Consider the following 56,687-nt stretch of genomic DNA (forward strand, 5'->3'; position numbering starts at 1 on the left):
GAGTGCGAGGTCGTCGCGCTCACCGAGGACGCCCTCGACGGCATCGACGTGGCGCTGTTCCTGGTGCCGGGCGAGGTGTCCGCGCGGTGGGCGCCCGTCGCCGTCGCCCGGGGCGCGGTGGTCGTGGACGGCTCCCCGGCCTTCCGGGCCGACCCCGAGGTACCCCTCGTCGTCCCGGAGGTCAACCCGCACTGCGTGCGGGTCCGGCCCCGGGGCATCGTCGCGAGCCCGCACGACACGACCCTCACCCTGCTCCCCGCCCTGGGCGCGCTGCACGCCGCGTTCGGCCTGCGCGAACTGGTCGTCTCCTCGTACCAGGCCGCCAGTGGCGCCGGACGGGAGGCGGCCGCGGAACTGCGGGCGCAGCTCTCCCTCGTCGCCGGGACGGAGCTGGGCTCGGCGCCCGGCGATGTGCGGCGGGCGGTGGGGGACGCCCCCGGGCTGTTCCCGGCGCCCCTCGCGCTGAACGTGGTGCCGTGGACGGGCGCGCCGGGTGAGGAGCCCGCGGACGGCGGCTGGTCGTCCGAGGAGCTGGGGCTGCGCGCGGAGACCCGCAAGGTCCTCGGCCTGCCCGGCCTGAAGGTCGCGGCGACCTTCGTCCGGGTGCCGGTCCTCACCGGGCACTCCCTCGCCGTGCACGCGGTCTTCGAGGGCGAGGTCACGGTGGAACGGGCGCACGAGATCCTGGCCACCTCACCGGGGGTCGTGCTCTACGACGACCCCGGGGCCGGTGACTTCCCGACCCCGGCCGATGTGGTGGGCACCGACCCGACCTGGGTCGGGCGGGTGCGGCGGGCTCCGGACGACCCCACGGCGCTGGACCTCTTCGTCTGCGGCGACAACCTCCGCAAGGGGGCCGCCCTGAACGCGGCCCAGCTCGCGGAGATGATCGCCGGGGATCCGCGCTGATGCGCGGGGCCGGGGGCAGGGGGCGGGCGGACGGGACCGCGGGCCGGGGCGGGGGCCGGGGGTGCCGCACCGAAATCCGGCGCGGAGTGTCCGATCTCCTTTGTAGGATCTGTGAACGCCCTGTGATCGATTCGAAGGTCTGAACCACTTGAACTGGGGCGCCCGGGTGTTCGATCATCGCTTTCCTCCTTGTCGCAACCGGCGGGTGGGCGGAGAGCGTCTTCTCGGACGCCTCGAAGTGGTGCGATGGGATACGGGGCTGTGGGGAAGATCGAGTGTGCATGACGACATGGGGTGCTTCGCCGAAAGCAGTGGCGTACGCGTACAACCCTGACGGGGGGAAGCGTGTCCAACAGGCGTGGCAGAAGTACTCGACATCGCAGGGGTGGTCCCGGTCCGCGGCGCGGTGGTGCGCCCGATCCGCAGAGCCCGCCCGTCCGGCGGCATGCCGGTGATCGCGCCTACGCCGGCGTCCGGCACCACGCGCGTGCCCGCGCAGCGGCAGGGCGCTGACGACGCCATGGCCACCGGCACCACTGTCGATCACCTCACCGAGACCTACCGCGCCCACTACCGGTCGCTGCTGGGTCTCGCCGCGCTGCTCCTGGACGACACCGCCTCCTGCGAGGACGTGGTGCAGGAGGCGTTCATCCGGGTCCATTCGGCGCGCAACCGCGTCCGGGACCCGGAGAAGACCCTCGCCTATCTCCGCCAGACCGTGGTCAACCTCTCCAGGTCGGCGCTCCGGCGTCGCATCCTGGGCCTCAAGCTGCTCTCCAAGCCGATGCCCGACATGGCGAGCGCCGAGGAGGGCGCCTACGACCAGCTGGAGCGGGACGCGCTGATCAAGGCGATGCGCGGGCTCCAGCGGCGCCAGCGCGAGGTGCTGGTCCTGCGGTACTTCGCCGATATGACCGAGGCGCAGGTCGCCGAGACCCTCGGCATCTCCCTCGGCTCCGTCAAGGCGTACGGTTCCCGGGGCATCGCGGCGCTGCGCGTCGCCATGGAGGCCACGGCATGAGCGGGCACGGCATGAGCGGGCACCGGGGCGATGACGGTGACGAGCGGTGTGAGCCGGACGGGCTGTCGGACGACCGGACTGGGAACGGAAAAGTGAGCAACGGGCCGGAACCGGAACACGAGCGGAACGGCTTCGACGTCGACGAGGACGCGCTGCGCAGACTGCTTCAGGGCGCCGTCGACGAGCTGAAGCCCGCCGAGGGAGCCCTCGACCACCTGCGCCGCGCGGTCCCCGCCCGCCGGGCGCGCAAGCGCCAGGCGCTGGTCGGCGCCGCCGCCGCGGTCCTGCTGGCCGGCACCGCGGTCCCCGCCCTCCTGCACGTGACCAACTCGGGCGGCGCCGCCGACACCAACGCGGTCAACGCCGGCCACGGCGAGCAGGCCCAGGGCGGCACGGGCAACGAACCGGGTGCGACCGGCGGCGAGAAGGACCCGCTCAAGCCCCCGGGCGACAGCGCCCAGGACCAGGAGCGGGGCGAGAAGTCCGGCAGCACCCGGCCGGGCGAGGAGCCCGACCAGAGCGCGTCCGACGGCGCGTCGGGCGCACCCCGGTCCCGGGACGTCACCGGCAGCGGCGCCGTACCGCGCTGCCAGATCTCCCAGCTCGGCGCGTCCGCCACGACCAACGGCCCCGACGCCGAGGGCAAGGTCTACGGCACCTTCCGCGTCACCAACGTCTCCCAGTCCGAGTGCAGCGTCACCGGCGGCGGCTCGGTCGGCTTCCAGGCCGCGGGCGCGGCCGACCCGGCCCGGATCAGCGTCGTCGGCCACACCAGCGGCGGACCGGCCGGCGGGCTGCCGGACCCCTCGGCGGAGGTCTCCTCGGTCCTGCTGAAGCCCTCCGCGGCCTACGAGGTCAAGTTCGCCTGGATCCCCTCCGACACCTGCCCCACGACCGGCCCCTCGCCTGACCCGTCCCCCTCCGACGGCACCGCGGCGGGCGGCACCGGGAGCACGGGCGGCAGCACGGGCGAGACGGGCACCGGAGGCTCGGCGGACGGCACGGAGGCGCAGCTGCGCACCACGGACGGCGTCCAGCCGGGCAGCGTGACCGTGACCCACTCCGCCGACGCGGGCGCCCCGAGCGCCCAGGCGACCGTGTCCAACGCGTGCGCGGGCACGATCTACCGCACGGGCATCCTCCCGGCGGTCTAGCCGCCGCGGGCAGCCCCGCGTCACCCCCGTCCACGGCCGCCGCGTACGGCGTCCAGGACATACGGCACCGCGCCCGCGATCGGACGGCCGCCGCCGGGCCGTCCGGCCGTCGGACCATGGGTCGTCGGGCCGCCCGCGGTGGGGGCTCCCGCGCGGGCGGGGCCGTGCCGCCACCTACCGCGCCGACACCTGCCGGCTGACCGGGCTCCCGCGCGGGCGGGGCCGTGCCAGGCCGGGGCGGGCGGGCTCAGGTGTCTCAGGCCGCCTCGGGGCCGAGGCCCAGTTCCTCGTCCCGCACGGCCTCCGCCTCGCGCCGCACCAGCCGGAACCACATGAAGAGCACAAAGCCCGCGAACACGAACCACTCCCCGGTGTAGCCCAGGTTCTGGAACGCCTTCAGGTCCAGGCCGCTGTTCTGGGGGGCCGCCGCGGGGACGGCGGTCAGCCCGCTGTCCGCCTTCTCCAGGGTGACCCAGGCGTCGTAGACGTCGTCCGGGACCAGGTTCACCAGGGAGGCCGCGCTGATCATGCCGAGCTGGCCCTGGGGGAGCCCGCCCGCCGTGTGCGCGCCGTCGGTGCCCGTGGTCTCCGATGCCTGGAGGGCACCGGCCACCGTCACCACACCGGCGGGCGCGGCCGGGGCGCTGCCGCCCTGCGGGAGCCAGCCCCGCACGACCGGCAGGGTCCGGCCGCCGTCCGTCCGCAGCAGGGTCAGCACATAGGAGCCCGTCCTGCCGTCGAGCTTCCGCCCGGGGACGAGGAACTGCTCCCCGTAGCGCCCGGTCGCCGTTGCCTGCCGCCCGGACGTCTTCTTGTCCACCGGCAGGAGTTCATCGAGGGGCGCGGGCTTCTCGCGCGCGGCTTCCGCCGGGCGCTGTTCGGCCTCCCGGTGACTGTCGACGCGGTCCTCGAACCGCCCGAGCTGCCACGAGCCCATGAACAGGCAGAACGGGATCGCCAGCGCGACGAAGACGTTGATCCCCCACCAGCGGGGCGTCAGCAGGAAGCGGTACACCCCTCCACGGTACGGAACGGTCCCGACCCCCTTTGTCCCGGGTCCGGTCCGAACTTTGTCCCGGGTCCGGTCCGAACCGGAGCCCAGCCGGGTCCGAGCGGGCCCGGACCGGGTCCCGGGCACCGGTCCGGGGACAGGAAGGTCCCCGGACCGGCGCCGGTCGCCCCGCTAGCCCGCCAGGCGCCCCAGATGGCGGTCGGCGAAGTCGATCTCCAGCCGCACCTGCTTGATCCGCTCCTCCACGACCAGGGACCCGTGGCCCGCGTCGTACCGGTACACCTCGTGGACCGCTCCCCGGGCCGCCAGCCGGTCCACGTAGTTCTCGACCTGGCGGATCGGGCAGCGCGGGTCGTTGACCCCCGCCGATATGTAGACCGGGACCCGGACCTCGTCCACGTACGTCAGCGGGGAGGAGGCGGCGAAGCGTTCCGGGACCTCCTCAGGCGTCCCGCCGAGGAGGGTGCGGTCCATGGCCTTCAGGGCCTCCATCTCGTCGTGGTAGGCCGTGACGTAGTCGGCGACCGGGACCGCCGCCAGGCCCAGCGCCCAGGCTTCCGGCTGGGTGCCGAGTCCGAGCAGGGTCAGATAGCCGCCCCAGGAACCGCCCGCGAGGACCAGTCGCGCCGGGTCCGCCAGACCGGATCCGACCGCCCACTCCCGCACGGCGGCGATGTCCTCCAGCTCGATCAGGCCGACCCGGTGCTTGAGCGCGTCGGTCCACTCCCGCCCGTAGCCCGTGGAGCCGCGGTAGTTGACCCGGACCACCGCGTATCCGTGGTCGACCCAGGCGGCCGGGCCGGCGGCGAACTGGTCGCTGTCGTGCCACGTCGGGCCGCCGTGGATCTCGAACACGGTCGGCAGGGGGCCGCTCGCCCCGGCCGGCCGCTGGACGAGCGCGTGGATGCGGCCGCCGGGGCCGTCCACCCACACGTCCTCCACCGGGACGGAGCGGGGAGCCTTCATCCCCGGCGGGTCGAGTACCACGCCGCCGGAGGTGGAGCGGACCTGCGGCGGTTCGGCGGCCGAGGACCACAGGTACTCCACGCTGCCGTCGGGCCGGGCCGTGGCGCCCGACACCGAGCCCACCGGCGTCGGGACGCGCTCCAGCCCCCGCGTCGCGAGGTCGTACCGCCACAGCTCGCCGCGTGCCTCGAAGCTGTGGGCGACCAGCAGCCCGGAGCCGTCCGGGTACCACTCGGCGTTGACGTCACCGGGGAGGTCGATGGCGAGATCGGTCTCCTCGCCCGTGGCCACGTCCCAGATCATCGGCTCCCAGCGGCCGCGCCGCTGGTGGCCGACGAGGAGCCGGGTGTCTCCGTCCACCGGGGCGAAGCCGAGGACGTCCAGGCCGAGTTCCCGGGTGCCGCCCCGGGTGTCGTCGAGCTCGGCCACGGCCGAGCCGTCCAGGCGGAGCACCCGCAGGGCCGAGTGCATGGCGTCCCCGTGCTCGGTGTGCTCGATCGCGAGCAGCGTGCCGTCGTGGGAGAGGTCGCCGACGCCGCCGGACTCCCGGTGCCGGTAGACCACGGACGGCTCCGCGCCCGGCCGCACGACATGGACGGTGGTCCCGTCCTCGTCCGTGGAACGGCCGATCACCGTGGTGCCGTCCCGGCCTATCGCGAGCCCGGCCGAGTAGGACGCCGGGAGGCCGGGGACGGCCGGCACGTCCTCGCCGCCGGCGAACGGCTGGCGCATCCAGATGCCGAACTCGTCGCCGTCCGTGTCCGAGAACCACCAGACGCTCTCGCCGTCCGGGGCGAGGGTGCCGTCCGTCGTCCCGTTCGGCCGGTCCGTGACCTGGCGGCGCTCGCCCGTGGCCCGGTCCCATGCGTACAGCTCGTAGGTGCCCGTCGCGTTCGACACGAACAGGGAGCGGTCGGGGGCGTCCTCCGCCCACTCGGGCAGGGAGACACGCGGTGCCCGGAACCGCTTCTCCCAGTCGGGCATGTCGGGTGTGGTGTCGGTGTCGTTCATGCCGTCCATCAAACCGGAAACCGCCCCGGTCCATCCTCACCCTGTGGACAACCGGCCACCTGTGAACAACTCCGTCACCCCTGCTCGGGGCCCTGCGCAGGGACCTGTGGACAACGGGGGCGTTGTCGGTGGCGGGGCGCAGACTCACCTCATGACGACAGACGACTCCCGCACGGACTCCACCACGGATTCCCCCGCGCCCTCCCCCTCGGCACCGGCCGGCCTCGCCGCGACGGTCGCCGCGCACTGGACCGCGACCGAGGCGCGCGACTGGGCGGCGCTCGCGGCCACCCTCGCCGAGGACATGGTCTACGAGCTTCCGCAGACCCGGGAACGCATCCGCGGCAAGGAGGCGTTCCTGCGCTTCTACCGCGAATACCCCGGGGACTGGCATGTGCGGGTCGACCGCCTGGTGGCCGACGGGGACCAGGTCGCGACCTGGGTGCACGCCAGGGTCGGCACGGAGGAGATGCACGCCGTCACCTTCTTCACCGGGGACGCGCAGGGCAGGATCACCGCGATATCCGACTTCTGGCCGGAGCCCTACGAGCCCCCGGCGGGCCGGGAGCATCTGACCGAGCGCTACTGAGCGGACGCGGGCCGGTTGCGGTCGCCTTCGAGACCGCCTCCTGGGGCGCGTCAGGGTTCGCGGTCGCGGCTGGTGTGGGCCTCGGGGGCACGGTGGCCCGGAGCGGCGTGGCGCCCCGGTGCCGCGAGTAGATGCCGTGGGTCCGCGGCCCGGGTGATCGCCGTCTCGACCGCGGAGATCCGGTCGGCCAGCAGCCCCAGCGCGGCGACGGCCCTGGTCAGCGGATCGCCCTCCGCGCCTCCGAGGGCCTGGGCGCGCACATGGCGCGCCCGGACCTCCGCCCAGCGGGCCTCCTGCTCGGGTGTGAGCGCCGAGCGCAGCTCCGCGAGCTTGAGCAGCGCCGCCTCCGCTCCGCTGGTCAGGGTCCCCGCCTCGCTCGTGTAGTGGTCCTCGACCACGGCCGCGAGTTCGGCGTCGTTCATGACCGGGCTGATCCGCTCCACGATCTTGTTCATGTTGCGGTAGGAGCCCTGGAGCAGGAACGGCGGTTCGGTGCGGGTCTCGTCGCTGCGCGCGGCGGAGGCGATGTACGCCTCGTTGACCGCGAGCACGGTGCGCCGGGCGGCCACGACATGGCGCAGCACGGCCAGGATCCGGTCCAGCTCGGCCGGCGCGTAGGGGTGCTCCAGCCGGTCCGCGCTCGCCGCCGGGTCCCCGGAGGCCAGGCGGACGAGCAGGTCCACGTCGGCCCGGTCCCGGCCCGCCAGGGGGGCCAGCACGGGGTGGGAGGTCAGCGCGTTCTCGACGAAGCTCAGCGCGAACACGTCCTCCTTGCCGGTCAGCACCTCGCCCAGGTTCCACACGTCGGCGCGGTTGGCCAGCATGTCCGGGATCCGGAAGCGCCGGCCGGACTCGGTGTAGGGATTGCCCGCCATGCAGACCGCGAAGCGCCTGCCGCGCAGGTCGTAGCTGCGGCTCTCACCGCGCCACACACCCTCCATGCGGCGCTGCGCGTCGCACAGCGGGATGAACTTCTGGAGCAGCTCCGGGGAGGTGTGCTGGATGTCGTCCAGGTAGAGCAGGACGTTGCTGCCCGCCTCCAGCGCGAAGTTGATCTTCTCGACCTCCTGGCGGGCGGTGGCGTTCGGCGCCTCGTCCGGATCGAGGGAGGTGACCGAGTGTCCGAGGGCCGGACCGTTGATCTTGACCAGGGCGAGCCCCAGGCGGTCCGCCACGTACTCCATCAGCGTCGTCTTGCCGTAGCCGGGCGGAGAGAGGAGCAGCAGGAGGCCGTTGCTGTCGGTGCGCCGGGACTCCCCGGCCGTGCCGAGCTGCTTGGCCAGGTTGTCGCCGATCAGCGGCAGATACACCTCGTCGATGAGCCGGTTGCGCACGAACGACGGCATGACCCGCGGCCGGTGCTCGTCCACACGCAGCCGGGCCCGTTCCGCCGTCGCCAGGGCCGTGCGGCGCTGCCGGTAGTCACGGAATCCGGGGGCGACCACGGCGCGGAAGTGCCGCGTCCGTGCGAGGAGTTCGTCGATCCGGACGGTCATCGCCCGTCCCGTGATGCGCGGGTGGTCGCCCAGCAGCCCTTCGACGCGCTCGCTCAGCGGGGCCTCGCACGCGTACCGGGCCAGGTCCGGGCAGAGTTCGAGGGCGGCGGCCTCCGCGAGGTCGCCCGCGTCGATGCCCGGGTCCGTCGCCTGCGCGTACGCGCCCAGCCAGTTGTCGACCACCTGGCGGCGGGCGGCCAGGTCGTCGCCGAGGGACGCCAGGTCGTCCTCGTAGGCGGCCGTGTCGACCGAGCGGCGGAACTTCTCCAGCAGCGTCCGCGCCCCCGCGCCGGTGACGAAGCCCTCCGGCCCGCGGGTCAGCTCCTCGAAGAGGTACTCCGCGGCGAGTTCACCGCCGGCTCCCATCCGCTCGGCCAGCTCCGCGCGGAACGCGTCGATCGCCGGGGCCAGCCCGAAGGTGTCCCGGGCGCGGGCCAGCGAAACTGCCCGCCGCGTCCATGCGGTGCGCCCGGCCTCGTCGGTGCCGTGCGCCCAGAAGAGCTGGGCGGCCGCCCGTGCCCGTGGCGGGTAGCGCAGCAGCCCGGCGTCTTCCCGCAGGCGCAGCAGCGCCCGCAGGATCAGGGTCGCGTCGTGGTCGTGCACACCCCGCTCACAGCCCTCGTCGTACGCCGCCTCAGCCGCGCGGCGCACCAGGTCGCCGAGGTCCGCCGCCCCCTCCAGCGCGTCCGCGCCGTGCTCGTCCAGCAGTCGGGCGGCCAGGTGCTCGGCCCGGTAGACCTCGGCGTTCTCGGACGGCAGGGACTGCTCCCAGTACGGGCGGGTCGCGGCGTACTCCGGGTCGGCCGTGACCGGCGCCCGGTAGTCCGTGCCGGTCAGCGCGAACACCTGCCCGTCGCCCTGCGGGACGAGGGTCAGCTCGAACGGCTGGGTGTTCACGGTGAACAGATGCCGGCCCAGCCGGATCGCCGAACCCCCGTCGGCGTACAGGTCGGTGCGGTCGCGCAGCGCCCGCGCGGCCTCCTGCCGGGCGGCCTTCAGCCGGCCGTCCAGCTCCTCCGCCCGCACCGAGTCGCCCAGTTCGCGGAGCTGTTCGGCCGTGCGCCGCACTTTGGCGGCCATCGGGTCGGAGGCGAAGAAGGCGTTGACCGTGTCCAGGCCGTCCAGCGTGGCCGCGCGTCGTGCGATCGTCTCCAGCACCCGGCCGGCCGAGGCGGCCAGCCGCTCCGCCTGGGCCGCCCGTGCGTCCTGGAGCGTCTGGCGGCGGGCCGTGAACGCCTCGTAGACCTCGGTGCGCTTGTCGCCCAGCTCCGCGAGGTAGGCGTCGGAGTCGGCGAACCGCGACTCCAGGTCCTCCAGACGCACCAGCAGCGACGCGAGCTGCGTGTCGCAGGCCGCCGGGTCCGTGGCGGCCGCCAGCGCACCCGTCACCGCCTGCCCGAGCAGAGCCAGTTCGGCCGTGAACTCGGCCCGGCCCTCCCGGGCGACCAGCTCCCGGCGGCGGGCGTCGAGCACCGCGCGGGCCCGGTTCACCCCGGCCAGCACCTCGGCGATCCGCTCCAGGACCGCCGTGCGCACCACCGCGTCGCCGAACTCCAGACCGGCGACCACCTCGGTCACCGTGCGCAGCCCCTCCTCCAGGCCGTCCAGCCGCTGGGCGACGGGCCCCGCGCCCGCGGCGGTCGCCACCTCCTCCGCCTCGCCGGCCAGCTCCGCGATCTCGTCGTGGTAGCCGGTGAAGGAGTCCTCGCGCTCCAGGTGCGCCATGGCCCGCTGGGCGAACGAGGCGATGTCCGCGTCCGTCTCGGCCGCCAGTGTGTCGATGCGGACCGCGTCGGCGTACCGCATCTCCTTGAGCGTGATCAGCTCGCCCTGGGCGCGGCGCAGGCCCGTCAGCCCCTCGACCCACGCGCCGGCCGTGCGCGGGGTCTCGCCCCGCAGCCGCCGCACCAGCGAGGCGATCCGCTCCGCCGAGGCGTCCAGCGCCCCGGCCGCCCGTGCGGTCAGCTCCCGGACCGTCTCGAACTCCGCGACCACCTGGGCGGCCGTCTCCCGCATGGCCTCCAGCGGGGTGCGCAGATCACCCGTGCCCGCGTCGGAGAGCCAGTGGTAGGCGTCGCCCGCCCGCACACAGGCCGCCAAGAGGGCCTGGTACACCTCGGTCGTCGGCGTCGTCTCGGACACCGAACGGGCCAGCGAGAGGCAGTCGGAGATCCCGCGCACCAGGTCCGCGTTGCCGATCCGGGCGAGCGGCCCCTCCCCGGCCGGCCGCGCGGCCGCGTAGGTGTCGGAGACGTACGGCGACTCCCAGAGCTGCACCGGGTGCACCCGGGCGGGCTCGTCCTCCCGGGAGCGCAGCACCAGCAGACGGCCGTCCTCGAAGAGCGCGTAGCCGGAGCCGGTCAGCGGGGTGGACACGCCCTTGCCGATCACGTTGTACGGCAGCAGCAGAAGGCGTCCCCGGGCGGGCGACCGGAACGCGTACAGCACGTCCTCGCCGTTGGGGGAGCGCACCGTCCGTTCGTACACCAGCGAGGCGAGCAGTTCCTCGTCGAGGTCGAAGGTGCGGGCCGATCCCGTCGCGGCGAGGCAGTAACCGCCGGGGAAGACGATGCCCTGGTCGTCCGGCAGCCGCAGGCACGCCCGGCCGATGCCGTCGAGCCGGCTGACCTCGCGGGTGGTGGTGGCGAAGACGAAGTGCCGGTCGCGCGTCTCCTTGTAGGGGCGGACGCGCAGCAGGATCAGCGGCCCGACGCGCGCGTACGCCACCTCGGCGTCGGCCAGCGACTGCAGGGGCTCGTCGACCGGCTCGGAGTGGATGCCGTCGGCGGTCTCCGTGTCGTCGGAGGTCTTCAGGGTCAGCGAACCGCCCACGGTCGAGACGAACAGCTCGCCGCCGACGGAGATATGGGGGTGCCGGCCGAGGATGTGGTCCTCGCGGGTCGCGGCCGTCCAGTCGATGTCGTGCGAGGGCGGGAAGACATGGTCGCGCTCCCCTCGGGCATCGAGGAACCGGGCCGAGACCGGGCCCCCGGCGGGCGTCTCCAGGGCCCAGCGGAGCACCCGGATGTCGCCCGTCCGGTCGGCGCCGCGCCCCTCGGACGGGCCGCCGCCGGGCCCGGTCCGGAACACCGCCAGCAGCTTCCCGTCCAGCACCCGCAACTGAAGCAGCTGGGCGTCCCGGTAGTAGCGGTGCAGCGCCTCGAACTCCTGCCGGAACGCGGGGTCGTCGAGCAGCCCGGGCACGGTGTCCTCGGGCAGCCGCTCCAGCGCGGCGTCGTGCAGGGTGAGCACATCGGCGACGGAGACCTCCCCGGCCGGGGAGGCGGTGGCGGTCGCGCGGAAGCCGAAGAGCAGATACGGGCCGACGGCCGCGAGGTCCTGCGGCAGCCCGGGATGCTCGGTGCGCAGGTTCTCCGTCCCCGCGAGCCGCAGCTCCATGGAGCCGAAGGTCTCGATCCGGCGCTCGTTCAGCTCCCCGGCGCGCCGGGCGAGTTCCGCGGCCTGGGCCCCGAGCCGGTCACGCAGCACCTCGTACGCTCCGGACTCCTCCCCGGGGCCGGTGGACCGCGCGTCGGCGGGGCGGGTGGTGGGCGTGGTCATCTGATGTGCTCGCTTCCTGTCCTGCGCTCGCGTCCTTCGGACCTGGCTGCGGACTTGGCTCCGGGCCTCGCTCCGGACTTGGCTCCGGACCTGGCTCCGGGCGGATTCCGCCGGCTTTCCGGACCTGGTTCCGGGCGGGCGGGGCTGCTCCCGGGCCGGGCCCACGGATCCGTGGGCCCGGCCCAGTGGGAGGGCCCCGGTGCTGCTCACCCCCGTCGGGCAGCACCGGGGCCGGGGCGCGCCGTCAGGACGACGGCGCGCCGTTCAGGGGGGCCTGCTCGACGGCCGGGGACCGGCCGGTCAGGTCCGTGAGGGACAGGTCGGAGAGGCCGAGACGGTCCACCTCGTTCATCAGCTGCCGCAGTTCACCGGCGGCGCCGCCGCCCGATCGCATCAGCCGGGTCAGCAGGGCGGACACCGTCAGGTTCTGCACATCGCCCGTGGACACGTTCCCGAGGACCGAGGTCAGGTCCTCCGTGAAGCTCGACGAACCGTCCAGCCACGGCTTCGCCAGGGTCTGCGCCGTCTCGGAGTTGCTCACGAAGGCGTCCACGCTCTTGCCGAGCGAGATCGACGACATGATCCGGTCGAAGAAGGCCGACTCGCCGCCGACGATGCTGATGTCCGCGTTCTCCAGGCCCGTGGCGAGCACCGTGGCCTGCGCCTCGGCGACCTGGCGCTGCATGTCCAGACCGGCCAGGCGGACGTCCTTCTCCGCCTCCAGCCGCAGGCGGTACTCCTCGTGCCCGCGCGACGCCTCGTCCAGGGCGGCCATCGCGGCCGCCTTCTCGGTCAGCCCGGCGGCCTCCGCCTTCAGCTTCTCGCTGATGGCCGCCGCGCTCGCCGCGCCCTGGGCCCGGACGCCCTCCGCCTCGGCGAGCAGTCGGGCCTGGGTGGCCTCGGCCTCCGCGCGGCCCGCGCGCTCGATCGCGTCGGCCTCCTTCTCGCGTACCTGCACGGCCGCGAGCCCTTCGGCGGCCGCCTCGGCCTGGACGCCCTCCGCGAGACGCTGCTTGGCGCGCGCGTCCAGGTCCGCGGACTTCACCCGCGCCTCGGCGAGCGTGATCTCCTCGGCCGCGCGGTGGACGGCCGCCTGTTCGGCGGCCTCCGCCGCCTTGATGTCCTTGACCAGCTTCTCCTGCGCCTCGGCCTCGGCCGCGATGACGATCGCCTGCCGCTCCCGCTCGGCCTCCTCCACGGCACGCAGCCGCTTGATCGACTCCTCCTGCTCGGCGACCGTCCGGTCCACGGCGACCCGCTCCCGCACGACCTCGGCGATCTCCCGGCGCTCCGCCTCGACCTCCTTGTCGGCGGCGATCCTGGTCAGCGCGGTCTCCCGCTCCCGGGCGATGACTTCCAGGAGCCGGTCCTTCTCGATGCGCTCGTTCTCGATGGCGATGACCCGCTCGCGGTTCTTCTCGGCCACGGCCACCTCACGGGCCTGGTTCTCCCGCTGGACGCCCAACTGCTCCTCGGTGCGCAGGAACGCGCTCTGCGCACGCAGCCGCTCCTCCTCGACCACCCGGGCGGTCTCGGCCTCCTCGCGGGCCCGCACGGTGTCGATCTCGCGGCGCTGCTTGATCTCGGCGTCCGCCTGCCGGCGCTCCAGCTCCAGGATCGCCTCGCGGGCGTCCACGTTCTGGCGGGTGATCTCCTTCTCCTCGGTGCGCTGGAACTCGTTGGTGCGCACGTGCTCGACCGCCGTCAGCTCGGTGATCTTCCGGATGCCCTGCGCGTCGAGGACGTTGGACGGGTCGAGCTGCTTGAGCGGGGTCTGCTCCAGGTAGTCGATCGCCGCGTCCTCGAGGCTGTAGCCGTTGAGGTCGGTGCCGATGAGCTGGATGATCCGGTCGCGCAGCTCGTCCCGCTTGGTGTAGAGGTCGGTGAAGTCCATCTGCTTGCCGACCGTCTTCAGCGCCTCGGAGAACTTGGCGTTGAACAGCTCCTGCAGGGTCTCCTTGTCGCTCGCCCGGGCGGTGCCGATGGCCTGTGCCACCTTGATGACGTCCTCCACCGTCTTGTTGACGCGGACGAAGAACGAGATCCGGATGTCGGCGCGGATGTTGTCGCGGCAGATCAGGCCGTCGCGGCCGGCGCGGGTGATGTCGATGGTCTTCACCGAGATGTCCATGACCTCGGCCTTGTGGAGCACCGGCAGCACGACCTGCCCGGTGAAGGTGACGTCGACCTTCCGCATCTTGGAGACGATCAGGGCCTTGCCCTGTTCGACCTTGCGGAAGAGCCGGGTGACGACGAGCAGCAGGCAGAAGGCGATGAGCAGGACGGCGGCGATCAGCACGCCGATGCCCATGGTGATGGAGTCCATGAGAGTCCTCGGAAGTCCTTGGTGAGGTGAGCGGGTTCAGCGGGCGGGGCGCACCGTGGTGGCGGTCCGGCCGTCCCCGGCCGCCGGTGGACCGGGCTCCGCCGTCTGTCCGTGAGCGCGACCGATCGGGCGGTCGTGGTCACGGACGGGCGGCGGCGCGGGTGCACCGGCGGGCCGGAGTGGGGCCGCGCCGCTCGGGCCCCGGATCCGCGCAGGGCGGACCGGGACGCGCCGCGTCCTGTGGTGGTTGGCCGGTGTCGGTTGCCGGGTTCCGGCTGCTCGGACGGCCGGCGGCACGGCCGCCGGTGGGCGCCAGGTCCCTGCCAGTCAGCCGTCGGCCGGTCGTCAGGCGGTCGTCAGGCGGCTGTCGGGTGGCCGGCGTCCGGCAGTTCGCCGAGGGCGGAGAACGGCGCGACCCAGAAGAACTCGCCGTCGTCGTCGAACGCGAACAGCAGTCCCGTGGAGCCGGCGACGAGGCTCGGTCCGTCCGGACCCGGGCCCTCGCCCGGCAGTTGCCGCACCTGGACGACGGCGGTGGAGCCGTCCCTGGCCCGGACCTCGGCCTGGCCGAAGTGCGCGTCCACCCGCCCGGTGCGGATGGTGCACGTCATGCCGATGAAGTCCTGGCGGGACGGCCCGGGTTCGTCAGGGAACAGTTTGGCCAGACCGCGCACCAGGCGCCGGGTGGCTCTCCAGGGGACGAACACCGCGGCGGCGAGCACCGCGCAGGCGACGACCGCGTACGGCACCCCGGTGAGTCCGGACCCGCGCAGCAGCAGGGAACCGGTGACGGAGGTGAACCAGGCAAGGACGACGAACAGTGACACGGCGACGGTCACCGGGACACCGCCGAGACCGGCGGAGCCGAACCACGCCGTGTCGGCGTCGGAGTCGAACATGTCCTGCGACGCGCCGCCGGCGGCCACCAGCAGCCAGAAGACCAGGACCACGACGAGAGCGGCGCTGAACAGCGCGGTGGGAAAGCCGGCCACGGCCGAGAGGAATTCGTTCACCGTTCCGACCCCCGTTCGCTCATTGCCGCCAAGCGGCACCCGTGGCATCCCCTTGCCTCGGTGCGCTCCCATCGTGCCAGGTACACGGACTTGCTCGCATTGCCGGATTCCGGCAGTCTTAACGCGTTCTTAATGCCGGGTCGGCCCGTCGGGCAGCGCCCGATACGGCCGCCCGGACGGGGTGGACGGGGGAGGAAACAGTGGCGACACCGGAGGCGACGGACACCTACGTCGAGGGGTACGCGGAGATCCTGGCCGAGGTCGGAAAGACCGGACGGCGGCTCACCCGGGACGAGTTGGAGGGGCGCCGGTCACTCGGTGAACAGGCGGCGGAAGCGGGCCGGGGACTCCGCTCCCTGGTGATCGCCCATCTCGCCGCGACCCGGGCCAACTGGCCCGACACCACGGCCCCGGACAGCGTGCTGGCCGCGGTCGAGCAGGCCGTGGACGCGTTCGCCGGCGGTTACGAGCGCGCCCAGCGCCTCGCCGTCCGCAAGGAGGAGGCCGCACGCCGGGAGTTCATCGACGACCTGCTGCACGGCCGGTCCGACCCCGCCCGCATGGCCCAGCGCGCCGAGCGCTTCGGGCTGCGGCTCGCCCACGACCACTCCGTCGGCGTGGCCGAGGGGCCCGAACCCTACGACGACACCCACTTCGTGACCCGCACGGTCGAAGCCGCCCTCTTCGCCCGCTTCGGGGACCGCCGGATCCTGCTCACCACCAAGGACGACCGGCTGATCTGCATCGTCCCGGGCAACCAGGACGACGTCGTCCGCTACTTCGCCAAGCAGGCGTACGCGGCCACCGCCGGCGGCCGGGCCGCGGTCGGACGGCCCCACTCGGGACCCGGCGGCGTGGTCCGCTCCTACGAGGAGGCCCTGAACGCCCTCGACCTGGCGCAGCGCATGGACCTCGACGAGCCCGTCCTCTACGCGGCGGACCTGCTCGTGTACCCCGTCCTCGCCCGGGACCGCGAGGCGATGTCCGACCTCGTCCGCAACACACTCGGCCCGCTGCGTGACGCCAGGGGAGGGGCGAGGCCCCTTCTGGACACGCTGCACGCCTACTTCGACGCGGGGTGCGTCTCCGCCCAGGCGGCCCGCCGCCTCAACCTGAGCGTCCGCGCCCTCACTTACCGCCTGGACCGCATCCACCGGCTCACCGGCGCCGACCCGGCGGACCCGCGGCACCGCTTCACCCTCCAGACGGCCGCGATCGGCGCCCGGCTGCTGGACTGGCCGGACAGCGAACTCTGACACCGGAGCGGTTCGCAGCGGCCCGGCCGGTGGCGTCCGGGCCGACGGCTGCCGGCCGGCCACCGCCGGCCGACTGCCGTCCGCCGTACGTCAGTTGCTCACTGACGTACGTACGTCAGATGTTGACGCCGAAGTCCTGCGCGATGCCGCGCAGGCCGGAGGCGTAACCCTGGCCCACCGCGCGGAACTTCCACTCCGCACCGCTGCGGTAGAGCTCACCGAAGACCATCGCGGTCTCGGTGGAGGCGTCCTCCGAGAGGTCGTAGCGCGCCAGCTCGGCCCCACCGGCCTGGTTGACGACGCGGATGAACGCGTTGCGCACCTGGCCGAAGGACTGGCTGCGGCTCTCACCCTCGTGGATGGAGACCGGGAACACGATCTTGTCGACCTCGGCGGCGACACCCGCCAGGTTGACCTTGATCTGCTCGTCGTCGCCCTCGCCCTCACCCGTGAGGTTGTCGCCCGTGTGCTCGACGGAGGCGTCCGGACTCTTGAGGTTGTTGAAGAAGACGAAGTGCTGGTCGCTGAGGACCTTGCCGTTGGCGTCGACCAGCAGCGCGCTGGCGTCGAGGTCGAAGTCCGTGCCGGTGGTGGTCCGTACGTCCCAGCCCAGACCCACGATGACCGCGGTCAGGCCAGGGGCCTCCTTGCTCAGCGAGACATTGCCGCCCTTGGAAAGGCTGACACCCATCGAAATCCCTGCGCAATCCGGCGCGGGCCACGCCACTTGACGATTTCTTTGCCCAACCGAGCCAACGACCCGCCCCCCCGGTCGGGTTCCCGGTCCGCCCGACAATCTCCGCGTTCACCCGTTCGGCGCACGGTATGCGGGGCTCCGCTGTGGAGCCCCGGCGGGCGCCACCCGGACCTGGCCGCCGCCCTACTCGCCGGACGCCGGCTCCCGCCGCACGACATGACCATCCGCGACCGCCCGCTCGCGCCGCACCTCGCCCAGCTGCTGCTCCAGCGCCACCACTCGGCGCTCAAGGCGCTCGACCTCCGCCCGGGAGAGGTAGGTCGCGTTCTCGTGCCCCGAGTCCCAGCCCTCCCGCCATCCGCGGCGATGGGCCTCCGCGATCTCTTTGTCGTGCTCCGTGGCGTGTGTGCCGCAGGCCACGTCCGACCCTGAGATCCGGATCCGGCACGGGCTCCCTGAACGGGTCGGCCGCCCGCACGTCCGGTACAGATCGTCGATCATGTGTCGTCCCTCCCGGAGAACTGGCCAAGATCTTCCCGTGACCGGCGGAAACGGAGCCGAAAACCGGTCAGCGGCCCGGGAGTGCTCCAGGGGTCCCCCCCATCGGGGACCCGCCCCGTCACACCCGGACCCTCCCCCTCCCCGGACCCGCCCCGAAGCCGTTCCGGCAGCCCGGACGACCCGACGAGAGTGGCTGAATGTGGTCAAAGCTCAGGTACAGGCGTTCGGGGTGCACATCGGCAGTATCGATCCGCCTGCCGCCGGACCGTTGGCGCTGCGCCCCCGTCCGCGCCGCACGACAACGGGACGGCGTGCACGCGCGGCAGGGCCGCGGGATTCATGAAACCTGGAGAAAGGGGTGCCGCACGGTCGACGGACCCGGAGCCGCGGCGAGAAGGGTCGCGTGGAGCCGCGTTGGAGTGCCGCGAACATCGGCACGGCACGGGGACTGTTCGTCGTCGGCCTCACGGAAGTGGGGCTCGGCCGGCACAAAACAGGTGAGGCACCTACGAAAAACCGTAGGTGCCTCACCTGATGTTCCACTGTCGGGGTGGCGGGATTTGAACCCACGACCTCTTCGTCCCGAACGAAGCGCGCTACCAAGCTGCGCCACACCCCGATGTCGCCCGCTGTCTCGGCGACGTCGTTTACTTTAGCCCACCCGCGCCCGGAGGCGAAATCCGGTTTCGGGAGGGGTGACGGGCCTGGTCAGGGGCGGGGGACCAGGGTCAGGAGGGTGGCCTCAGGGGGGCAGGCGAAGCGGACCGGGGTGTAGCGGTTGGTGCCGCAGCCGGCCGAGACGTGGAGGTAGGCGGTGCTGCCCTCCGCGGTGTGCCGGGAGAGGCCCTTCACGCGGTCCGTGTCCAGGTCGCAGTTGGTGACGAGGGCTCCGTAGAAGGGGATGCAGAGCTGCCCGCCGTGGGTGTGGCCCGCGAGGATCAGGGGGTAGCCGTCGGCGGTGAAGGCGTCCAGGCTGCGCAGGTATGGCGCGTGCACCACGGCAAGGGACAGGTCCGCGTCCTTCTCGGGGCCGCCGGCCACCAGGTCGTAGCGGTCCCGCTTGATGTGCGGGTCGTCGAGGCCGGTGAACGCGAGCTCGTAGCCGTCCAGCTTCAGCCGGCCGCGTGTGTTGGTGAGGTCCAGCCAGCCGGCGGCGTCGAAGCCGTCGCGGATCTCCTCCCACGGGTTGTGGACGGCGCCGACCGCGGGCGGGTTGCCGTTGAGGCCGTGGCGTCCCTGGACCTTCTCCAGCAGGTAGCGGGCCGGGTTGCGCAGCTTCGGGCCGTAGTAGTCGTTGGAGCCGAAGACGTAGACCCCCGGGTACTCCAGCAGGGGCCCGAGCGCGTCCATGACCTCGGGGACGCCCTCCGGGTCGGAGAGGTTGTCGCCCGTGTTGACCACGAAGTCGGGGCGCAGCCCGGCCAGGGACTGCAGCCAGGCCCGCTTCTTGCGCTGGCCGCTCACCATGTGGATGTCGGAGACCTGGAGGACGCGCAGGGGCCGCATGCCGCGCGGCAGGACCGGCACGGTGGTCCGGCGGAGCCGGAAGGAGCGGGCCTCGAACCCGGCGGCGTAGGCGAGACCGGCCGCGCCGACTGCCGTGATTCCTGCGGTGATTTTCAGGGGGGTCCCGTAGCGTGCGCGCATGCGCCCATCGTCGCAGACCCGGCGGGTGCGGGGGAGCGGTGGCCTCGCGGGCCCGCGGCCGAATTGGCGGGCGTCGGGCACCCGGCACCTGACACACTTGTCCGTATGACCACGCTCAAGTCCAAGCTGCAGGAAGACCTCACCGAGGCGATCAGGGCGCGCGACGAACTGCGTTCCTCGACGCTCCGGCTGACCCTCGCCGCGATCACCAAGGAGGAGGTCTCGGGCAAGACCGCCCGTGAACTCTCCGACGACGAGGTGCAGAAGGTGATCGCCAAGGAGGCGAAGAAGCGCCGCGAGGCGGCCGACGCCTTCGCCCAGGGCGGCCGCGCCGAGCAGGCCGAGCGGGAGAAGGCGGAGGGCGTGATCCTCGACGCCTACCTGCCGCAGCAGCTCACGGACGACGAGCTCCACGGGATCGTGGCGGGGGCCGTCGAGGAGGCCAGGTCCGCGGGCGCGGAGGGCCCCCGGGCCATGGGCGCCGTGATGAAGATCGTGAACCCGAAGGTGGCCGGGCGCGCGGAGGGCGGCCGGGTGGCCGCCGCGGTGAAGCGGCTCCTGGCGGGCTAGCCCGACGGCCCGACGGCCCGACGGCCCGGCGGGCTCGCGGCCCCGGCAGGCCGCAGGCCCGCGACCCCGGTACAGGGGACGCGACGCACGAGTGAGGACGTATGAGTGAGGGGGACCCGGCCGGCCGGGTCCCCCTCACTCATACGTCGATTCGCCCTCGCACCCTACGGCCAGTTGCCGCCGCCCCCGCCGTCCTGCCCGCGGTTGGCGCCGCCGCCGATCAGGTCCGGTGGGATGCTGATGCCCGGGATGGGCCCGTCGCCGGGCTTGTCGTCGCCCCGGCCGCGGTCCTCGTCGCCCCGGTCACGGTCGCGGTTCCGGTCGCGCTTCTTCTCGTCCTTCTCCTTGTCGTTCCCGCGCGGGATGGAGACGGGGTTGAAGCCGGGGGTCTCGGAGGCGTCGAGCGCGCCCGTCATCGCGATCTTCCAGATCGGGCCGGGCAGGCAGCCGCCGCAGACCTTGGGGTAGTACTGGCCGCCGATGGTGATGTTGAACATCGACTGCTTCTCGCCGACGTCGTCACCGACCCACACCGCCGTGGAGAGGTTCGGGGTGTAGCCGACGAACCAGGCGTCCTTGCGGTCGTTGGTGGTACCGGTCTTGCCCGCGTTGTCGCGGTCCTGGAGACCGGCCTGGACGCCGGTGCCGTCCTCGACCACGCCCTTGAGCATCTGGTTGATCGAGTCGGCGGTCTGCTCGCTCATCGCCTGGGAGCACTGCGAGCCGGGCACCTTGATCCGCTTGCCGTTGGCGTCGGTGACGGTCTCGATCGCGACCGGGGTGCAGTAGGTGCCCCGGTTGGCGAAGGTGGCGTAGACGGCCGCCATGTCGAGCGGGGTGCTCTCCTGGCCGCCCAGGGTGATCGAGGGAAGTTCCTTGAGCTTCTTGCCCAACTCGCGCTCGTAGCCCATCTTCCGGGCCAGCTCGACCGTCTCGCAGAGACCGGCCATCTGCTCCAGGTTGGCGAAGTAGGTGTTGATGGACTTGCCGAGCGCGCTGCTCATGTCCCAGCTGCCGGCCTCGGACTGCAGCTCGTTCTGGAGGTCCCACTGGCCGCCGCCCGCCGGGCCCCCGTCGCAGGTGCGGTACGAGGCCATCGGGACGGAGATCTTCCACGGGCTGGAGAAGGTCTGGGCCGGGCTGATGCCCTTCTCCAGCGCCGCCGCCGCCGTGATCGGCTTGAAGGTCGAGCCGACCTGGAAGCCGTACGTCGTGCCGCCCATCTTGCCGCCGACCGAGAGGTTGAGCACCGTCTCGTTCTGCTTCTGGTCCAGGCCGTAGGGGCGGGACTGGCCCATGGAGAGGATCTTGCCGGTGCCCGGCTGCACCTGGACCACGGCCGCCGCGACGCCGTCGGTCTTGTTGACCTTGGCGGTGGCCGCCTCGTTGGCCGCGGCCTGGGCGCGCGGGCTCAGGGTGGTCCGGATGGTCAGGCCGCCCAGGTTCCAGAGCTTGGAGCGCTCCTCCTCCGTCTTGCCGAAGACGGGGTCGTTGAGGATCGTCTTGCGGACGTAGTCGCAGAAGAAGCCGGAGCCCTTGACGGCGGTGATGCAGCCGTTCTTGGGCTTGCTGACCTTGAGCGCGATCGGCGTCGCCTTGGCCTTGTCCGCCTCCTCCTGGGAGATGTCGTGGACGTCGGCCATGCGCTGGAGCACGATGTCGCGGCGCTTGGTGGCTTCCTCGTTGTCGTTGACCGGGTCGAAGCGGCTCGGCGACTGGACGAGGCCGGCCAGCAGCGCCGACTCCTCCAGCTTCAGGTCCTTGGCGCGCTTGGAGAAGTACCGCTGGGACGCGGCCTCGACCCCGTACGCCTGCTGCCCGAAGAACGTGATGTTGAGGTAGTTCTCCAGGATCTTCTTCTTGCCGAGCTCCTCCTCGACCTGGATCGCGTACTTCAGCTCGCGGATCTTGCGGCCGAGCGTCTGCTGGGTGGCCTGGGCGACCTTCTCGGGGTCGTCGCCGGCCTCCTCGACGAAGACGTTCTTCACGTACTGCTGGGTCAGCGTGGAGGCGCCCTCGGACACCCCGCCCGCCTGCGCGTTCTTGTTCAGCGCGCGGAGCACGCCCTTGAGGTCCACGGCGCCGTGCTCGTAGAAGCGGGCGTCCTCGATCGCGACGATCGCCTTCTGCATGGTCGGCGCGATGTCCTTGAGGGGGACCACCGTGCGGTCGCGGGAGTAGACCGTGGCGATCTGCCCGCCCTCGCTGTCGAGGATCGTGGTGCGCTGACTCAGCGGCGGGGTCTTGAGGTTCGAGGGGATCTCGTCGAATCCCTCGACGGTCCCCTTGGCCGCGAGTCCCAGCGCGCCGGCGGCGGGCAGGGCGATGCCCGCCAGCACCGCTCCGGCGAGCACGCTGACACCGAGGAACTTGGCGGCCTGCTGGGTCCCGGTCAGACCGCCGCCCGAGCGCTTGTTTGGCATGGGTGCAGCCTACGTTCTCATTCGCCGGACAGGCGCAAAGGCATTGGCCTAAGCTGCTCTCAACTGTCACAGCAGTGCGGTTTCGCCTCACATCGCCGACAGACTCCGCTGTACCCGAATCCGGCGGAGTCATGTCCGAATGCGTCACTGGCGTCCCTGAAGTCCCCGCCAGTGCAGGTGAAGTGACGGATGTGTCTGCTATGTCGCGGTATGTCCGCAGGTCACTCCCCTGGGTGATCTGCCGCGTACGCATAGTCCGTTCGGGCCATTCAAGATTGGGCCCCGCGGGGGTGTTGCGCTGTTCCCGCCTTCCGTAACGTCCTCAACTGGCAGCGGTGAATATGCCGCTGCCGCCGTGGGGGAGCCTCGATTCGGGAGAGGACGGCACCGGCATGGGCTGGGTTACCGACTGGAGTGCGCAGGCAGCCTGCCGCACGACGGATCCGGATGAACTGTTCGTACAAGGGGCAGCGCAGAACAGGGCCAAGGCGGTGTGCACGGGGTGTCCGGTGCGGACCGAGTGCCTGGCCGACGCGCTCGACAACCGCGTCGAGTTCGGCGTCTGGGGAGGGATGACGGAACGGGAGCGGCGCGCTCTGCTGCGCAGGCGCCCCACGGTCACCTCCTGGCGCCGGCTGCTGGAGACCGCGCGCACCGAGTACGAGCGCAGCGCCGGCATCCTGCCGGTCGGCCTCGACGACGACGAGACGTACGAGGAGTACGCGGCGGCGGGCTGATCCCCGCCTGTATCCCCGCGCCTGTATCCCGCAGCGCGCCCGGGCTCAGCCCAGCGCGGAGGACGCCGTAGCCAGCCGGTCGCCGATCGCGCGCAGACCCGCGAGGTCGTGGACGTCACCGGGCAGGGCCGGGACCTCGGCGACCGCCACCTCCGGATGGAGCGCCGTGAAGCGGTCACGCGTGCGCCGCTCGCGCGCGAGCATCTGCATCCGCTCGGCGTGCAGGCGCAGCAGACCGGCGGTCAGGTGGCGGGCGGTCGGGTCGTCCGTCGCGGGGGCCGGGGCCGCGAGTTCGGGGGAGTGGTCCGCGGCCGGGGATTCGGGAGAGACGGACGCGGCGTCACGAACACCAGCATTCCCGTCGCCCTGATCCACAATGCCGCCGCCGTCGAGATTGTCGTCAAGATTTTCGGCGGCCGCGAGCGCCCGCTCCGCGGAGAGCGAGGCCGCCCCGCTGCCGTGCACCCGGTTGAGGACCAGGCCGGCCAGGGGCATGTCCTCGGCCGCCAGCCGTTCCACGAAGTACGCCGCCTCCCGCAGCGCGTCCCGCTCCGGCGCCGCGACCACCACGAAGGCCGTGCCCGGCGCCTGGAGCAGCCGGTACGTGGCGTCCGCCCGGGTGCGGAAGCCGCCGAACATCGTGTCCATGGCGGCCACGAAGGTCTGCACGTCCCGCAGGAACTGGCCGCCCAGCAGCTTGCCGAGGGTCCCGGTCATCATCGACATGCCGACGTTGAGGAACTTCATCCCGGCCCGGCCGCCGACCTTCGCCGGGGCCATCAGCACCTTGATGAACGTGCCGTCCAGGAAGGAGCCGAGCCGCCCCGGCGCGTCCAGGAAGTCCAGGGCCGAACGCGACGGCGGGGTGTCGACGATGATCAGGTCCCACTCGTCCCGCGCGCGGAGCTGGCCCAGCTTCTCCATGGCCATGTACTCCTGCGTGCCGGCGAAACCGGCGGACAGGGACTGGTAGAAGGGGTTCTCCAGGATGGCTCGGGCCCGGTCCGCGTCCGCGTGCGCCTCGACGATCTCGTCGAAGGTGCGCTTCATGTCGAGCATCATCGCGTGGAGTTCGCCCTCGCCGCCCTCCCCGCCCCCGGCTCCGTTCGCGCTCTCGATGCCGGTGACCCGGCGCGGGGTGTTGTCGAGGGAGTCGATGCCCATGGACTGCGCCAGCCGCCGGGCCGGGTCGATGGTCAGGACCACGACCTTCCGGCCCCGTTCGGCGGCGCGCACCCCCAGCGCCGCCGCGGTGGTCGTCTTCCCGACCCCGCCCGCACCGCAGCACACGATGATCCGGGTCGCCGGATCGTCGATCAGGGGATCGACCTCCAGCCGCGCCGCCGTGTCCAGGGTCATGAGCCCGCCCCTTGCTTGCGCAGTTCCTTGGCCAGTTGGTAGAGCCCGGCCAGCTCCACTCCCTCGCTGAGCAGGGGCAGTTCGTACGCGTCGAGCCCCAGCCCGGTCAGCACCCCGCGCTGCGCCCGCTCCAGCTCGACCCGCTGCGCGTGCTCCGCGGCCTGCTCCAGCAGCGGCGGCACCAGCCGGGCCCCGCCCGGGACCCCCGCCGAGGCGAGCGAGGCGGCGATCGCCTTGCGGCGGCCCGCCGAGGCGTCGCGCAGGGCCTCCTCGTCGAGGAGGTGGGGGCGGACCATGTTCACGATCACCTTGCCCACGGGAAGCTCCGCCGCGCGCAGCTCCGCGACGCCGTCCGCGGTCTCCTGGACGGGCATCTCCTCCAGCAGGGTCACCAGATGGACCGCCGTCTGGGGGGACTTGAGCACCCCCATCACCGCCTGGGCCTGGTTGTGTATCGGGCCGATCCGCGCCAGCCCGGCGACCTCGTCGTTCACGTTCAGGAAGCGGGTGATGCGGCCGGTGGGCGGCGCGTCCATGACCACGTAGTCGTAGACGTACCGCCCGCGTTTGTCCCGGCGGCGGACGGCCTCGCACGCCTTGCCGGTCAGCAGCACGTCCCGGACACCGGGGGCGATGGTGGTGGCGAAGTCGATCGCGCCGAGCTTCTTGAGGGCGCGGCCCGCGGACCCCAGCTTGTAGAACATCTGGAGGTAGTCGAGGAGGGCGCGTTCCGCGTCGATGGCCAGCGCGAACACCTCGCCGCCGCCCGAGGAGACGGCGATCTTGCGCTCCTCGTAGGGCAGCGCCTCCGTCTCGAAGAGCTGGGCGATGCCCTGCCTGCCCTCCACCTCGACGAGGAGGGTCCGCTTCCCCTCGGTCGCGAGGGCGAGCGCGAGAGCGGCGGCCACCGTGGTCTTACCGGTACCGCCCTTGCCACTGACGACCTGGAGCCTGCTCACGTATTCGAGCCTAACCAGTGAAGGCGTGGCCTACGCACGTGCCCGCCCACCCGCTGTGTCCGGGCGCGCCCCGTGACGCGTTCCCCGGTACCCCGTGACGGCACGCGGCACCGGGCCGGGAGGGGCTGCCCGGGCCGCGTCACCGGACCCCGGTCCGGGGCGGCTACAGTCGGCACCATGACCAAGTGGGAATACGCGACCGTGCCCCTTCTCGTGCACGCGACGAAGCAGATTCTGGACACCTGGGGCGAGGACGGCTGGGAGCTCGTCCAGGTCGTGCCCGGGCCCAACCCCGAGCAGCTCGTGGCCTACCTGAAGCGGCCCAGGCCGTGAGCGGGGCCGTCGAGAGCCGGCTCGCCGAGCTGGGCCTGACCCTGCCGGCCGTCGTGCCGCCGCTCGCCGCCTACCAGCCGGCGGTGGTCTCGGGCGCCTACGTCTACACCGCGGGCCAGCTCCCGATGGTGGACGGCAAGCTTCCGGTGACCGGCAAGGTGGGCGCCGAGGTCACGGCCGAGGAGGCCAGGGGCCTGGCGCGGACCTGCGCGCTGAACGCGCTGGCCGCCGTGAAGTCGGTGACCGGCGACCTGGACCGCATCGCGCGGGTCGTGAAGGTCACCGGATTCGTCGCCTCCGCCGCGGACTTCACCGGGCAGCCCGGTGTCCTCAACGGCGCGAGCGAGCTGCTGGGCGAGGTCCTCGGCGACAAGGGCGTGCACGCCCGCAGCGCGGTGGGCGTCGCGGTGCTGCCGCTCGACGCCCCCGTCGAGGTCGAGATCCAGGTCGAACTCGTCCAGGACTGATCCGGACCGGACTCGTCCGGTATCGATCGTGACTGATCACACCGAAGCGCCCCGCACCCGGCCGTCCGTGCCGGGTGCGGGGCGTTTCGGCCAGCCCTCGAACATCCACGCGGGAACGCATAGCATCCGGCCATGTCCAATGGTCAGTGGTACCCACCGGAATGGCCCGACCGCATCCGCGCCCTCGCGGCCGGCGAGCTCACCCCGGCGGCCCCCAAGCGCGCCGCCACCGTGATGCTGCTGCGCGACGGCGCCGACGGCCCCGCTGTCCACATGCTGCGCCGCCGCACCTCGATGGCCTTCGCCGGCGGTGCCTACGCCTACCCGGGCGGCGGTGTGGACCCGCGCGACGACCGGCCGGTCCGCTGGGCGGGCCCCTCCCTGGACCGCTGGGCCGAGCGCCTGGGCACCGAGGACACCGCCGTCGCGCAGGCCGTCGTCTGCGCGGCCGTGCGCGAGACCTACGAGGAGGCGGGCGTCCTGCTCGCCGGGCCCACCCCGGAGACCGTCGTCGGCGACACCACCGGCGCCGACTGGGAGGCGGACCGGCGGGCCCTGGTCGACCGGGAGCTGTCCTTCGCGCAGTTCCTGGAGCGCCGGGAGCTGGTGCTCCGCTCCGACCTGCTCGGCGCCTGGGCCCGCTGGATCACGCCCGAGTTCGAGCCGCGCCGCTACGACACCTGGTTCTTCGTGGCCGCCCTCCCCGAGGGCCAGCGCACCCGCAACGCCTCCACCGAGGCCGACCGCACGGTGTGGATCCGCCCGGCCGAGGCGACCGCCGGCTACGACAAGGGCGAGCTGCTGATGATGCCCCCGACGATCGCCACCCTGCGCACCCTGGAGGCGTACGGCAGCGCCGCCGACTCCCTCGCGGGCTCGGCCGCCCGCGACCTCGCGCCCGTTCTGGCACGGGCGGAACTGGTGGGCGGCGAGGTCGTGCTCAGCTGGCCGGGGCACGAGGAGTTCACCAAGCACGTCCCGGGGGGAGGCCCGCGATGACCGACGCCGCGGCCCTGCCCGGTCAGCCCCGCGGAGGGGTGCTCTCCGGTCCGGCCACCACCCGCACGGTCAACGTCCTGGCGCCCAACCCGTCCGCGATGACCCTGGACGGCACCAACACCTGGATCGTCGCGGAACCGGACTCCGCGCTGGCCGTGGTCGTGGACCCGGGGCCGCTCCACGAGGAGCACCTGCGGGCCGTGATCGACGCCGTCGAGGCCGGGGGCCGGCGGGTCGGCCTCACCCTGCTCACACACGGCCACGCCGACCACGCGGAGGGCGCGGGCCGCTTCGCCGAGCTGACCGGCACCCGGGTGCGCGCCCTCGACCCCGCCCTGCGGCTGGGCGACGAGGGCCTCGCGGCGGGGGACGTGGTCACCACCGGCGGCCTGGAGCTGCGGATCGTCCCGACCCCCGGCCACACCGCCGACTCGCTCAGCTTCCACCTCCCCGCCGACCGCGCGGTGCTCACCGGGGACACCGTCCTCGGCCGGGGCACGACCGTCGTCGCGCACCCGGAGGGGCGGCTCGGCGACTACCTCGACTCGCTGCGGCGGCTGCGCTCGCTCACCGTCGACGACGGGGTGGCCACGGTGCTGCCCGGCCACGGACCCGTCCTGGACGACGCCCAGGGCGCGGTCGAGTTCTACCTCGCGCACCGGGCCGGCCGGCTCGCGCAGGTGGAGACGGCGGTCGAGAACGGGATCACCACCGCGCCCGAGGTCGTCGCCCATGTCTACGCGGACGTGGACCGCTCGCTCTGGCCGGCGGCCGAGCTCTCGGTGCGCGCCCAGCTCCAGTACCTGCGCGAGCACGGTCTGATCGACGACGACCGGGCCTGACCTCGGGCACTTGGTCGGCCCGGTTCGGCGCCGGTCCTGATCCGAGGGCGCGCGGGGCCCGACCCGGGGGCGCGGGCCCGGCCGCCGATCCGTTCCCGGTGCACGGGAACTGTCCGGGCCCGTCCGGCGTGTCCTGTTGCGCGCGGCGCGGCGCGTTCCGCGCGAGGCCGCGACAGCCGTCCACGGGGGGTTTCCTTGTTCGTCCTGTTCGTCATCCTGCTCATCACCGCCGCCGTGCTGTATCTCGTCGCCCGCGGCTCGGACACCAAGGGGCTGCGGCTCGGGGCGCTCGGCGCGCTGATCGCCGGGCTCTTCGCGGGTGTGGCCAGCTGCGTCCATGTGGTCAGCGCCTACGAGGTCGGGGTGCCGGTCACCTTCGGCAAGGTCGGCGCCCCCATGACCTCCGGGGTGAACGTCACCTCGCCCTTCACCAACGTCACGACCTTCTCCACCCGCCCGGTGGACCTCAACCTGTCCGACAAGGACGTCGTCGAGGTCCGTTCCTCCCAGGGCGGTGTCATGTACGCCGAGGTCACGGTGAAGTGGGCGGTCACGCCGGCCCGGGCGGTGGAGCTGTACCGGCTCGCGGGCAGCGAGGAGGCGATCCAGCAGCGGCTGGTGTTCCCGGACAGCCGGGAGATCGTCCGGAACGTCTTCGCCCGCCACACCAGCGAGGAGGGCTACACCTCCGCGCGCGAGAAGATCAACGCCGAGATCGCCGACCTGATCAAGGAGCGCCTGGCGCCCCGCGGTATCGCCGTCACCACGGTGAACCTGCGCAATGTGAAGCCCTCGGAGCAGCTCCAGACGCAGATCGACCGCAAGATCCAGCAGGAGCAGGCCACCGAGCGGGCGACCGAGGCGGCGCGTACCGCGAAGGCGGAGGCCGAGCGCCGGCGCATCGAGGCGGAGGGCATCGCCCGGGCTAACCGGGTCCTCAACGACTCGCTGAGCGACAAGGTGCTGGCGAACCAGTGCATCGAGGCGTTCAAGGAGGCGGCCGCCAAGCACCCGGTGTACGCGGTGCCCTGCGGCGGCGGCGCATCCAACCCGCTGATCGTGGACGGCACCAGGAACTGAGCCCGCCGGGCATGCCCCGGGCCCGTCCGGGCGCGCGAAGGGGTGCCCCGGACGGGCCCGGGTCCGGCGCGGGCCGCCCCGGACGGCCCGGGACCGCCTGCGCTCGTGAAAGGCCCCGGCCCCGGCCCCTTCGGCGTTCGTCGGTGCGGCGGAGCGCGCCGTCAGCGCGAGCGCTTCGCCAGGCGCTCGACGTCCAGCAGGATGACCGCGCGGGCCTCCAGCCGGAGCCAGCCGCGCTGGGCGAAGTCGGCCAGCGCCTTGTTCACGGTCTCCCGGGAAGCGCCCACCAGCTGGGCCAGCTCCTCCTGGGTGAGGTCGTGCACGACGTGGATGCCCTCCTCCGACTGCACGCCGAAGCGGCGCGACAGGTCGAGGAGCGCCCGGGCGACACGGCCCGGCACATCGGAGAAGACCAGGTCGGACATCTGGTCGTTGGTCTTGCGGAGCCGGCGCGCGACGGCGCGCAGCAGCGCGGTGGCCACCTCGGGGCGGACGTTCAGCCAGGGCTGGAGGTCGCCGTGGCCGAGGCCGAGCAGCTTGACCTCGGTGAGCGCGGTGGCGGTCGCCGTGCGCGGGCCCGGGTCGAAGAGGGACAGCTCACCGATCAGCTCGCCCGGGCCGAGGACGGCGAGCATGTTCTCGCGGCCGTCGGGGGACGTGCGGTGGAGCTTGACCTTGCCCTCCGTCACCACATAGAGGCGGTCGCCGGGGTCGCCCTCGTGGAAGAGCGCGTCGCCACGGGCGAGCGTCGCTTCACTCATCGAGGCGCGCAGCTCCGCGGCCTGCTCGTCGTCGAGCGCCGCGAAGAGCGGGGCGCGCCGCAGAACGTCGTCCACGAGTTCTCTCCTTGTCGACCTGCTCAGGGGACACAGTCCCCCATGATGCCGGACCCTGCTGCTCTGTCCTGGGGACACGGTGTCCCGCGGCGGCATCGTCGGGGATACGGACCCCGGTAGTAAACAATCGTGCGATCAATCACAACAAGTTTGACGTACGGGCGCGTCCATCCGTGCGGCAGGGGCCCGATTGGGTCGTGATTCCCGGGGACCGGCGCGGATGTCGGTGGGGGCGCTTAGGCTGGCCGGGTGTCCAAGTCGCCGGTGAGAGTGCAGGCCGAGAGGGCGGGAAGCGTGTCCGGGAAGCAGGATTCCGCTGTGGGCGAACACGCGTCGCCCGGTCCGGGCAAAAGGAGAAAAGCAGGCAAACCGGAGTCCCGGCTGGCCATGGTCCGCCGCGCCCGCCGGATCAACCGCGAGCTCGCCGAGGTCTATCCCTACGCCCACCCCGAGCTCGACTTCGAGAACCCGTTCCAGCTGCTGATCGCCACGGTCCTGTCGGCGCAGACCACGGATCTGCGGGTCAACCAGACGACCCCGGCCCTCTTCGCCGCGTACCCCACCCCCGAGGACCTGGCCGCCGCCGTGCCGGAGAAGGTCGAGGAGCTGATCCGGCCCACCGGCTTCTTCCGCGCCAAGACCAAGTCGATCATGGGGCTCTCCAAGGCCCTGCGGGACGACTTCGGCGGTGAGGTGCCCGGGACGCTGAAAGACCTGGTCAGTCTGCCCGGCGTCGGCCGTAAGACGGCGTTCGTGGTGCTCGGCAACGCCTTCGGGGTCCCCGGGATCACCGTCGACACCCACTTCCAGCGCCTGGTGCGCCGGTGGAAGTGGACCGACCAGGAGGACCCGGTCAAGATCGAGGCGGAGATCGCCACGATCTTCCCCAAGTCGGAGTGGACGATGCTCTCCCACCGGGTGATCTTCCACGGCCGCCGCATCTGCCACGCCCGCCGCCCGGCCTGCGGCGCCTGCCCGATCACCCACCTCTGCCCGTCCTACGGCGAGGGCGAGACCGACCCGGAGAAGGCCCGCAAGCTCCTCAAGTACGAGCTCGGCGGGCAGCCGGGCCAGCGACTGAAGCCGCCGGCCGACTACCCCGGGAAGCCCGCTCCCGCCCTCGGTGCGCCGGGGTGAGCCCTCGGCGCACCGAGGGCCGCGCGCGCCCGCCGGAGGAACGATCCCGGCGGCCCCGGGCGTTGAGCAGCAGGGGGTGCCCATGACGCGTGCGGGAGAAGAGACGTACCGGACCAGTGAGCGGTCCGGCCGGGGCGGTGCCGGCCGGGTGACGGTGACCACCGAGGGTCTGCCCGAGTGGCTGGACCCGGTGGTCCGCGCCGCCGAGACGGTCGAGCCGCGGCAGCTGAGCAGATTCCTGCCGCCCGAGGGCGGCGAGGGGCGGCAGTCCGCGGTGCTCGTCCTCTTCGGTGAGGGGGCGGGCGGCCCGGAGCTGCTGCTGATGGAGCGGGCGGGCACCCTCCGCTCGCACGCCGGCCAGCCCTCGTTCCCCGGCGGCGCCCTCGACCCGGAGGACGGCGACCCGGCGGGCGCCGGGCCGCTGCGGGCCGCCCTGCGCGAGGCCGAGGAGGAGACCGGACTCGACCCGTCCGGCGTCCAGACCTTCGGCGTCCTGCCCCGGCTCTACATCCCGGTGAGCAGTTTCGTGGTCACGCCCGTACTGGGATGGTGGCGCACCCCCAGCCCGGTCGGAGCGGTCGACCCCGCCGAGACCGCGCGCGTCTTCACCGTGCCCGTGGCGGATCTCACGGACCCGGCGAACCGCGCGACCGCCGTGCACCCGAGAGGCTACGCGGGGCCCGCGTTCCTCGTGGAAGACGCTCTGGTCTGGGGTTTCACGGCCGGGGTCATCGACCGGATCCTGCACTTCGCGGGCTGGGAGCGCCCGTGGGACCGCGACCGGGAGGTCCCGCTGGACTGGCACGCATGACAGGCTGACCCGGACACGAGCGCAACCCCGGGGCGCACAGACGAAGCGGCCGCGCCGCGGACCCGGACCACCAGCCGGACACGGAGCACCCGGCGACAACACAGCGAGGCTGAAGAGTGAACGTGCTGGACATCCTGTTGCTGGTCGCCGCCGTATGGTTCGCGATCATCGGATACCGGCAGGGGTTCGTCGTCGGCATCCTCTCCGTGATCGGGTTCCTCGGCGGCGGGCTCGTCGCCGTCTACCTCCTCCCCGTGCTCTGGAGCGCGGCCACCGACGACTCCGAGGTCTCCACCGCGGCGGCCATCGCGGCCGTCGTCATCGTGATCGTCTGCGCCTCGGTGGGCCAGGCGTTCACCACCCACCTCGGCAACAAGCTGCGCACCCACATCACCTGGTCACCGGCGCGCGCCCTGGACGCCACCGGTGGCGCCCTGGTCAACGTCGTCGCGATGCTGCTGGTCGCCTGGCTGATCGGCTCCGCGCTGGCGGGCACCTCCCTGCCCACCCTCGGCAAGGAGGTGCGCGGCTCCAAGGTGCTGCTCGGGGTCTCGCGGGTGATGCCCGATCAGGCGTCCACCTGGTTCACCGACTTCTCCTCCGTCCTCGCGCAGAACGGTTTCCCGCAGGTCTTCAGCCCCTTCGCCAACGAGCCCATCACCGAGGTCCAGGCCCCGGACCCGGCCCTCGTCGGCAGCCCCGTGGCGGCGCGCGCCAAGCAGTCCATCGTCAAGGTGGTGGGCACGGCGCCGAGCTGCGGCAAGGTCCTGGAGGGGACCGGGTTCGTCTTCGACGAGCGCCGGGTCATGACCAACGCCCATGTCGTCGGCGGCGTGGACGAGCCCACCGTCCAGATCGGCGGCGAGGGCCGGCTCTACGACGCCAAGGTCGTCCTCTACGACTGGGAGCGCGACATCGCCGTGCTCGACGTCCCCGATCTCAGGGCCCGCCCCCTCCAGTTCACCGAGGAGGACGCGCGCAGCGGCGACAGCGCCATCGTGGCCGGCTTCCCGGAGAACGGCGCCTACGACGTGCGCTCCGCCCGGGTGCGCGGCCGGATCAACGCCAACGGCCCGGACATCTACCACCGGGGCACCGTCCGCCGCGATGTGTACTCGCTCTTCGCGACCGTCCGCCAGGGCAACTCCGGCGGGCCGCTGCTCACCACCGACGGCAAGGTCTACGGTGTGATCTTCGCCCGCTCCCTGGACGACGCGAACACCGGGTACGCGCTGACCGTCGACGAGATCCGCGAGGACATCGAGCGGGGCCGGACCGCGAACCGGCAGGTCGACAGCCAGGGTTGCGCCCTGTGAGGACCGCCGTGAGCCGGGGCCACGGCCCGGGCGCGGCCGGGCCCGCCGAAACGGGCCCGGCCCCGGTCAGGCGCGGGTGTGCCGGAGCCGCGCCGACACCCAGCGGGCGCGGCGCCTGAGGATCCGGGGAATGCCGATCCCCTGTCCGGGGTGCTGATGGCTCCCGCCCGGGGAGTCACCGCTGTCGTGGGTGATCGGCCTCTCGGCCGATCGACGGGTGCGTGCTGCGTCACCGTAGTCGTGCGTCCAGCCCATACCGGGACGTCTGCCCGTGCCCCAAGGTCGGTAACCGCCGGGAGGGCGGCCAATTGGCCTATGCGCCAGGCATTTGGCTGTTCGTAGGACAACCGTTCGTCCGGGCTTCCCGGACACGCGGCCGATTGGCCGGAACCGTACGGTTCAGCGGTCGGGCTCGGGGTCCTTCAGCCAGCCGATCAGCTCGTTCGAGAAGGCGACCGGATCCTCCTCGTGCGGGAAGTGGCCGAGACCGTCGAACAGCCGCCAGCGGTAGGGGGCCTCGACGTACTCGCCCGATCCCGCCGAACTCCTGGTCCGCATCGCCGGATCGAGCGATCCGTGCAGATGCAGCGTCGGCACCCGGACCGGGCGCTTCATCCGCCGGTTGAACTGGATGCCGTCGGGCCGCGCCAGCGAGCGCACCATCCACCGGTAGGGCTCGATCGAGCAGTGCGCGGTCGACGGGATGAGCATCGCGCGCCGGTAGACGTCGATCGCCTCCCGGTCCAGCGGCTGCGGTCCCGACCACTCCTCGATCAGCCGGCCCGTCAGGGCGGCGTCGTCCGCGACCAGTTGGCGTTCCGGCACCCAGGGGCGCTGGAAGCCCCAGATGTGCGACCCGGCGCGGGTCTGCCCGAGGTCAGAGAGCATGGCCGAGCGCCAGCGGCGCGGGTGAGGCATCGACGAGACCACCAGCCGGCGCACCAGCTTCGGCCGCATCACCGCCGCCGTCCACGCCAGGTACCCGCCCAGGTCGTGGCCGACCAGCGCGGCGTCCGGCTCCCCGAGGGAGCGGACGACGCCGGTGATGTCCAGGGCCAGGTTCGCCGGGTCGTAGCCGCGCGGGGTGCGGTCGCTGCCGCCCACACCGCGCAGGTCCATGGCGACCGCCCGGAAGCCCGCCTCCGCGAGGGCCGGCAGCTGGTGGCGCCAGGTCCACCAGAACTGCGGGAACCCGTGCAGCAGCAGCACCAGCGGCCCGTCGCCCATCTCGGCGATGTGGAAGCGGGCGCCGTTGGCCGCCACGTCGCGATGGGTCCAGGGACCGTCGACGCGGACGGGGCTCGCCGAGGCGCCGAAGCCGCCGGGGCCGGTTTCAGGGTCAGTCATGCCGATGAGCGTGCCACACGCGGGCCGCCCGCGTTCGCCGCGCCCCGGCCGGTCGCCGTGCGGACGCGGGCGCGGGCCCGTCCGTGTCCTGTCACACGCGGACCTTCTGCTCGATGGCGACGTGGCTGTCGGCGCCCGGCAGCGTGGGCTGGGTGTCGGCGGCGCGGGGGTGGGGCTTGGCGTTCTGGAGCACGGCCGCCGACTCCTTGGCCGAGGCGACCGCCTTCTGCGGGCCCTTGCCCTGCTTGGCCTTCTTCATGAAGACCACGCCGATCAGCGCCAGCAGCGCGGCGACGACCACATTGACCGCGAAGGAGAGCAGGAAGCACAGGGCCATGTTCCAGCCGGTCCACGTCCGGAAGCCGTAGGCGAGCGCGAAGCTCAGCATCGGCAGCGAGAACAGCAGCACGGTCGCGGCGAGGAGGAGGACCACCCCGCCGATGCCCGCCTTCTTCACGTCCTGCCGGAGCTGGGCCTTGGCCAGTGCGATCTCGTCGTGCACCAGTGCGGACATCTCGGCCGTCGCCGAGGCGACCAGCTGGCCGATACTGCGGTCGGCGCCGACAGCCTTCGCCGTGGTGTTGCCGGGGTCGCTCATCGCTGACTCCCTCTCCCGTGTCTGCGGTCCGTGCGTGCTCGTACGTACGCGTGCGTACTACCGTCCGATGTCAGATCATGCCGGACTGTCGCCGCCGTCGCCCGCCGCCCCCGCCTCTCGCGCCCTTCTGCGGTGCTCGGCGGCCTTCTCCTCGTGGATCGCGGCCATGCGCAGGTGGTAGGCGGGGTCGTCCTGCTCGTAGATGTCCGGGACCCCCGACATGTCCTCGTCGCGTTCCTCCTCCGCGTACAGGGCCTGGTATCTGCGTACCCGCAGTTTGAGGAGAATCCCGGCGAGGGTCGCGGCGATCAGGGAACCGACCAGTACCGAAGCCTTCACCTGGTCCGTGAGGGCGGGGTCACCCGCGAAGGCGAGTTCGCCGATCAGCAGGGAGACGGTGAAGCCGATGCCGGCGAGGGTGGCCAGGGCGAAGACGTCCGGCCAGCGCAGGTCCGCGTTCAGCTCGGCCCGGGTGAAGCGGGCGGTCAGCCAGGTGCCGCCGAAGATGCCGACCGCCTTGCCGACCACCAGACCGAGGACCACGCCCAGCGTCTCCGGCCGGGTGAAGACCTGGGACAGGGACTCGCCCGTCACCGCGACGCCCGCCGAGAACAGTGCGAACAGCGGCACGGCCAGCCCCGCCGACAGCGGGCGGACCAGGTGCTCGATCCGCTCGCCCGGCGACGCCTCTTCGCCCTCCCGGCGGGTGCAGCGCAGCATCAGGCCCATCGCCACACCCGCGATGGTGGCGTGCACGCCGCTGTTGTACATCAGTCCCCAGACCAGCAGCGCGAGCGGGACGTAGACGTACCAGCCGCGCACGTCCTTGCGGAGCAGCAGCCAGAACAGCGCCAGGGCGGCGACGGCGCCCCCGAGGGCGGCGAAGTTCAGCTCGCCGGTGAAGAAGACGGCGATGACCAGGATGGCGAAGAGGTCGTCCACGACGGCGAGCGTCAGCAGGAACGCCCGGAGGGCGGACGGCAGCGAGGCGCCCAGCACCGCGAGGACGGCGAGGGCGAAGGCGATGTCGGTCGCGGTGGGCACGGCCCAGCCGTCCGTGGAGCCGCCGCCGGTGAGGTTGACCGTCAGATAGACGAGGGCGGGCGCGATCATTCCGCAGAGCGCGGCGACGACCGGCAGGGCGGCGGCGCGGGGGTCGCGCAGCTCGCCCGCGACCAGTTCCCGCTTGAGTTCCACGCCCGCGACGAAGAAGAAGACCGCTAGCAGGCCGTCGGCCGCCCAGTGCTGCACCGACAGGTCGAGGCCGAGCGAGGCGGGCCCGAAGTGGAAGTCGCGCACCGCCTCGTAACTGCCGCTGAAGGCGTTCGCCCAGACGAGGGCCGTGACCGCGGCGAGGAGGAGCAGGACACCGCCGACCGTCTCCGCGCGCAGGGCGTCCGCGACGAAGGTGCGCTCGGGCAGGGAGAGGCGTCCGAGGAACGTACGGGGGGCGCGGGGCGCGGCCACGGGGGAGACCTCCGGGTCGGACGGGCATGGCAGAACCGTTGCCGACCAGACTTCCCGGCGCACCTTGACGATCTTGTGCGTCAGTGACGCGCCTTCACCCTACCCGCAGGGCCGTTCGGACCGTTCGGGTCCCTGTACAGGCCGGGGCCCCGTCGCCGGTGCGGCGACGGGGCCCGGTGCTCTGCCGCGCTCTGCCGTGGGAGCGGCGGACGCTCAGTCCTCGCTGCTCGCGCTCGGCAGCTTCGTCTGGATGAGGTCCATCACGGAGGAGTCGGTGAGCGTGGTGACATCGCCCAGCTCGCGGTTCTCGGCGACGTCGCGCAGCAGCCGGCGCATGATCTTGCCGGACCGGGTCTTGGGCAGCTCCGCCACCGGCAGGATCCGCTTGGGCTTGGCGATCGGGCCGAGCGTCGCGCCGACGTGCGCGCGCAGCTCGTCGACCAGGCCCGCGTCCTCGCTCGCGGTGCCGCGCAGGATGACGAAGGCGACGATGGCCTGCCCGGTGGTCTCGTCGGCGGCGCCGACGACCGCGGCCTCGGCGACCTTCGGGTGGGAGACGAGGGCGGACTCCACCTCGGTGGTCGAGATGTTGTGGCCGGACACCAGCATGACGTCGTCCACCCGGCCGAGCAGCCAGATGTCGCCGTCGTCGTCCTTCTTGGCTCCGTCGCCGGAGAAGTAGCGGCCCTCGAAGCGCGACCAGTAGGTGTCGATGAAGCGCTGGTCGTCGCCCCAGATGGTGCGCAGCATGGACGGCCACGGCTCGGTGAGCACCAGGTAGCCGCCGCCCCCGTTCGGGACCTCGTTCGCCTCGTCGTCCACGACGGTGGCGGCGATGCCGGGCAGGGGCCGCTGGGCGGAGCCCGGCTTGGTCTCGGTGACGCCCGGCAGCGGGGAGATCATCATGGCGCCGGTCTCGGTCTGCCACCAGGTGTCGACGATCGGGGTCTTCCCGGCGCCGATGTTCTCCCGGTACCAGATCCACGCCTCGGGGTTGATGGGCTCGCCCACCGAACCGAGGACCCGCAGGCTGGACAGGTCGAACTTGGCGGGGATGTCGTCGCCCCACTTCATGAAGGTGCGGATCGCGGTCGGCGCCGTGTAGAGGATCGTGACGCCGTACTTCTGCACGATCTCCCAGAACCGGCCCTGGTGCGGGGTGTCCGGGGTGCCCTCGTACATGACCTGGGTCGCGCCGTTGGCCAGGGGCCCGTAGACGATGTACGAGTGGCCGGTGACCCAGCCGATGTCGGCCGTGCACCAGTAGACGTCCGACTCGGGCTTCAGGTCGAAGACGGAGTGGTGCGTGTAGGCGGCCTGGGTGAGATAGCCGCCGGAGGTGTGCAGGATGCCCTTGGGCTTACCGGTGGTGCCCGAGGTGTAGAGGATGAACAGCGGGTGCTCGGCCTCGAAGGGCTCGGGGGCGTGCTCGGCGGACTGGCGGCCGACGATGTCGTGCCACCACACGTCCCGGCCCTCGGTGAAGGCGGTGTCCTGGCCGGTGCGCCGGACGACGAGCACGTGCTCGACCTGCGGGCAGCGGCTCAGGGCCTCGTCGATGGCGGGCTTGAGGGCGCTGGGCTTGCCCCGGCGGTAGCCGCCGTCGGCGGTGATGACCAGCTTGGCGTCGGCGTCCTGGATGCGGGAGGCGACGGCGTCGGCGGAGAAGCCGCCGAAGACGACGGAGTGGGCGGCACCGATGCGGGCGCAGGCGAGCATCGCGACCGCTGCCTCGGGGATCATCGGCAGGTAGACGGCGACCCGGTCGCCCTTGCGGACACCCAGCTCGGTCAGGGCGTGGGCCGCCCGGGAGACCTCGTCCTTGAGCTCGGCGTAGGTGAGGGAGCGGCTGTCGCCGGGCTCGCCCTCGAAGTGGATGGCCACCCGGTCGCCGTGCCCGGCCTCGACATGGCGGTCGACGCAGTTGTACGCGACGTTGAGTGTGCCGTCCGCGAACCACTTGGCGAAGGGCGGGTTGCTCCAGTCCAGGGTCTCGGTCGGCTCGGTGGCCCAGTCGAGCCTCCGCGCCTGCTCGGCCCAGAAGCCGAGCCTGTCCGCCGCGGCCCGTTCGTACGCCTCGGCCGTCACGTTGGCGTTCGCGGCCAGCTCGGCCGGCGGCGCGAACCGCCGCTCTTCCTTAAGCAGGTTGGAGAGGGAAGAACGCTCGTCTGTCATCAGCTCTCCTCCCCCAGAAGGTTGGCCAGGCTCTCGTTGCTCACGACATCTCCCTTTCCCAGGGCGTCTTCTGTGCGTATGTGTCCCAGGCCATAGCTCATCAGCCGCGGGGCCGGGTGACAAGGGCCTTCGGGTAATTGGTTTAGACCTGTGGGCTTTCGGGCACCCGGCGGTGCGGGGCCGAAGCGCCTCGTACCGCCGGGTGGTGGCGCCCCGGCCCCGAGCGGTGGGGAGGGGTGCCACCCCTTCCCACGGCCGGGGCGTCCGCGCGGTTCAGTCGCATGGCGGAACCATGCGGACACGCCGGGCCAGGCGGGCAAATAGGGCAATCGCTCACCTGATTCGGTGATTAGTGATTTCATCGCGGCCCGTCGGCCCCGCCCCTTCGCCCCCTCGGTGCGACCTTGTCGGCTCCACGACACCGCCATCAGACAGTCGTATCGGCATATGAAAGAGGTGGGCGGATGCTGGCCGTCACGAAGGTCACCAAGAGAACCGTCGCCGTCGGCGCAGCCGCCGCGGCCCTGATCGCCGGGCTCGCGGGGTGCTCCACCTCCGGCGGTGACCGGGGCGGGAGCGGCAGCGAGCCCGGCGCCCAGGCGGGGAAGGAGGGTGTCGCGGCGCCCAAGAGCGCCGTCCGCCTGATCGGTGACGGGTCCACCGCCTTCACCGGCGCCCAGCCCAACCTGCTCAAGCCCAAGCGCCTCGCGCCGGGCGAGAAGCCGCCCCAGTTCGTGGTCTTCTCCTGGGACGGCGCCGGCGAGGACAGCCAGAAGCTGTTCTCCCGCTTCCGCGCGATCGGCAAGAAGTACGACGCGACGATGACGTACTTCCTCAGCGGCGTCTACCTCCTCCCCGAGGAGAAGCGCGCCCTCTACGAGCCGCCGCAGCACGCCGCCGGCCGCTCCGACATCGGCTTCAACGACGTCGAGGGGATCAGGAACACCGTCCGCGAACTGCGCGCCGCCTGGCAGGACGGCAACGAGGTGGGCACCCACTTCAACGGCCACTTCTGCGGCAAGGACCGGGGCGTGGGCACCTGGTCGGTCGACGAGTGGAAGAGCGAGATCGCCCAGGCCAAGTCCTTCGTGAAGAACTGGAAGACCAACGCCGGTCTGGCCTCCGCCGACCCGCTCCCCTTCGACTACGACAAGGAGCTCATCGGCGCCCGCACCCCCTGCCTGGAAGGGCAGGAGAACTTCATGCGCGCGGCGAGCGAACTCGGCTTCCGCTACGACACCAGCGGCGTCAACGACCAGGTGTGGCCCCAGAAGAAGCACGGCCTGTGGGACGTCTCCCTCCAGTTGGTGCCCGTCCCCGGGCGCGCTTTCGAGACGCTGACGATGGACTACAACTTCCTGGTCAACCAGTCGGTCACCACCCAGGGCGACCCGGCCATGCACAAGGTCTGGGGCAACCAGATGCGTGACGGGCTCCTCCGGGGCTTCGAGCGCGCCTACAACGGCAACCGGGCTCCGATGATCATCGGAAACCACTTCGAGTCGTGGAACGGCGGCGTCTACATGGACGCCATCGAGGAGACCATCGCCACGGTCTGCGTGAAGAGCGACGTCAAGTGCGTGTCGTTCCGTCAGCTCGTGGACTGGCTCGACGCGCAGGACCCGCTGGTCCTGGAGAAGATGCGGCAGCTGAAGGTCGGCGAGGCGCCCCAGGGCGGCTGGGCGCAGTTCCTGGCGGCGCCCCCGGAGGCCGCCGCTCCGCCGGCCCCCAAGTCCGGCCGGTAACCGAACAGGCGGGCTGAGCACCGGACTTGCTCCTCACCGGGGCAGGCACCGGACGTGTTCCGCACGCGGGGTGGTCACGGCGACGCCGTGACCACCCAGCCGTGTGGTCAGCCCGGCTGCGGCACGGCCGCGTGCTCGCCGAGCACGAAGGAGGGGTCGACCTGGGCTGCCAGGTCCGCCCCCGTCTTCGCGTTCCCCCAGCTCTCCGCGTTCCGCAGATGGAAGTGGACCATCTGCCGGGTGTAGCGCTCGGGGTCCCGCCGCTCGTACGTCCCGTCGGCCGCGGACCTCAGGGCCCGCAGCGCCTCGCGGTTCCCCGTCTCCAGGCGGTCGAAGTGCGGCGGCCGGCCCTTCTCCATGGCGCGGACCCAGTCCGAGTGGCCGACGGTCACCAGGAGGTCGTCGCCCACCTCCTCGCGCAGGAAGTCCACGTCCTCGGGGCCCTGCACCTTGTTGCCGACGACCCGCAGGGCCACGCCGAAGTCCCGCGCGTACTCCTTGTACTGGCGGTAGACGGACACCCCCTTGCGTGTGGGCTCGGCCACCAGGAAGGTCATGTCGAAGCGGGTGAACATCCCGGAGGCGAAGGAGTCCGAGCCGGCCGTCATGTCGACCACGACGTACTCGCCGGGGCCGTCGACCAGGTGGTTGAGGCACAGCTCCACCGCCCCGACCTTGGAGTGGTAGCAGGCGACCCCGAGGTCGGACTCGGTGAACGGGCCGGTCGCCATCAGCCGGATCCCGCCGTCGTCCAGGGCGACCGGGCGGGCGCACGCCTCGTAGACCGGGTTCTCCTCCTGGACCCGCAGCAGCCGGGACCCGTGGCCGGGCGGAGTCGTCTTGATCATGGTCTCGGCCGAGGTGATCCGGGGGTTGGTCCCCCGCAGATAGTCCTTGATCAGCGGAAGCCGGGCCCCCATGGCGGGCAGCGCGGCGGCCGCCGCCTCGTCCAGACCGAGTGCGGCGCCGAGGTGCTGGTTGATGTCGGCGTCCACGGCGATGACCGGGGCCGACTCGGACGCGAGGTGGCGGATGAAGAGCGACGACAGGGTCGTCTTCCCGCTGCCGCCCTTCCCTACGAAAGCGATCTTCATGTTCACCTAGGGTAGCCGCATAGCTGCACATGGTTGTCAAGTGCGTGAAGAAGACCACTCCAAGGTGGGGTCCCGGGCGCGGGCGCGTAGCCTCGCTGGTTATGAGTACGAACGCCTCGTCGACCGATCCGCTCGCCGCTCTCGGCGCGCTCCCGGGTGTCACGGACTCCGTGGACTCCGTCCGCAAGGCCGTGGACCGGGTCTACGGGCACCGGGTCATGCGCCGGCGCAGCAATGAGATCACCTCCGAGGCGGCGCTGCGCGGAGCCCGTGGCTCCGCCGCCCTCTCCGGGGCGGACTGGGCCCTCGAAGAGGTGCGCCGGCGCACCGACTTCGGCGGTGAACCCGAGGCGCGCACCGTCGGCGCCGCCCTGCGGCTGACCGCCGAGGCCGGTCAACTGCTCTCGATCTGGCGGCAGTCCCCGCTGCGGGTCCTGGCCCGGCTGCACCTGGTGGCGGCGAGCGGGGGCGCGGACGACACCACGGTGGGGCGCCCGCGGCTCGCCGGTGAGCAGGTCGACGAACCCCTCGTCGAGGCGGCCCTGCCCGACGCGGCCGAGGCCGCCGGACGCCTGGACGGGCTCGCGGAGCTGATCGTCACCGGCAGTTCGGCGCCCGCCCTGGTCTTCGCAGCGGTCGTGCACGGGGAACTGCTCGCCCTGCGGCCGTTCACCTCGCACAACGGGCTCATCGCCCGGACCGCCGAGCGCATCGTCCTGATCGGCAGCGGACTCGACCCCAAGTCGATCTGCCCGGCCGAGGTCGGGCACGCGGAGCAGGGGCGCGCGGCGTATCTCGCCGCCTTCGAGGGCTATCTCTCCGGGACGCCGCAGGGGATGGTCGCGTGGATCGCCCACTGCGGGCGGGCCGTGGAGCTGGGGGTGCGGGAGTCGACCGCGGTCTGCGAGGCGCTCCAGCGGGGCGCCGCCTGAAGCCTGTGCGGATGCGCACGGGCACAGAGATGCGGCGGTACCTTGTGGTACCGCCGCTGGCATGTCCACCCAGTTACCAAGCGTCCTCGTGTATACGCCCATCAGGTCGGGTTCTTTGCCCGTCACCTGGTGCGGCTGGCCCGTAATCGACGGGTCGACGTCGCGTGGGTGCTCGGCTTCCATGCATCGGTCCGTGGGGCCTTTGTGCGTGTTAAAGGTGATCCTTTCGGATGTCCTCGGTCTCGCGGGCCGTTGAATCCTTTGTACTCCTGCGTGCTGCGATGCGAAACCCCTGCCCGCAGATCTTTACTTTCAGGTTCAAACGGGGTGAAAACCGGCCATGGCCCGGAGTGGTGGGGCGCCGGGCCGTGCGCGGCCGTGGCACCCGGACCCGGTCCGTGGCCGGCCGCGGCGCGCCGGGCTCAGACCGCCGCCGCGCGTGCCGCCCCGCGGCGGCGGCTGGCGTACCAGACGAGCCCGGCCGTCGCGGCCGCCGCCCCGACGGCCGCCGCGGCCACCAGCGCGGGCCGGGGCGGCATCGACAGGGCGGGCAGCCGCTGCTTGAGCCGCACCGGGCGGTTGAAGACGAGGACCGGCCAGTCGCGCTGCGCCGCCTCCCGCCGCAGGGCCCGGTCCGGGTTGACCGCGTGCGGGTGGCCGACCGCGGCGAGCATCGGGATGTCGGTCGCCGAATCGCTGTACGCGTAGCACCGCGACAGGTCGTACCCCTCCGACTCGGCCAGCTCGCGGACCGCCTCCGCCTTGGTCGGGCCGTAGGCGTAGTAGGCGATCTCGCCGGTGAAGCAGCCGTCGTCGCCGACCACCATGCGGGTGGCCACCACCCGGTCCGCGCCCAGCAGTTCGCCGATCGGCTCCACGACCTCGGCGCCGGAGGTCGAGACGATGACCACGTCCCGGCCGGCGGTGTGGTGCTCCTCGATCAGCGAGGCCGCCTCGTCGTAGATGATCGGGTCGATGAGGTCGTGCAGGGTCTCCGCGACGATCTCCTTCACCTGCTGCACGTTCCAGCCCTTGCAGAGCGCGGACAGGTACTCGCGCATCCGCTCCATCTGGTCGTGGTCCGCGCCGCCGGCCAGGAAGACGAACTGCGTGTAGGCGGTGCGCAGCGCGGCGCGCCGGTTGATCAGCCCGCCCTGGTAGAAGGACTTGCCGAAGGTCAGCGTCGAGGACTTCGCAATGACCGTCTTGTCCAGGTCAAAGAAGGCGGCGGTGCGCGGCAACGAGTGGTTTTCCACGCGCAGAGCATATGCGCCCGCCATTCGGCGTACGCTAGGGCGCGTGGGTTTGCCTGAGAAGGCTCTCGGGTACACCATGGAAGTCACGGATCGTTCGCGACCGTGCTAACCCGGCCCGGCTCCTCCCCCCCCGAGTCGGCCGGAAAGACGACCCCCGCTCTCCCCCCCGGCGGGGGTCGTCGCATGTCCGGGTGGGTTTTGGGTCCAGTCGCCCGTTCGATCGCACATCTGCCGCCCTCGCGGCCGCCGTTCCGGCAGCGGAAGGCCCTGCCCCGGATTTGTCACTCTGTGTAGTTGTCGTGCTGCGCTGCGGGAGGAATCGCCGCTCACCGGTATGAGCTACCGGGATATTCACAGGCGGCAGGTTGTCCACAGTTTTTCAGCAAGATCCACACGATTTTCCGGTGCGCTCCACCGTGATTCCAGCCGCGAACTTCGCGGGCCGGAGGAAAACGCGCGTTCCGTCGCCATGCGGACGCGCACGGAGAGGGGTGGGACCGTGGCCGGATCCATCGCATCGCAGCGACCGCACACCGGTGAAGCACGCCGGGACGGACCGCTGATCGTCACCGAGGACACCGATCTGCTGGACGACCTGCTGCGCCTGTGCGCGGCGGCCGGAGCGGAGCCGGAGGTTCACCACGGCGTGCCCGAGCGGCGGGGCGTCTGGGAGGGCGCGCCGCTGATCCTCGTCGGCGGGGACGCGGCCGACCGCTGCCGCGGGGCCGCCCGGCGCAGCGGCGTCCTGCTCGTCGGCCGGGACCAGGACGATCCCGATGTATGGCGGCGCGCCGTGGAGATCGGCGCGGACAGCGTGCTGTGCCTGCCCGAGGCCGAGACCTGGCTGGTCGACCGGCTGGCGGACGTGGTCGAGGGGGTGGGGCGTCCGGCGCTGACCGTCGGGGTGATCGGCGGGCGCGGCGGGGCGGGCGCGTCGACGCTGGCCTGCGCCCTCGCGGTCACCGCGGCCAGGGCGGGCCGGCGCACCATGCTCGTCGACGCGGACCCGCTCGGCGGCGGGCTGGACGTGCTCCTCGGCGGGGAGCACGCGGAGGGCCGCCGATGGCCTGATTTCGCCGCCTCCAAGGGGCGAGTGGCGGGCGGAGCGCTGGAGGAGTCGCTGCCCCGGCTGCACTCCCTGCGGGTGCTGAGCTGGGATCGCGGCGATTCCGTGGTCGTCCCGCCGGAGGCGATGCGCTCGGTGCTGGCCGCCGCGCGTCGCAGGGGCGGGGTGGTCGTCGTGGACCTCCCGCGCCGGGTGGACGAGGGGGTGGCCGAGGCGCTGGCCCAGATGGACGTGGGGCTGCTGGTGGTGCCGGGCGAGCTGCGGGCCGTCGCCGCGGCGAACCGGGTGGCGTCGGCGGTGGGCATGGTCCTGGCCGATCTGCGGGTCGTCGCCCGGGGGCCGTACGCGCCGGGGCTGGACGACCGCTGGGTGGCCGGAGCCCTGGGGCTGCCGCTCGCCGGCGAACTCCCGGTGGACCCGGGCCTGCCGTCCGCGCGGGACGACGGCTCACCGCCGGGCGCGGGCGGCCGGGGGCCACTGGCCAGATTCTGCGGCGCCTTCTGGGAGCAGGCCCTTCCCGCGGAGGCCGGGTCATGAGCACCGGGCTGCTGGACGCGGTCCGCCAGAAGCTGGCGGAGAGCGGGGCCGAGCCCACCCCGGCCCGGGTGGCCGCCGCACTGCGCGCCCAGGGGCGGCTTCTGGGGGACGCCGAGGTCCTGGGCGGCACGGCCCGACTGCGCGGCGAACTGGTGGGCACGGGCCCGCTGGAACCCCTGTTCGCCGACTCGTCCGTCACCGATGTGCTGGTGTCCGCGCCCGACCGGGTCTGGGTGGACCGGGGCATCGGTCTGGAGCTGACCGATGTCACCTTCGCGGACGCGGCCGCCGTGCGCCGGCTCGCCCAGCGGCTGGCCGCCGTCGCGGGGCGCCGCCTGGACGACGCCCGGCCGTGGGTCGACGCGCGGCTGCCCGGCGGCACCCGGATGCACGCCGTCCTCCCGCCGGTCGCCGTGGAGTCGACCTGCCTCTCCCTGCGGGTGGCCCGGCACCGGGCCTTCTCCCTGGAGGAGCTGGTCGCGGCGGGCACGGTGCCGCCGGGTGGCGACCGGGTCCTCGCGGCGCTGATGAGGGCACGGCTGTCGTTCCTGATCAGCGGGGGCACCGGCACGGGGAAGACCACGCTGCTGAGCAGCCTCCTCGGTCTCGTCGGCGGCCGGGAACGGATCGTGCTCGCCGAGGACTCGGCGGAGCTGCGGCCCGACCACCCCCATGTCGTGCGGCTCGAATCCCGGCCGCCCAACCAGGAGGGCGCGGGCCAGGTGACCCTGCGGGACCTCGTCCGGCAGGCACTGCGGATGCGCCCCGACCGGCTGGTGGTCGGGGAGGTGCGAGGACACGAGGTCGCCGATCTTCTGGCCGCCCTGAACACGGGTCACGAAGGGGGCTGCGGCACGGTCCACGCCAACGCGGCGGCGCATGTGCCCGCGCGGCTGGAGGCCCTGGGCACCACGGCCGGGCTCGACCGGGCGGCTCTGCACAGCCAGTTGGCGGCGGCTCTGGCCGTCGTGGTCCACCTGGTGCGGAGCCCGGCCGGGCAGCGGCGCGTCGCGGAGATCCATGTGCTGGAGCGCGATCCCGCCGGGCTGGTCGTCACGGTGCCGGCCCTGCGGTGGGGGCCCGGGGCGTTCACCCGGGAGGCGGGCTGGCGGCAGCTGTGCGAACTGACCGGGGAGCGGCTGTGAGGACCGCGGAGGCGATGTGCGCGGCGGCCGTCTGCGCGGGAGCCGCGGCCTGGCTGCTGGCCGGCCGGGAGCACCAGGGGCGGCGGCGGGCGAGGCTGCTGCTCGCCGGGGGTCCGGCCGCCGACTGGCCGCCGAGGTGGTCGTGGACCGGAGTGCCGGACGCCGTCCGCCGCCACCGGGAGTGGCTGTGCGTGCCCGCGGGGCTTCTGCTGGCGGTGCTGGCCGCGTCCGTGGTGCCCGCCGTGCTGGGCGCCCTGGCCGTGCCGCTGGTGCGTCGGAAGCTGGGCAGCGGGGCCCGGAGGCAGGAGCGGGACCGCCGGGCCGAGGCCGTGGTCGCCCTGTGCGGGGCCGTCGCGGGGGAGCTGCGTGCGGGGCTCCAGCCGGGGCAGGCCCTGCGGACGGGAGCGCGGAGCACGGGGGCGCTCGGGGACGCGGAACCGGCGGTCTTGGCGGCGGCGCGGTTCGGCGGGGACGTGCCCGAGGCCCTGCGGGACGCGTCCCGGCAGGACGGGGCCGAGGGACTGGCCGGTATGGCGGCCTGCTGGCAGGTGGCCGTGGACAGCGGCGCCGGGCTCGCCGCCGGACTGGACCGGCTGGAGGCGGCCCTGCGGGCGGAGCGGGAACAACGGGAGGAGCTGAGAGCGCAGTTGGCCGGAGCGCAGTCCACCGTCGTGCTTCTCGCGCTGCTTCCGGCCGCCGGGCTCGCCATGGGCTGGGCGCTCGGCGCGGATCCGCTGCGGGTGCTCTTCCACACCCCGGCCGGGTACGCCTGCCTGGTCGCCGGGGGCCTGTTGGAGGCGGCCGGGCTGCTGTGGGCGGGGCGGATCGTCCGCGCGGGGGAGGCGTCATGACGGCCGACACCCTGCACCGGCTGGGGGCGGTGCTCTCCGGGCTCGCCGCCGCCGGAGCCCTGGTCGCCCTGGTCTCGGCGCACCGGCGGGCGCGGGCGGGGCGGAGACGGATCGAGGCCCTGCTGTCCGTCGAGCGCCAACAGCGCCGTGCGCGGGCCGTGTTGCGCCATCGGCTGCGGGAGGCCGCCGCGCCCCTCGGTGCCCTGGCGGCCTGCTATGTGCTCGTCGGCGGCCCGGCGGGGGCGCTGGTGGGGGTGGTCGCGGGGCTCGGCGTCCGGTACGGGGTGCGGCGCCGGCAGCGGGCCGGGGCGGGGCGCCGTGGGGGCGACGGGGAGGTCGGTGCGCCTGTCGACCCGGCCGTGGCCGCGCGTCAACTGCCGCTGGCAGCAGACCTGCTGGCGGCGTGCATCACTGCGGGCGCGGGTCCGCGTGAGGCCGCCGAGGCGGTGGGACAGTCGCTCGGCGGCCCGGTCGGGGGGCGCCTGGCGGCGGTCGCGGCCCATCTGCGGCTCGGGCGCGAACCGGTGGACGCCTGGGAATGGTTCGGCCGCTCGGTGGGCGCGGACGCCCTCGCACGCTGTCTGGAGCGCGCGGACTCCACCGGGGTGCCGATGGCGGAGCCGATGGCACGGCTCGCCGACCGGCTCAGAGCGGAGCGCGCCCGTGCGACGACCGCGCGCGGACGCCGTGCCCAGGTGCAGATCACGGCGCCGGTGGGGCTCTGCTTCCTGCCCGCCTTCCTCGCCATCGGAGTGGCACCGGTCGTGATCGGTCTCGTCGGCGGCCTGCTCCGGGCCGGCTGACGCCGTTCCTCCCAGTCATCTCACTCATCAGCAGCAGTTCATCAACGGCTTTTCACATCAGGAGGTTGCACATGGGGTCGTACATGAGGTCGCACATGCGGGAGACGATCCGGCGCGCGGCAGGCCGGGGCAGGGGCGGGCCGGGCGGCGGCCTGCGCGGTGCCTGGGCGCGGGCGGTGGGCGGGCTCGCGTCGAGGCTTCGCGGGGACGGCGGTATGACCACCTCCGAGTACGCCATGGGGACCATCGCCGCGTGTGCGTTCGCGGCCGTGCTCTACAAGGTGGTCACCAGTGGGGCGGTGTCCAAGGCTCTGGAGTCCGTCATCAAGAAGGCCCTCGATGGACAGTTCTGAGGCCAGGGCTCCGGCCCCGACCCGGCGGCCGCGCGGTGTCCGAGACCGGGGGTCCGTGACGGCGGAGGCGGCGGTGGCCCTGCCGGCGCTGGTGGTCTTCGCCGCGGCGCTCGTCTGGGGGCTCATGGCCGCTGCGGCGCAGATCCAATGCGTGGACGCGGCGCGGGCCGGGGCTCGGGCGGCCGCCAGGTCGGAGCCCGTCCCGGTCGCGGTCTCGGTCGCCCGCGCGGCCGCGCCGTCCGGGGCCCGGGTCGCGGTGGAGCGGGACGGGGACCTCTGGCGGGTCCGGGTCGAGGCGGCGGCCCCCGGGCCGGGCGGGCTGGGGCTGACCCTGCGCTCGGGGGCGGCGGCCGCGGCGGAGGACGTGGTGGGCGGGGACGGGCCGGTGCCTGGGCCTGCGCCGCCCGGAGCTGTTCCGGGGGCCGGGCCGGTCCCTGGCGGGGCGGAGGCGCGTCGCGGGCCCGGCGGTGGCGAGGCGCTCCCGGGGCGGGATACCGGCAACGGCGCGGCGGGGGTGGGGACATGAGGGGCCGCGCCCTGAGCCGGCGCGGCGCGGGCCCGGGTGCCGACCGGGGGTCCGCCACCGTATGGGTGGCGGCCGTGACCACCGTGCTCTGCGCGGTGTTCGCCGTCGTCCTCGCCCTGGGGCAGGCGGTCGTCGCACGCCACCGGGCCGCGGCCGCCGCCGACCTCGCGGCCCTCGCCGCCGCCGACCGCGCCCTCGGCGGGGCGGAGGCGGCCTGCGGGTTCGCGGGGAAGGTCGCCCGGGCGCAGGGGGCCGAGGTGGTCCGGTGCGTGGTGACGGGCGAGATCGCCGAGGTGACGGCGCAGGTCCGGTTCGGCCCGTACGCGCCGCGCGGCCAGGCGCGGGCCGGTCCTGCCGGACCGGTTCCCGGGGGCGCGGAGCCGCCCGCTCAGCCGTCCCGGGGCGGCGGGCCGTCGGTCACCCCCGGCTCGCCGCAGGCGGGCGACCGGGCCGAAGTCCCCGGCTCGTCCCCGGCGTTCTGGCCCGCCAAGGCGTCCGGGCCGTCCGGGCCGTCCGGCACGGCCGGGTCCTCCGGGGCGCCGTGCAGGAGCTCGGTGAGCAGCCGGACGGCACCCCGCTTGTGCAGGGGGTCGTTCCCGTTGCCGCACTTGGGGGACTGGATGCAGGACGGGCAGCCCGCCTCGCACTCGCAGGAGGCGATGGCCTCCCGGGTCGCGGCCAGCCACTCCCGCGCGGTGCGGAAGGCGCGTTCGGCGAACCCGGCGCCGCCCGGATGGCCGTCGTACACGAAGACGGTCGGCAGCAGGGTGTCCGGGTGCAGGGGCACGGCGACACCGCCGATGTCCCAGCGGTCGCAGGTCGCGAAGAGCGGCAGCATGCCGATCGAGGCGTGCTCGGCGGCGTGCAGGGCGCCCCCGAGCTGCTCCGGACCGATCCGGGCCGCGTCGAGCTGGTCCTCGGTGACCGTCCACCACACGGCCCGCGTCCGCAGGGTGCGGGGCGGCAGATCGAGTTTCGACTCGCCGAGCACCTCACCGGTGACCAGCCGGCGGCGCAGAAAGGAGACGACCTGGTTGGTGACCTCCACCGATCCGTAGCACAGCCGCCCGTCGCCCCACGGAATCTCGACGTCCGTCTCCAGGACGGAGACGGCGGTCGTGTCCCGGGCGGTGGTCGAGTACGGGGGGTTCGCCTCCTCCACGAGGGCGACCGAGTCCTCCAGGTCGAGGTTCTTCACCAGGTAGGTGCGGCCCTGGTGGAGGTGGACGGCGCCGTCGTGCACGGAGGCGTGGGCCGCTTCCTCGTCGACCGTGCCGAGGAGGCGTCCGGTGGCCGCCTCCACGATCTGGACCGGCCGGCCCCCGCCGCCCCGGATGTCGGTCAGGTCGCAGGCCCGCTCGCGGCGCGTCCAGTGCCAGCCCGAGGTCCGGCGGCGCAGCAGCCGCGCGCTCTCCAGCTGGGGCATCAGCTCGGCCGTCGCGGGCCCGAACAGCTCCAGGTCGGCCTCGGTGAGGGGCAGCTCGGCGGCGGCCGCGCAGAGGTGGGGCGCGAGGACGTAGGGATTGTCCGGGTCGAGCACGGTGGACTCCACCGGCCGCCGGAACAGCGCCTCCGGATGGTGCACCAGGAAGGTGTCCAGCGGGTCGTCCCGGGCGACCAGGACCGCGAGGGCCCCCTGTCCGGACCGTCCGGCGCGCCCGGCCTGCTGCCACAGGGAGGCGCGGGTCCCCGGGTAGCCGGCGATCACGACGGCGTCGAGCCCGGCGACGTCCACCCCCAGTTCCAGGGCGGTGGTGGCGGCGAGCCCGAGGAGTTCGCCGGAGTGCAGGGCCCGCTCCAGGGCGCGGCGCTCCTCGGGGAGGTAGCCGCCCCGGTAGGAGGCGACGCGCCGGGGGAGGGACCGGTCGACCTCGGCGAGGCGCTCCTTGGCGATCACGGAGATCAGCTCCGCGCCGCGCCGGGAGCGCACGAAGGCCACGCTGCGCACGCCCTGGACCGTCAGGTCGGTGAGCAGATCGGCCGTCTCGGCGGTCGCGGTGCGCCGCACGGGGGCGCCGCGTTCCCCGTGGAGCTCGGTCAGGGGCGGCTCCCACAGGGCGAAGACCAGTTCGCCGCGCGGGGAGGCGTCGTCGGAGACCTCCCGGACCGGCAGGCCGGTCAGGCGCCGGGCCGCCACCGCCGGTTCGGCGGCGGTGGCGGAGGCGAGGAGGAAGACGGGATCGGCCCCGTAGCGGGCGCAGAGCCGGCGCAGGCGGCGCAGTACCTGGGCCACATGGGAGCCGAACACGCCCCGGTAGGTGTGGCATTCGTCGATGACCACGTAGCGCAGTGAGCGCAGGAAGGAGGACCAGCGGGGGTGGGCGGGGAGTATCCCGCGGTGGAGCATGTCCGGGTTGGTCAGGACGTAGTTGGCGTACTGGCGCACCCACTCGCGTTCCTCGACGGGGGTGTCGCCGTCGTAGACCGCCGGGCGGACGCGGTTGCCCAGCGGGACCGCGAGTTCCCGGACGGCCCGGCGCTGGTCGGCCGCGAGCGCCTTGGTGGGCGCCAGGTACAGGGCCGTGGTCCCCCGGCCGTTCGGGGCCTCAGCGCCGTCCAGAAGGGCGCTGAGGACCGGGGTGAGGTACGCGAGGGACTTGCCGGAGGCCGTGCCGGTCGCGATGACCACGGATTCCCCGTCGAGGGCGTGCTCGGCGGCCTCGGCCTGGTGGGTCCAGGGGTGCTCCACGCCGGCCTGCTGGACGGCCGCGATCACATCGGCGCGGATCCGGTCGGGCCAGACGGCATGCCGGCCCGGCCTCGGGGGCAGGTGCTCCGTATGAGTGATGCGCGCGGCCCGGTTCGCCCCTGCGGTGAGCCGGTCGAGGACCTCGCCGGGGGAGGGGCGGTTTTCCCCGCTCCCGGGAGGTCGACTGGGACGCTGATTCTTGGCCATCGGCACCGAGTGTGTCACTGGCGTGACGGACAATGGTCCCAAGGCGTCGTGCATGGCTGCTGGTAAGTGATTGAATGCCATCGCGGCTGGCGACCGTCCTCCGGCTCCGTCGGGGAGACCTCAGGGGGCGGCCGCTCGATAGCAAGGTGCTGGAGGATCCGTGGACCTGTCCCTGTCGACTCGCAATGTGTCCGGCCCTGGTGGCGACCGTACGGTCGTCGAGGTCGGTGGCGAGATTGATGTCTATACCGCGCCCAAGCTGCGCGAGCAGTTGGTCGAGTTGGTGAACGACGGCAGCTACCACCTGGTTGTCGACATGGAGGGCGTGGATTTCCTCGACTCCACCGGCCTCGGTGTGCTCGTCGGCGGTCTCAAGCGTGTGCGGGCCCACGAGGGCTCGCTGCGCCTGGTCTGCAACCAGGAGCGCATTCTCAAGATTTTCCGGATCACGGGCCTGACCAAGGTGTTCCCCATCCACACCACGGTCGACGAGGCCGTCGCGGCCACCGACTGACGGTCGGCCGGGACTGCCGGAAGCAGGAGGGGCACCGGGCATCCAGCCCGGGCCCCTGATACGCACGCTCGTACTCCGAGGGGGATCCGCCATGGCCACCGTCGAGCTCCGGTTCAGCGCCCAGCCCGAGCATGTGAGGACGGCGCGGCTCGTCGCCGCCGCCGTCGCGCGCCGGGCCGGGGTCGACGAGGCGGTGCTCGACGAGGTCCGTCTCGCCGTCGGTGAGGCGTGCAGCCGTGCGGTCGGGCTGCACCGCAGCCACGGCATCACGGCGCCGGTGCGGGTCGCGCTCACCGAGGAGGAGAAGGCGTTCTCGATCGAGGTCGGCGACGAGGTCCCGAGCGCCGGCTCCGAGTCGTCCGCGGCCGGCGGGCCGGGCGCGGACGAGGACGCCGATCCGGAGGGCGAGGACGAGATGGGCCTCGCCGTGATCAGCGGTCTCGTCGACGACGTGGAGGTCTCCTCCACCGACGTCGGCGGGCTGATCCGCATGAGCTGGCCCGCGACACCGCCTCCGGCCACCGCCGGGTCCTGACGGGTCGCGTCCCGGGCGAGTGGGCCCGGGACGGCCGTCCGTTTTCCCGCCCAGTCACCCGTTCGGCCCAATGAGGTCCGGCCGGATCAGCGCCGCGCGGCCCACTCGGGGCCCGGCGCACCGCCCCCACGCCTGGCCCGCCCGGGCCACGCCGGCCCGCCGCCGGTGACCGGCCCCGCCGCCCGAGCCCTGCCGCGCCCCGTCCGCGCGCCCCGCAGGCAGCCCGCCCGCTCGCGCCGCCCGAAGGGCGCCCCGACGAGCAGGGCGTCTGATCGGCAATTCCGCCTGCCATTCGGTGACCGGGCGCGCGCCAATCACTGATCCATCACCACAGATCACTGATCGGCGATGCATCGGAAACGCCCCCGGCCCATTACTGCATTCGGACGCATTTCCCGGAATCGATCATTTCCCGAGTGGCGGAACAAGGTCGTTCGTATTTGTCGCGCTCTGTTTTGATCGGGTTCTGATCCCTACAATCCGTCCACATCTGAGCTCTGAGCGTCAAGGAGGACGAATGACGGGGCTCTCCAACCCACACCTGACCGATCGTCCCGCTTTCCACATGGCGGCAACGCTCACGGACGACAACCGGTTGATCGTCGTCGTCATCGCGGTCGTCGCCCTCGCGGCGCTGGTCGTCGCCCAACTGCTCGTGCGCCAGGTCCTCGCCGCGGGCGAGGGCACCGATGCCATGAAGAAGATCGCCGCTGCCGTCCAGGAAGGCGCCAACGCCTATCTGGCACGGCAACTGCGCACCCTCGGCGTCTTCGCCGTCGTGGTGTTCTTCCTTCTTCTCCTCCTGCCCGCCGACGACTGGTCGCAGCGCATCGGCCGATCACTCTTCTTCCTGGTGGGCGCGCTCTTCTCGGCGGCCACCGGATACATCGGAATGCGGCTGGCCGTCCGCGCGAATGTCAGAGTCGCCGCCGCGGCCCGTGAGGCGACCCCGGCGGAAGGCGAACCGGAAAAGGATCTGACCGCCGTCGCGCACAAGGCGATGAAGATCGCTTTCCGTACCGGTGGTGTCGTCGGCATGTTCACGGTGGGCCTCGGCCTGCTCGGCGCCTCGTGCGTCGTGCTCGTCTACGCCGCCGACGCGCCCAAGGTGCTGGAGGGCTTCGGCCTGGGCGCCGCCCTGATCGCCATGTTCATGAGGGTCGGCGGCGGTATCTTCACCAAGGCCGCCGACGTGGGGGCCGACCTCGTCGGCAAGGTCGAACAGGGCATCCCCGAGGACGACCCCCGCAACGCGGCGACCATCGCCGACAACGTGGGCGACAACGTCGGCGACTGCGCGGGCATGGCGGCCGACCTGTTCGAGTCCTATGCCGTGACGCTGGTCGCGGCGCTCATCCTCGGCACGGCGGCCTTCGGAGACGCCGGGCTGGCCTTCCCGTTGATCGTCCCGGCGATCGGCGTGGTCACCGCGATGATCGGCATCTTCGCGGTCGCCCCGCGGCGCGCCGACCGCAGCGGGATGTCCGCCATCAACCGCGGCTTCTTCGTCTCCGCGGTGATCTCCCTGGTCCTGGTGGCGGTGGCCGCCTTCGTCTATCTCCCGTCCTCGTACGCGGAACTGGACGGCGTCGGCGACGCGGCGGTCGCCGCCCACGACGGGGACCCGCGCGTCCTCGCCCTGGTCGCGGTCGCCATCGGCATCGTGCTGGCCGCGCTGATCCAGCAGTTGACCGGCTACTTCACCGAGACGAACCGGCGTCCCGTCCGGGACATCGGCAAGTCCTCGCTCACCGGGCCGGCGACCGTCGTCCTCGCCGGGATCTCCATCGGTCTCGAATCCGCCGTCTACACGGCCCTGTTGATCGGCCTCGGCGTCTACGGGGCGTTCCTCCTCGGCGGCACCTCCATCATGCTGGCGCTGTTCGCCGTGGCGCTCGCCGGCACCGGGCTGCTGACCACGGTCGGCGTGATCGTCGCCATGGACACCTTCGGCCCGGTGTCCGACAACGCCCAGGGCATCGCCGAGATGTCCGGGGACGTGGAGGGCGCGGGGGCGCAGGTCCTCACCGACCTCGACGCCGTCGGCAACACCACCAAGGCCATCACCAAGGGCATCGCCATCGCCACCGCGGTCCTCGCCGCGGCGGCCCTCTTCGGGTCCTACCGCGACGCCATCGCGACAGCGGCCCGGGACGTGGGGGAGAAGCTCGGCGACGGCGCCCCGATGAACCTGGTGATGGACATCTCCCAGCCCAACAACCTGGTCGGCCTGATCCTCGGAGCGGCGGTCGTCTTCCTCTTCTCCGGTCTCGCGATCAACGCCGTGTCCCGGTCCGCGGGCGCGGTGGTCTACGAGGTGCGCCGCCAGTTCCGCGAGCACCCCGGGATCATGGACCACACCGAGAAGCCCGAGTACGGGCGCGTCGTCGACATCTGCACCAAGGACGCGCTGCGGGAACTCGCCACGCCCGGGCTGCTCGCCGTGATGACCCCGATCGCGGTCGGCTTCTCGCTGGGGGTCGGCGCGCTGGGGGCGTTCCTCGCCGGGGCGATCGGCACCGGCACGCTCATGGCCGTCTTCCTCGCCAACTCCGGTGGCGCGTGGGACAACGCCAAGAAGCTGGTCGAGGACGGGCACCACGGCGGCAAGGGCAGCGCGTCCCACGAGGCGACCGTGATCGGGGACACCGTGGGCGACCCGTTCAAGGACACCGCCGGCCCCGCGATCAACCCGCTGCTCAAGGTCATGAACCTGGTGGCCCTGCTGATCGCGCCCGCGGTCGTGCAGTTCAGCTTCGGGGAGGACGCCAGCGCGGGTGTGCGGGCCCTGGTCGCGGTGCTCGCCGTGGCCGTGATCGTCGGCGCGGTGTACGTCTCCAAACGGCGCGGTATCGCGGTCGACGGGGACGACGGTCCGGACGCGGCCGGGCGCGGTTCGGGTTCGGCGGCACCCGATCCGGCGGCGGTTCCCTGACAGCCGGTCACGGCTCGGACGGACGGCGGACCTTGGTGCACCGGTGAGTGCGCCCGAGGGCCCGCCGCCCGTTCGGGCGGGGTGCCGGGTGAGGCTTCTCTCCCTTGGTGCAAATGGCTTCAATAGCCTATGAACCGGACTTCACGCATGTGGTGGTCGCCCGTACGGCGTGTATGTTCCGGGGCCGAGAGCCTCGGAAGGGACCCATCCGGTGAACAAGAAGCTTGCGGCCGCGCTGTCCGGCGGTGCGGTACTGGTACTGGTGCTGTCGGGATGCGGCGACGACAGCGAGGAAAAGGTCAACGACTGGGCCAAGAAGGTCTGCGACCAGGCACAGCCGCAGATCAAGAAGCGGGCCGACGCCCAGCAGGCCATCATCTCCACGGCCGCGGACGGCGCTCCCGCCGACATCCAGGCCGCCGACTCCAAGGCGTTCGCCGACATCGCCGCCGCGGACAAGGCACTTGCCAAGGCCGTGCAGGACGCGGGCGTCCCCCCGGTCGACGACGGCGAGAAGCTCCAGAACGACGCGGTACGGGAACTCAACGCCACGGCCGCCGAGTACCTGAAGCTCAAGGAGCAGATCGACGGCCTCGACCCCAAGGACCAGCAGAAGTTCGCGGACGGCCTCCAGGGCGTCGCGGAGGGCCTGCAGAAGATCGAGCGCATGGACCAGGCGGCCCTGAACAAGCTCCAGTCCGGTGAGTTGGGCAGCGCGATGGCGAAGCAGCCCGGCTGCCAGCGCGCCCAGACCTCCAGCCCCGCGTCCGGCGCCGGCGCCGACGCCTCGCCGAGCAAGGCGTAGCGCCGGCGCGCGCCGCCCCCGCGAAGCCCCCGGGGCCGTCCGCCGATTCCCGGGGGCGGCAGGCGTGAGTTGTCGGTGG

At 72.8% G+C, this 56,687-nt stretch carries 47 protein-coding genes, 1 tRNA gene and 1 pseudogene; 28 read left to right on the forward strand and 21 right to left on the reverse strand.

Annotation, left to right across the window (positions count from 1 at the left end):
• The 3 genes from ABZ457_RS10565 to ABZ457_RS10575 form a co-directional block, all read left to right on the forward strand.
• Positions 1–909: aspartate-semialdehyde dehydrogenase (locus ABZ457_RS10565; RefSeq protein ID WP_359156124.1), on the forward strand; the 909-nt coding region annotated here is incomplete at its 5' end.
• A gap of 445 nt (positions 910–1,354) precedes the next feature.
• On the forward strand, positions 1,355–1,930 hold the full coding sequence (locus ABZ457_RS10570; protein WP_359156303.1) for a SigE family RNA polymerase sigma factor: 576 nt from the start codon (positions 1,355–1,357) through the stop codon (positions 1,928–1,930).
• Between the two features lie 92 nt (positions 1,931–2,022).
• Positions 2,023–3,084 (forward strand): hypothetical protein, encoded by a 1,062-nt coding sequence (locus ABZ457_RS10575; RefSeq protein WP_359156126.1) that lies wholly within the window; start codon positions 2,023–2,025, stop codon positions 3,082–3,084.
• A 256-nt stretch (positions 3,085–3,340) separates the two neighbouring features.
• On the opposite strand, the gene ABZ457_RS10580 is transcribed toward ABZ457_RS10575, so the two are convergent.
• Both ABZ457_RS10580 and ABZ457_RS10585 read right to left on the reverse strand, forming a co-directional pair.
• Positions 3,341–4,099, reverse strand: coding sequence for an SURF1 family protein (locus ABZ457_RS10580; RefSeq protein WP_359156128.1), 759 nt, complete (start codon positions 4,097–4,099; stop codon positions 3,341–3,343).
• Positions 4,100–4,267: 168 nt separating this feature from the next.
• Positions 4,268–6,082 carry a prolyl oligopeptidase family serine peptidase gene (locus ABZ457_RS10585; protein ID WP_359156130.1) on the reverse strand — a complete coding sequence of 605 codons (1,815 nt, stop codon included), beginning with the start codon at positions 6,080–6,082 and terminating at the stop codon, positions 4,268–4,270.
• Positions 6,083–6,224: 142 nt separating this feature from the next.
• Between ABZ457_RS10585 and ABZ457_RS10590 the strand changes: the two genes are divergently transcribed.
• Complete coding sequence (locus tag ABZ457_RS10590; protein ID WP_359156132.1) at positions 6,225–6,662, forward strand: nuclear transport factor 2 family protein; 438 nt, start codon at positions 6,225–6,227, stop codon at positions 6,660–6,662.
• 50 nt (positions 6,663–6,712) lie between these two features.
• On the opposite strand, the gene ABZ457_RS10595 is transcribed toward ABZ457_RS10590, so the two are convergent.
• From ABZ457_RS10595 to ABZ457_RS10605, 3 genes are all read right to left on the reverse strand, one after another.
• Positions 6,713–11,719 carry a DNA repair ATPase gene (locus tag ABZ457_RS10595; RefSeq protein ID WP_359156134.1) on the reverse strand — a complete coding sequence of 1,669 codons (5,007 nt, stop codon included), beginning with the start codon at positions 11,717–11,719 and terminating at the stop codon, positions 6,713–6,715.
• A 244-nt stretch (positions 11,720–11,963) separates the two neighbouring features.
• A complete protein-coding gene (locus tag ABZ457_RS10600; RefSeq protein WP_359156136.1) occupies positions 11,964–14,045 on the reverse strand; it encodes a flotillin family protein in 2,082 nt (693 codons plus the stop codon).
• Positions 14,046–14,401: 356 nt separating this feature from the next.
• Positions 14,402–15,058, reverse strand: a complete 657-nt coding sequence (locus tag ABZ457_RS10605) for a hypothetical protein (RefSeq protein WP_359156138.1) — start codon at positions 15,056–15,058, stop codon at positions 14,402–14,404.
• A gap of 200 nt (positions 15,059–15,258) precedes the next feature.
• Between ABZ457_RS10605 and ABZ457_RS10610 the strand changes: the two genes are divergently transcribed.
• On the forward strand, positions 15,259–16,314 hold the full coding sequence (locus tag ABZ457_RS10610; RefSeq protein ID WP_359156140.1) for a helix-turn-helix domain-containing protein: 1,056 nt from the start codon (positions 15,259–15,261) through the stop codon (positions 16,312–16,314).
• Positions 16,315–16,429: 115 nt separating this feature from the next.
• Here ABZ457_RS10610 and ABZ457_RS10615 read toward each other — a convergent pair whose 3' ends face one another.
• The 4 genes from ABZ457_RS10615 to ABZ457_RS10630 all read right to left on the reverse strand — a co-directional run bounded on the left by ABZ457_RS10615 (position 16,430) and on the right by ABZ457_RS10630 (position 19,159).
• Positions 16,430–17,005: a TerD family protein gene (locus tag ABZ457_RS10615; protein ID WP_359156142.1), complete on the reverse strand. Its 576-nt coding sequence runs from the start codon at positions 17,003–17,005 to the stop codon at positions 16,430–16,432.
• A 189-nt stretch (positions 17,006–17,194) separates the two neighbouring features.
• On the reverse strand, positions 17,195–17,431 hold the full coding sequence (locus ABZ457_RS10620) for a hypothetical protein (protein ID WP_359156144.1): 237 nt from the start codon (positions 17,429–17,431) through the stop codon (positions 17,195–17,197).
• 626 nt (positions 17,432–18,057) lie between these two features.
• A tRNA-Pro gene (locus ABZ457_RS10625) sits at positions 18,058–18,131 on the reverse strand.
• Positions 18,132–18,220: 89 nt separating this feature from the next.
• The gene (locus ABZ457_RS10630; RefSeq protein ID WP_359156146.1) at positions 18,221–19,159 is read right to left on the reverse strand and encodes a metallophosphoesterase; all 939 of its coding nucleotides are present in this window, start codon (positions 19,157–19,159) and stop codon (positions 18,221–18,223) included.
• Positions 19,160–19,264: 105 nt separating this feature from the next.
• On the opposite strand from ABZ457_RS10630, the gene ABZ457_RS10635 reads away from it, so the two are divergent.
• Positions 19,265–19,729, forward strand: coding sequence for a GatB/YqeY domain-containing protein (locus ABZ457_RS10635; RefSeq protein WP_359156148.1), 465 nt, complete (start codon positions 19,265–19,267; stop codon positions 19,727–19,729).
• A gap of 164 nt (positions 19,730–19,893) precedes the next feature.
• Here ABZ457_RS10635 and ABZ457_RS10640 read toward each other — a convergent pair whose 3' ends face one another.
• Complete coding sequence (locus tag ABZ457_RS10640) at positions 19,894–22,152, reverse strand: transglycosylase domain-containing protein (RefSeq protein ID WP_359156151.1); 2,259 nt, start codon at positions 22,150–22,152, stop codon at positions 19,894–19,896.
• A 392-nt stretch (positions 22,153–22,544) separates the two neighbouring features.
• Between ABZ457_RS10640 and ABZ457_RS10645 the strand changes: the two genes are divergently transcribed.
• Positions 22,545–22,889: a WhiB family transcriptional regulator gene (locus tag ABZ457_RS10645; protein WP_256522631.1), complete on the forward strand. Its 345-nt coding sequence runs from the start codon at positions 22,545–22,547 to the stop codon at positions 22,887–22,889.
• A 45-nt stretch (positions 22,890–22,934) separates the two neighbouring features.
• On the opposite strand, the gene ABZ457_RS10650 is transcribed toward ABZ457_RS10645, so the two are convergent.
• Both ABZ457_RS10650 and ABZ457_RS10655 read right to left on the reverse strand, forming a co-directional pair.
• Positions 22,935–24,248, reverse strand: a complete 1,314-nt coding sequence (locus ABZ457_RS10650; protein ID WP_359156154.1) for an ArsA family ATPase — start codon at positions 24,246–24,248, stop codon at positions 22,935–22,937.
• Entirely contained in the window at positions 24,245–25,207 is a 963-nt protein-coding gene (locus ABZ457_RS10655) for an ArsA-related P-loop ATPase (RefSeq protein WP_359156156.1), read from the reverse strand. The genes ABZ457_RS10650 and ABZ457_RS10655 overlap by 4 nt, the downstream gene beginning before the upstream one ends.
• Positions 25,208–25,384: 177 nt before the next feature.
• Between ABZ457_RS10655 and ABZ457_RS10660 the strand changes: the two genes are divergently transcribed.
• The 5 genes from ABZ457_RS10660 to ABZ457_RS10680 all read left to right on the forward strand — a co-directional run bounded on the left by ABZ457_RS10660 (position 25,385) and on the right by ABZ457_RS10680 (position 28,928).
• Positions 25,385–25,540, forward strand: a complete 156-nt coding sequence (locus ABZ457_RS10660; protein WP_018845861.1) for a DUF4177 domain-containing protein — start codon at positions 25,385–25,387, stop codon at positions 25,538–25,540.
• Positions 25,537–26,007 carry a RidA family protein gene (locus ABZ457_RS10665; protein ID WP_359156158.1) on the forward strand — a complete coding sequence of 157 codons (471 nt, stop codon included), beginning with the start codon at positions 25,537–25,539 and terminating at the stop codon, positions 26,005–26,007. The genes ABZ457_RS10660 and ABZ457_RS10665 overlap by 4 nt, the downstream gene beginning before the upstream one ends.
• A gap of 132 nt (positions 26,008–26,139) precedes the next feature.
• Entirely contained in the window at positions 26,140–27,006 is an 867-nt protein-coding gene (locus ABZ457_RS10670; protein ID WP_359156160.1) for an NUDIX hydrolase, read from the forward strand.
• Entirely contained in the window at positions 27,003–27,848 is an 846-nt protein-coding gene (locus ABZ457_RS10675; RefSeq protein ID WP_359156162.1) for an MBL fold metallo-hydrolase, read from the forward strand. The genes ABZ457_RS10670 and ABZ457_RS10675 overlap by 4 nt, the downstream gene beginning before the upstream one ends.
• Before the next feature lie 195 nt (positions 27,849–28,043).
• Positions 28,044–28,928: a prohibitin family protein gene (locus ABZ457_RS10680; protein WP_359156164.1), complete on the forward strand. Its 885-nt coding sequence runs from the start codon at positions 28,044–28,046 to the stop codon at positions 28,926–28,928.
• Between the two features lie 161 nt (positions 28,929–29,089).
• Here the strand turns inward: ABZ457_RS10680 and ABZ457_RS10685 are convergent, their stop codons facing one another.
• Complete coding sequence (locus ABZ457_RS10685; protein ID WP_018845857.1) at positions 29,090–29,764, reverse strand: Crp/Fnr family transcriptional regulator; 675 nt, start codon at positions 29,762–29,764, stop codon at positions 29,090–29,092.
• A gap of 318 nt (positions 29,765–30,082) precedes the next feature.
• Between ABZ457_RS10685 and nth the strand changes: the two genes are divergently transcribed.
• From nth to ABZ457_RS10700, 3 genes are all read left to right on the forward strand, one after another.
• Positions 30,083–30,901 carry an endonuclease III gene (nth, locus tag ABZ457_RS10690; RefSeq protein WP_359156167.1) on the forward strand — a complete coding sequence of 273 codons (819 nt, stop codon included), beginning with the start codon at positions 30,083–30,085 and terminating at the stop codon, positions 30,899–30,901.
• Positions 30,902–30,983: 82 nt separating this feature from the next.
• Positions 30,984–31,712 (forward strand): CoA pyrophosphatase, encoded by a 729-nt coding sequence (locus ABZ457_RS10695; RefSeq protein ID WP_359156169.1) that lies wholly within the window; start codon positions 30,984–30,986, stop codon positions 31,710–31,712.
• Positions 31,713–31,828: 116 nt separating this feature from the next.
• Positions 31,829–33,028: a MarP family serine protease gene (locus tag ABZ457_RS10700; protein WP_359156171.1), complete on the forward strand. Its 1,200-nt coding sequence runs from the start codon at positions 31,829–31,831 to the stop codon at positions 33,026–33,028.
• 66 nt (positions 33,029–33,094) lie between these two features.
• On the opposite strand, the gene ABZ457_RS10705 is transcribed toward ABZ457_RS10700, so the two are convergent.
• The 5 genes from ABZ457_RS10705 to acs all read right to left on the reverse strand — a co-directional run bounded on the left by ABZ457_RS10705 (position 33,095) and on the right by acs (position 38,615).
• Entirely contained in the window at positions 33,095–33,283 is a 189-nt protein-coding gene (locus tag ABZ457_RS10705; protein ID WP_359156173.1) for a hypothetical protein, read from the reverse strand.
• A 144-nt stretch (positions 33,284–33,427) separates the two neighbouring features.
• Positions 33,428–34,375 carry an alpha/beta hydrolase gene (locus ABZ457_RS10710; protein ID WP_359156175.1) on the reverse strand — a complete coding sequence of 316 codons (948 nt, stop codon included), beginning with the start codon at positions 34,373–34,375 and terminating at the stop codon, positions 33,428–33,430.
• A gap of 91 nt (positions 34,376–34,466) precedes the next feature.
• On the reverse strand, positions 34,467–34,973 hold the full coding sequence (locus ABZ457_RS10715) for a phage holin family protein (RefSeq protein WP_359156178.1): 507 nt from the start codon (positions 34,971–34,973) through the stop codon (positions 34,467–34,469).
• Positions 34,974–35,048: 75 nt separating this feature from the next.
• A complete protein-coding gene (gene nhaA / locus ABZ457_RS10720; RefSeq protein ID WP_359156180.1) occupies positions 35,049–36,440 on the reverse strand; it encodes a Na+/H+ antiporter NhaA in 1,392 nt (463 codons plus the stop codon).
• Positions 36,441–36,653: 213 nt separating this feature from the next.
• Positions 36,654–38,615 (reverse strand): acetate--CoA ligase, encoded by a 1,962-nt coding sequence (gene acs / locus ABZ457_RS10725; RefSeq protein WP_359156182.1) that lies wholly within the window; start codon positions 38,613–38,615, stop codon positions 36,654–36,656.
• 464 nt (positions 38,616–39,079) lie between these two features.
• On the opposite strand from acs, the gene ABZ457_RS10730 reads away from it, so the two are divergent.
• On the forward strand, positions 39,080–40,360 hold the full coding sequence (locus ABZ457_RS10730; protein ID WP_359156184.1) for a hypothetical protein: 1,281 nt from the start codon (positions 39,080–39,082) through the stop codon (positions 40,358–40,360).
• A 107-nt stretch (positions 40,361–40,467) separates the two neighbouring features.
• On the opposite strand, the gene ABZ457_RS10735 is transcribed toward ABZ457_RS10730, so the two are convergent.
• Positions 40,468–41,454 (reverse strand): ATP-binding protein, encoded by a 987-nt coding sequence (locus ABZ457_RS10735; protein ID WP_359156186.1) that lies wholly within the window; start codon positions 41,452–41,454, stop codon positions 40,468–40,470.
• 101 nt (positions 41,455–41,555) lie between these two features.
• Between ABZ457_RS10735 and ABZ457_RS10740 the strand changes: the two genes are divergently transcribed.
• A complete protein-coding gene (locus ABZ457_RS10740; RefSeq protein ID WP_359156188.1) occupies positions 41,556–42,386 on the forward strand; it encodes an oxidoreductase in 831 nt (276 codons plus the stop codon).
• Positions 42,387–42,808: 422 nt separating this feature from the next.
• On the opposite strand, the gene ABZ457_RS10745 is transcribed toward ABZ457_RS10740, so the two are convergent.
• Entirely contained in the window at positions 42,809–43,666 is an 858-nt protein-coding gene (locus ABZ457_RS10745) for an HAD-IB family hydrolase (RefSeq protein ID WP_359156190.1), read from the reverse strand.
• A 475-nt stretch (positions 43,667–44,141) separates the two neighbouring features.
• On the opposite strand from ABZ457_RS10745, the gene ssd reads away from it, so the two are divergent.
• The 7 genes and pseudogenes from ssd to ABZ457_RS10780 all read left to right on the forward strand — a co-directional run.
• Positions 44,142–45,245: a septum site-determining protein Ssd gene (gene ssd / locus ABZ457_RS10750; RefSeq protein ID WP_359156192.1), complete on the forward strand. Its 1,104-nt coding sequence runs from the start codon at positions 44,142–44,144 to the stop codon at positions 45,243–45,245.
• Positions 45,242–46,390 (forward strand): TadA family conjugal transfer-associated ATPase, encoded by a 1,149-nt coding sequence (locus ABZ457_RS10755; RefSeq protein WP_359156194.1) that lies wholly within the window; start codon positions 45,242–45,244, stop codon positions 46,388–46,390. Before ssd ends, ABZ457_RS10755 begins: the two co-directional genes overlap by 4 nt.
• Before the next feature lie 14 nt (positions 46,391–46,404).
• On the forward strand, positions 46,405–47,241 hold the full coding sequence (locus ABZ457_RS10760; RefSeq protein WP_359156305.1) for a type II secretion system F family protein: 837 nt from the start codon (positions 46,405–46,407) through the stop codon (positions 47,239–47,241).
• A complete protein-coding gene (locus ABZ457_RS10765) occupies positions 47,238–48,044 on the forward strand; it encodes a type II secretion system F family protein (RefSeq protein ID WP_359156196.1) in 807 nt (268 codons plus the stop codon). The genes ABZ457_RS10760 and ABZ457_RS10765 overlap by 4 nt, the downstream gene beginning before the upstream one ends.
• 95 nt (positions 48,045–48,139) lie before the next feature.
• Positions 48,140–48,397 (forward strand): DUF4244 domain-containing protein, encoded by a 258-nt coding sequence (locus ABZ457_RS10770; protein ID WP_359156198.1) that lies wholly within the window; start codon positions 48,140–48,142, stop codon positions 48,395–48,397.
• Positions 48,384–48,923 carry a TadE family type IV pilus minor pilin gene (locus ABZ457_RS10775; RefSeq protein WP_359156200.1) on the forward strand — a complete coding sequence of 180 codons (540 nt, stop codon included), beginning with the start codon at positions 48,384–48,386 and terminating at the stop codon, positions 48,921–48,923. The genes ABZ457_RS10770 and ABZ457_RS10775 overlap by 14 nt, the downstream gene beginning before the upstream one ends.
• A pseudogene (locus ABZ457_RS10780) lies at positions 48,920–49,276 on the forward strand (Rv3654c family TadE-like protein); the annotation flags it as partial. The gene ABZ457_RS10775 and the pseudogene ABZ457_RS10780, both read left to right, overlap by 4 nt.
• A 35-nt stretch (positions 49,277–49,311) precedes the next feature.
• Here ABZ457_RS10780 and ABZ457_RS10785 read toward each other — a convergent pair.
• Positions 49,312–51,900: a DEAD/DEAH box helicase gene (locus tag ABZ457_RS10785; RefSeq protein ID WP_359156202.1), complete on the reverse strand. Its 2,589-nt coding sequence runs from the start codon at positions 51,898–51,900 to the stop codon at positions 49,312–49,314.
• A gap of 79 nt (positions 51,901–51,979) precedes the next feature.
• Here ABZ457_RS10785 and ABZ457_RS10790 point away from each other — a divergent pair, with 79 nt between their 5' ends.
• The 4 genes from ABZ457_RS10790 (at position 51,980) to ABZ457_RS10805 (ending at position 56,608) form a co-directional block, all read left to right on the forward strand.
• A complete protein-coding gene (locus ABZ457_RS10790) occupies positions 51,980–52,333 on the forward strand; it encodes an STAS domain-containing protein (RefSeq protein ID WP_003967428.1) in 354 nt (117 codons plus the stop codon).
• 91 nt (positions 52,334–52,424) lie between these two features.
• A complete protein-coding gene (locus ABZ457_RS10795) occupies positions 52,425–52,868 on the forward strand; it encodes an ATP-binding protein (protein WP_359156204.1) in 444 nt (147 codons plus the stop codon).
• A 517-nt stretch (positions 52,869–53,385) separates the two neighbouring features.
• Positions 53,386–55,803 carry a sodium-translocating pyrophosphatase gene (locus ABZ457_RS10800; protein ID WP_359156206.1) on the forward strand — a complete coding sequence of 806 codons (2,418 nt, stop codon included), beginning with the start codon at positions 53,386–53,388 and terminating at the stop codon, positions 55,801–55,803.
• A gap of 211 nt (positions 55,804–56,014) precedes the next feature.
• Positions 56,015–56,608 (forward strand): small secreted protein, encoded by a 594-nt coding sequence (locus ABZ457_RS10805; protein WP_359156208.1) that lies wholly within the window; start codon positions 56,015–56,017, stop codon positions 56,606–56,608.
• The last annotated feature ends 79 nt before the right edge of the window (positions 56,609–56,687 follow it).

The organism is Streptomyces sp. NPDC005805 (assembly GCF_040630445.1).
Lineage (GTDB): Bacteria > Actinomycetota > Actinomycetes > Streptomycetales > Streptomycetaceae > Streptomyces.

Excerpts from the sequence above, each read along its gene's own strand:
- ABZ457_RS10570 (WP_359156303.1), top strand. The coding sequence starts at position 1,355 with ATGCCGGTGATCGCGCCTACGCCGGCGTCCGGCACCACGCGCGTGCCC.
- ABZ457_RS10585 (WP_359156130.1), bottom strand. The coding sequence starts at position 6,082 with ATGGACGGCATGAACGACACCGACACCACACCCGACATGCCCGACTGG.
- ABZ457_RS10590 (WP_359156132.1), top strand. The coding sequence starts at position 6,225 with ATGACGACAGACGACTCCCGCACGGACTCCACCACGGATTCCCCCGCG.
- ABZ457_RS10595 (WP_359156134.1), bottom strand. The coding sequence starts at position 11,719 with ATGACCACGCCCACCACCCGCCCCGCCGACGCGCGGTCCACCGGCCCC.
- ABZ457_RS10600 (WP_359156136.1), bottom strand. The coding sequence starts at position 14,045 with ATGGACTCCATCACCATGGGCATCGGCGTGCTGATCGCCGCCGTCCTG.
- ABZ457_RS10615 (WP_359156142.1), bottom strand. The coding sequence starts at position 17,005 with ATGGGTGTCAGCCTTTCCAAGGGCGGCAATGTCTCGCTGAGCAAGGAG.
- ABZ457_RS10630 (WP_359156146.1), bottom strand. The coding sequence starts at position 19,159 with ATGCGCGCACGCTACGGGACCCCCCTGAAAATCACCGCAGGAATCACG.
- ABZ457_RS10635 (WP_359156148.1), top strand. The coding sequence starts at position 19,265 with ATGACCACGCTCAAGTCCAAGCTGCAGGAAGACCTCACCGAGGCGATC.
- ABZ457_RS10640 (WP_359156151.1), bottom strand. The coding sequence starts at position 22,152 with ATGCCAAACAAGCGCTCGGGCGGCGGTCTGACCGGGACCCAGCAGGCC.
- ABZ457_RS10645 (WP_256522631.1), top strand. The coding sequence starts at position 22,545 with ATGGGCTGGGTTACCGACTGGAGTGCGCAGGCAGCCTGCCGCACGACG.
- ABZ457_RS10650 (WP_359156154.1), bottom strand. The coding sequence starts at position 24,248 with ATGACCCTGGACACGGCGGCGCGGCTGGAGGTCGATCCCCTGATCGAC.
- ABZ457_RS10660 (WP_018845861.1), top strand. The coding sequence starts at position 25,385 with ATGACCAAGTGGGAATACGCGACCGTGCCCCTTCTCGTGCACGCGACG.
- ABZ457_RS10670 (WP_359156160.1), top strand. The coding sequence starts at position 26,140 with ATGTCCAATGGTCAGTGGTACCCACCGGAATGGCCCGACCGCATCCGC.
- ABZ457_RS10675 (WP_359156162.1), top strand. The coding sequence starts at position 27,003 with ATGACCGACGCCGCGGCCCTGCCCGGTCAGCCCCGCGGAGGGGTGCTC.
- ABZ457_RS10695 (WP_359156169.1), top strand. The coding sequence starts at position 30,984 with ATGACGCGTGCGGGAGAAGAGACGTACCGGACCAGTGAGCGGTCCGGC.
- ABZ457_RS10705 (WP_359156173.1), bottom strand. The coding sequence starts at position 33,283 with ATGGGCTGGACGCACGACTACGGTGACGCAGCACGCACCCGTCGATCG.
- ABZ457_RS10710 (WP_359156175.1), bottom strand. The coding sequence starts at position 34,375 with ATGACTGACCCTGAAACCGGCCCCGGCGGCTTCGGCGCCTCGGCGAGC.
- ABZ457_RS10715 (WP_359156178.1), bottom strand. The coding sequence starts at position 34,973 with ATGAGCGACCCCGGCAACACCACGGCGAAGGCTGTCGGCGCCGACCGC.
- acs (WP_359156182.1), bottom strand. The coding sequence starts at position 38,615 with ATGACAGACGAGCGTTCTTCCCTCTCCAACCTGCTTAAGGAAGAGCGG.
- ABZ457_RS10730 (WP_359156184.1), top strand. The coding sequence starts at position 39,080 with ATGCTGGCCGTCACGAAGGTCACCAAGAGAACCGTCGCCGTCGGCGCA.
- ABZ457_RS10735 (WP_359156186.1), bottom strand. The coding sequence starts at position 41,454 with ATGAAGATCGCTTTCGTAGGGAAGGGCGGCAGCGGGAAGACGACCCTG.
- ABZ457_RS10740 (WP_359156188.1), top strand. The coding sequence starts at position 41,556 with ATGAGTACGAACGCCTCGTCGACCGATCCGCTCGCCGCTCTCGGCGCG.
- ABZ457_RS10745 (WP_359156190.1), bottom strand. The coding sequence starts at position 43,666 with ATGGCGGGCGCATATGCTCTGCGCGTGGAAAACCACTCGTTGCCGCGC.
- ABZ457_RS10755 (WP_359156194.1), top strand. The coding sequence starts at position 45,242 with ATGAGCACCGGGCTGCTGGACGCGGTCCGCCAGAAGCTGGCGGAGAGC.
- ABZ457_RS10760 (WP_359156305.1), top strand. The coding sequence starts at position 46,405 with ATGTGCGCGGCGGCCGTCTGCGCGGGAGCCGCGGCCTGGCTGCTGGCC.
- ABZ457_RS10765 (WP_359156196.1), top strand. The coding sequence starts at position 47,238 with ATGACGGCCGACACCCTGCACCGGCTGGGGGCGGTGCTCTCCGGGCTC.
- ABZ457_RS10770 (WP_359156198.1), top strand. The coding sequence starts at position 48,140 with ATGCGGGAGACGATCCGGCGCGCGGCAGGCCGGGGCAGGGGCGGGCCG.
- ABZ457_RS10775 (WP_359156200.1), top strand. The coding sequence starts at position 48,384 with ATGGACAGTTCTGAGGCCAGGGCTCCGGCCCCGACCCGGCGGCCGCGC.
- ABZ457_RS10785 (WP_359156202.1), bottom strand. The coding sequence starts at position 51,900 with ATGGCATTCAATCACTTACCAGCAGCCATGCACGACGCCTTGGGACCA.
- ABZ457_RS10795 (WP_359156204.1), top strand. The coding sequence starts at position 52,425 with ATGGCCACCGTCGAGCTCCGGTTCAGCGCCCAGCCCGAGCATGTGAGG.
- ABZ457_RS10800 (WP_359156206.1), top strand. The coding sequence starts at position 53,386 with ATGACGGGGCTCTCCAACCCACACCTGACCGATCGTCCCGCTTTCCAC.